This is a genomic window from Halomonas sp. DP3Y7-2 (assembly GCF_019800795.1).
Lineage (GTDB): Bacteria > Pseudomonadota > Gammaproteobacteria > Pseudomonadales > Halomonadaceae > Halomonas > Halomonas litopenaei_A.
The window spans coordinates 115,343-172,787 of record NZ_JAHVKJ010000013.1; the positions used below are offsets into that span (position 1 = coordinate 115,343).

The window sequence follows — 57,445 nt, forward strand, 5'->3', positions numbered from 1 at the left end:
CGGCATGGTGCCGTTCAAGGATGTGTTCCTGGGGCGTGATCCCCGCGACTATGTCAGGGCCACTTCCTCCCAGCGCTGTGTGCGCGCTGGAGGCAAGCACAATGACCTGGACAATGTCGGCTACACCGCTCGCCATCACACCTTTTTCGAGATGCTGGGCAACTTCAGTTTTGGCGATTACTTCAAGCGTGACGCCATCGGCTTTGCCTGGACCTTTCTGACCGACGTGCTGGGGCTGCCTAAGGAAAAGCTGTGGGTCACGGTGCACATCAGTGATGATGAGGCCGAGCGCATCTGGAAGGACGAGATCGGGATTGATCCCGAGCGCTTCTCCAAGCTGGATGAGGACAACTTCTGGCAGATGGGCGACACCGGTCCCTGCGGGCCCAGCTCTGAGATCTTCTACGACCATGGCCCTGAGGTGTGGGGTGGTCCTCCCGGCAGTCCGGAAGAGGATGGCGACCGTTACATCGAGATCTGGAACCTGGTGTTCATGCAGTTCGATCGTGACGCCAGCGGTGAAATGACCCCGCTGCCCAAGCCGTCCATCGACACCGGCATGGGCCTCGAGCGGATCGCCGCGGTCATGCAGGGCGTGCACTCCAACTACGAGATCGACCTGTTCCAGAATCTGCTCAAGGCCGCTGCAGAGGCTACCGGTACCGACGATCTGGCGTCTCCGTCGCTGCGGGTGATCGCCGATCACATCCGCTCCTGCGCATTCCTGATCACTGATGGCGTGCTGCCTTCCAACGAGGGGCGCGGCTACGTCCTGCGCCGGATCATTCGTCGTGCCATCCGCCACGGGCATAAGCTCGGCGCTCAGGATGCATTCTTCCACAAGCTGGTGGCGGCCCTCGACAGCGAGATGGGCGAGGCCTATCCCGAGCTGCGCAAGGCCCGCGATCAGATCGAGCGCGTGCTGCTCAAGGAAGAAGAGCAGTTTGCACGCACCCTGGACCACGGGATGGGGCTGCTCGAGCAGGCACTGTCGCAACTGGATGGGGATACCCTGGCCGGTGAGACCGTGTTCAAGCTTTACGATACCTACGGTTTCCCCTACGACCTGACGGCAGACGTGTGTCGCGAGCGTGGCGTGACCCTCGATGAAGAGGGCTTCAACCGTGAGCTGGAGGCCCAGCGCGAGCGTGCGCGTGCCGCCAGCCAGTTTGGAGCCGACTACAGCGCCACTATCGAGCTGGATGGCGCGACCGAATTCACCGGTTATGACCGCCTCGACGACCAGGCGCGCGTGGTCGGGCTTTATGACAGCGAAGGCAATGCTCTGGAGCGGCTGACTCAGGAGCAGTCCGGCGTGGTGGTGCTGGATCGTACCCCGTTCTACGGAGAATCCGGCGGGCAGGTAGGGGATACCGGCTATCTGTCCTTTGGTTCGGGACGTTTCCTGGTCAAGGATACCCAGAAGCAGTCCGGCCACCACTTGCATCAGGGGATGCTGCTGGAGGGTGAGCTGGTCGTGGGCGCAGACGTCACGCCGCAGGTGGATTCCAGCCTGCGTGCCGCTACCGTGCGTAACCACTCGGCCACACACCTGCTGCACAAGGCGCTGCGCCTGGTGTTGGGCGAGCACGTTCAGCAGAAGGGCTCGCTGGTGACGCCCGAGCGCCTGCGCTTCGACTTCAGCCACTTTGAAGCGATGACCGCCGAGCAGCTCAAGGAAGTGGAGCGCCTGGTCAACGAGCAGGTGCTGGCCAATGCTCCGACCCGCGTCGAGACCATGACCCTCGATGAGGCGAAGGAGAAGGGGGCCGCGGCGCTGTTCGAAGCCAAGTACGCCGACAGCGTCCGCGTCCTGACCATCGGTGCCGACGATTTCTCGATAGAGCTGTGCGGCGGCACCCACGTGGCACGTAGTGGCGATATCGGCTGCTGCCATATCGTCGCGGAAAGCGGCATTGCCTCTGGCGTGCGTCGTATTGAAGCGATCACGGGTGAGGGGGCGCTGGCCCACTTCGCCGAGCAGGAGGCGCGCCTGTCGCGGGTGGCCGAGCGCCTCAAGGCCAAGCCTGAACAGCTGGAGGAGCGGGTCGAGAGCTTGGTGGAGCGTAATCGCGGCCTCGAGAAGGAGCTGGAGCGGCTCAAGGCCAAGCTGGCCAGCGCGGCAGGCAGCGACATGCTGGCCAAGGTGGTCGAGGTCAAGGGCGTCAAGGTCCTGTCCACCCGCCTGGAGGGCGTGTCAGGCAAGGAACTCCGCGGCATGCTGGATCAGCTCAAGAACAAGCTGTCCTCAGGCATCGTGGTGCTCGGTGTGGCGGATGAGGCCACTGGCAAGGTCAGCTTGATTGCCGGTGTCACCGATGATCTGACCGCCAAGGTCAAGGCTGGCGAGCTCGTCAATCATGTCGCCAGTCAGGTCGGTGGCAAGGGCGGTGGCCGCGCGGATATGGCACAAGCAGGGGGGAGTGACGTTCAGGCGCTTCCTGGCGCACTGGAGAGTGTGCCCGCCTGGCTCGATGCCAGGTTGTAGCCCCTGCGGGGTCGTGGACTCGAGAGAGTCCACGGCCCTTTTTTCTGTCTGACACAGCGCTGTGCAGATACAGCTTCGCAGAGACAACAGTTTCATTCATTGGAATCCAACGAGCGAGGATGACGGCATATGGCACTATACGTACAGAAGTTTGGTGGGACGTCGGTCGGCTCGGTGGAGCGGATCAAGGCGGTCGCCGAGAAGGTCAAGGGCTTTAGAGACCAGGGCCATCAGGTCGTGGTGGTGGTATCTGCCATGAGTGGCGAGACCAATCGCCTGATCGGTCTGGCCAACGAGATCAACGACGAGCCTACCCCCCGCGAGATGGACATGCTGGTGTCCACCGGTGAGCAGGTGACCATTTCCCTGCTGGCCATGGCGCTACACAAGCTGGAAGTGCCCGCGACGTCCTACACCGGCTCGCAGGTTGGCATCATGACCGACAGCGCTCACACCAAGGCGCGTATCCAGCGTATCGAGACAGATGAGATGCGCGAGGATCTGGATGCCGGGCAGGTGGTAGTCGTTGCCGGCTTCCAGGGCGTCGATGCGGAAGGCAATATCACGACCCTCGGTCGTGGTGGTTCAGATACCACCGGTGTGGCGCTGGCGGCCGCGCTCAAGGCTGATGAGTGCCAGATCTATACCGATGTAGACGGTGTCTATACCACCGATCCCCGCGTCTGCAGCAAGGCCCAGCGCCTGGATGAGATCACCGTGGAAGAGATGCTGGAGCTCGCCAGTCTCGGTTCCAAGGTGCTGCAGATTCGCGCTGTCGAATTCGCCGGTAAGTACAATGTCCCGCTGCGTGTGCTGTCTAGCTTTGAAGACGGCCCCGGCACCCTGATCGTTGCAGACTCTGACCAAGACGAGGATTCCATGGAAGAACCGCTGATTTCCGGTATCGCCTTCACCGCCAATGAAGCCAAGCTGACCCTGCTGCACACTCCTGACGTGCCGGGCGTGGCCTCGCGCATCCTGGGTCCGATTGCCGATGCCAACATTGAAATCGACATGATCGTGCAGAACGTTGCGCCGGCGGGTGACTACACTGACTTCACCTTTACGGTCGCCAAGGGTGATTACAAGCAGACCATGCGCATCCTCGAGCAGCAGGTTATCCCTGATCTGGGCGGCGGTGAGTTGCGTGGAGACGATAACATCGCCAAGGTGTCACTGGTGGGTGTCGGTATGCGCTCTCACGCGGGGGTCGCTTCGAAGATGTTCCGCGTGCTGGCCGAGGAAAATATCAACATCCGCATGGTGTCCACCTCGGAAATCAAGATTTCCGTGGTGATTGACGAGAAGCAGATGGAGCTAGCGGTGCGCGCCCTGCACAAGGCTTTTGGTCTCGATAAGGCAGACATCGAGAGCGAATAAATTCCTCGACGCGGCGCACACCATCTACGCTTTAAGGAGTCCCCGGTACCGCTACGGCGGTAGGGGGCTTCCCTTAAACGGCACAATCAGGTGTCATGAGTCGCTAGTGCTCGCCACCAAGAAAGAGGGCACGTCGTTCGGAGACGGGACGGCGTAGCGGCTCACGTAACAAGTCTGAGAAGGAGATCAGTCATGCTTATCCTGACACGCCGCGTCGGCGAAACTCTGATGATCGGTGACGATATCACCGTTACGGTTCTAGGAGTGAAGGGAAACCAGGTGCGTATCGGCGTCAATGCGCCGAAGGACGTTGCTGTACACCGCGAAGAGATCTATCAGCGCATTCAGCGTGAGAAAGCGGATGACGGTAGCGTTGATGACGAGTGACAGCGCAGAGACCTTGCGCAACTTTTTTTGTCACGGGCTGGACAAAGGCCTTAAGTCTCGGTAGGATACGCACCGTGCCGATGAGGGAGAGGTGGCCGAGTGGCTGAAGGCGCTCCCCTGCTAAGGGAGTATGGGGTTTATAGCCTCATCGAGGGTTCGAATCCCTCCCTCTCCGCCATTTGCCTGTCGTGAAGCGAGTAGCGGCAGTCAAAGGTCTTCATGGGTACTGACAAGAAGGCGTATCTGTAGTCTTGTTATCGTAAGTGTGAAACGCGCCCGTAGCTCAGCTGGATAGAGTACCTGACTACGAATCAGGTGGTCGGAGGTTCGAATCCTCCCGGGCGCGCCATACACTTGCACATCGTGGTTTGTGCTGTCCTGATGTCGCCAAGCGCTGCAGGAAAGAATGAGCACATGTCACCTGCAATACGATGTATTGCTCACGCGCCCGTAGCTCAGCTGGATAGAGTACCTGACTACGAATCAGGTGGTCGGAGGTTCGAATCCTCCCGGGCGCGCCAGAATTTCACCCGCTCTCTCCGGAGGGCGGGTTTTCTGTTTGTTACCGTGCTGCGACGGTTCTGCTTGAGTGTCCTGTTGAGCGCTTGTCGGTCGACGGTGACGTGCACTCGCCTCAGGAGCTAGTGGCAGCGGTCTACTCTCGCGTTTTTTCATGCTGACCGGCTTGCGGGCTCGCCGCCCGGTCGCGATCGTTTGGGCGTCCATCTCTCGATGGACGCCTTTTTTTATGCTCGGCACAAATGGGTGTCAGTCTGCGGCTATCGCCTGGGGTCTGGCGTTTAGTGCCCTGTGGCGGGCGGGTGAGCCGGATTCGGGGGTGTCAGCGGAGAGTCCGGCGATAAAGTCATCGAGATCGGTGATGCGTCTCAAGGCCTTGAAGCGGGCTGCGGACTCCTCGTCACGTGCTCTCATGTGGTTCATCCACTGCTTTAGTAGTGATACCACCACTTTCGCCGGGAGTATGCTACGCTGCATTGCAGCATATTCCATGAGCACTTGTGCGCGCTGTGCCCAGGTCGTGGCTGGAAGGCGTTCGCCGGTGAGCTGCCAATGTTTCAGGCGCGGGGCGAGGAGGGGGTCGGCGAGGGCGCCGCGGCCCAGCATGACGTCGGTGCAGTCCGACAGGGTGCGTGCCTTCCAGTAGTCTTCGAGGGTGAAGATGTCGCCGTTGGCCACGACCGGGATGCGCAGGCGTTGGCGGATCTTGCCGATCCACTCCCAGTGGGCCGGCGGGCGATAGCCTTCGTCGCGGGTTCTCGCATGGACGACCAGCTGTCTGGCGCCGGCGGCCTCCGCTGCCAGGGCGCAGTCCAGGGCTAGGCGGCGGTGGGAGAATCCGAGCCGGATCTTGGCGGTCACCGGGATGTCCTCGCCGACGGCTTGATGCACTGCGGCGACAGCAGCGGCCAGTCGGTGAGGGTCGCGCATCAGCGACGCGCCGCCGTCGTGACGGTTGACCAGCTTGGCCGGGCAGCCAAAGTTGAGGTCCAGGCTGATGGCGCCCAGGCGCAGCGCTTGTCGCGCGTTGGCTGCCAGGGCGTCCGGGTCTGAGCCGAGCAATTGCAGGTGTACCGGGATGCGTGACGGCGTCGTGACGCCTTGCGTCGCCAGTTCAGGGCAGTGCTTGTAGAACACTCGGGGCGGCAGGCGTGCGTCAACGACGCGGACAAACTCGGTGACCGTCCAGTCGAAGCCCTGCTGTCGGGTCAGCAGGTCGCGGGTGTTGGCATCAATGACGCCCTCCATGGGCGCCAGCCCTATGCGACCTTCGTCCAACCTATGTCTATGTAGTAAATTAACAACCAAAACTGCTACCTTTAGACCATGGCTATACGCCGGGGGTGTGGCAGGGTATAGCAACAAAAAATATGCGCAAGCCGAATGATCTAGAAAGATCAAGGCAACTTAGTCGTCGTAAAGCGGAGGATCCCGCATGAACGAATCACAGCTTGTTAGCGAGGGTTTGTCCCTCATGGCCCTTGGGATGGGCTTCGTTTTTGTTTTTCTTACGGTTCTGGTGGTCACGACGACACTGATGTCGCGTGTCATCGGGCGCTTCTTCCCGGAGCCGGTAGCCGAGGCTTCCGCTCCCCGCTCAAGAGCGGCGCCGACGCAGGACGACACCCTGATGGCGGTAATCGCTGCTGCTGTTCACCGTCACCGCCAAAAGCGATGAGTCTGCCAGGCGCTGTCAGTGGGCTCGTCAAACCACGTTGTTGATGAGCTCCCTCGCACAGTGCCGGCGGCCGTGATTTTCGACGAAAGCGCTTGGTATCGACAAGCCATAATGATAAGGACTCGACCATGAGCGACACTGCACGCCCACTTGGCATCACCGATGTCGTGTTGAGAGACGCACACCAGTCTCTGTTTGCGACCCGTATGCGCATCGATGACATGCTGCCCATCGCCGAGAAGCTCGACAACATCGGCTTCTGGTCACTGGAATCGTGGGGTGGGGCCACCTTTGACGCTTGTATCCGCTATCTCGGTGAGGATCCGTGGGAGCGGATACGGGCGTTGAAGGAGGCCATGCCACGTACTCCACAGCAGATGTTGCTGCGCGGGCAGAATCTGCTCGGCTATCGTCATTACGCCGACGATGTGGTGGATCGCTTTGTCGAGCGCGCCAAGACCAATGGAGTGGACATTTTCCGTGTCTTCGACGCCATGAATGATCCGCGCAACCTCGAGCGTGCGATCAAGGCGGTGAAGGCCAACGACGGCCATGCCCAGGGCACGATCTCCTATACCAAGAGTCCGGTGCACACCCTGGACAGCTGGGTAGAGCTGGCGCAGTCGATCGCTGACATGGGGGCCGACTCCCTGGCGATCAAGGACATGGCGGGCTTGCTGACGCCTTACGATGCCTATGAGCTGGTCACCAAGCTCAAGTCGGCGCTGGATATTCGCATTCACCTGCACTGTCACGCCACGACCGGTCTATCGTCGGCGACGGCCCTGAAGGCGGCTGAGGCGGGTGTCGATAACGTCGATACGGCCATTTCTTCCATGTCCATGACCTACGGTCACAGCCCCACTGAATCCTTGGTGGCCATGCTCAAGGGAACCGACCGCGATACCGGCCTTGATCTTGAAGCGCTCGAGGACATTGCGGCCTACTTCCGCGAAGTGCGCAAGAAGTACGCCGCATTTGAAGGTTCTCTCAAGGGCATTGACTCACGCATTCTGGTGGCTCAGGTGCCTGGTGGCATGCTGACCAACATGGAGAGCCAGCTGAAAGAGCAGGGTGCGGGTGACCGGCTCGACGATGTACTGAACGAGATTCCGCGGGTGCGCGAAGACCTGGGCTTCATTCCTCTGGTGACGCCTACCTCACAGATTGTGGGCACCCAGGCGGTCATGAACGTAATGATGGGGGAGCGGTACGCCTCTATCTCCAAGGAGGTGCAGGCACTGCTGAAAGGGGAGTACGGTGCCGCGCCTGCGCCCTTCGAGCGAGACCTGCAGCAGCGTGTGCTGGAGGGTGCCTCGCCGATGACCGAGCGTCCGGCGGATCGCCTTGAGGCGGAGATGCCGCGCCTGACCGAGGAGCTGCTTGCCAAGGCCAAGCAGGATGGCATTCGCCTGGCCGACGGGGAGCAGCAGGTCGATGATGTGCTGACCTATGCACTGTTCCCGCAGATCGGTCTCAAGTTCTTGAAAAACCGGGACAACCCAGACGCCTTTGAGCCTGCTCCCGAAGCCGAGACGGCGCCGGCCGCAACAGCGCCCGCGGCCAGTGCTCCGGCCAAGTCGGCGGCTCAGTCCGGTGGTTCAGACACCTACACCGTCACCGTCAATGGCACCGCCTATGTGGTCGAGGTTGCCGAAGGGGGAGATATTTCCCAGGTTCAGCCTGCAGCAGCGTCCGCTACGCCAGCTCCGGCGCCCGCCGCTGGCGGCGAGGCCTCATCCGGAGCCACGGTGCAGGCGCCGCTGGCGGGCAACATCTTCAAGGTCAACGTCAAACCCGGTGATAGCGTGGCGGAGGGCGACGTGGTGATCATCCTTGAAGCGATGAAGATGGAAACTGAGGTACGCGCTGCGTCGTCGGGAACCGTGTCCGATGTGAAGGTGGCTGAGGGTGACAGCGTAGCTGTCGGTGATGTACTGGTAGTGCTCTAAGGACGGGTCATGGAGAAGATACTGACGCTCTGGTACGGCTCCGGCCTGTATAACCTGACGCTCGGCCAGGCGGTGATGCTGGTGGTGGGTCTACTGCTGCTGTGGTTGGCCGTCGCCAAGAAGTTTGAGCCGCTGCTGCTGGTCCCGATTGGTTTTGGTGGGATTCTCGCCAATATTCCCGAGGCGGGTCTGGCGCTGTCCGCGGCAGAGCAGGCCGCTCATCTGGGTCGCCCTGAACTGCTGGCGCAGATGGCTCAAGCCTTGGGGATCAGCTTGCCCACCGGTGCTGAGCTGGATATCTGGCGCCACACCCTGTCTGACGCGCTGCACGGGGACATGTCCCCGGCGCTGATTCGCGCGGCCAACGATGTGGCCATGGACGGTGGCTATGCCCACGGCATGTTGTTCCAGTTCTACAACGTGGCGATTGCCTCAGGTATTGCGCCTCTGGTGATCTTCATGGGGGTGGGGGCGATGACCGATTTCGGCCCGCTCCTGGCCAACCCTCGCACCCTGTTTCTCGGTGCTGCGGCCCAGTTCGGAATCTTTGCCACCCTGTTGGGGGCAGTAGCGATGACGGCGATGGGGTGGATGGATTTCAGCCTCAATCAGGCCGCTGCGATCGGCATCATCGGCGGCGCCGATGGGCCGACGTCGATCTACGTGTCGAGCATTCTGGCGCCGGAACTGCTGGGTGCCATCGCCGTGGCCTCCTATTCCTACATGGCGCTGGTGCCGTTGATTCAGCCTCCGATCATGAAGGCGTTGACGACGCAAAAGGAGCGTAGCATCGCCATGACCCAGCTGCGCCCGGTGTCGAAGCTCGAGAAGATCGTGTTTCCTCTGGCGCTGTTGATTCTGGTGGTGCTGTTCTTGCCCGACGCTGCACCCCTGTTGGGCATGTTCTGCTTCGGCAACCTGATGCGCGAATGTGGCGTCGTCGAGCGTCTGTCGGATACCGCACAGAATGCGCTGATCAACACGGTGACCATCTTTCTGGGGCTGTCGGTGGGCTCCAAGCTGATGGCCGACCGTTTCCTGGCAGTGGAAACCTTGGGCATCCTCGGTCTTGGTATGGTGGCCTTTGCCATTGGCACGGCGTGCGGGGTGCTGATGGCGAAGTTCATGAACCTGGTGAGCAAGCACCCGATCAATCCGTTGATCGGCTCTGCCGGCGTGTCGGCGGTACCCATGGCGGCGCGGGTGTCCAACAAGGTCGGGCTCGAGTCCAATCCTCACAACTTCCTGCTGATGCATGCCATGGGGCCAAACGTGGCGGGTGTCATTGGTTCCGCGGTGGCGGCTGGGGTGATGATCAAGTACCTCGGATAGGTTCCAGCACTACGCCATATGCCCAGGGTCGGCGTGACGTCTGATCCTGGCAGCCACATGCGGCGCCCCTGCTGAAAGGTGGGGGCGCCGCATGCTTTTGCCGTTCAGCTGCGTCGGGCACGTCATCCGCTCAACATCGAATCGCCACGCTTCTGTCATGCTCGCTTCCTAGTCTGACGTTCGACACGTCAGGGGGAATGCGCATGATCGATGTAGAGAAGGCTCTGCTGGCCAAGGCGCCGAAGGTCGGGGGCTGGCCTCGTTGGGGACGACAGCTGTTGATGTCCGGCCTCAAGCGTCTGGTACACGAGCGTGAGATCAATGCCTTCCTTAAGCAGCATCGGCGTGCCGGTGGGCTCGAGTTTATCGATGCGGTGCTTGATCACCTGAATTTCGGCTATTCACTGTCGTCGCGAGATCGAGACAACATTCCGGTGGCCGGTCGGGTCGTCATCGTGGCCAATCATCCACTGGGCGCCCTTGATGGCCTTGCCCTGGTGCGCATGGTGGCGGACGTGAGGCCGGATGTAAAAATCATCGCCAACGACCTGCTGATGCAGCTGTCTCCCCTGGCGCCGCTGCTGTTGCCGGTGGACAACCTGTCTCGCCGCGGTTTCCGCAAGAGCCTGCAGGGTATCGTCGACGCCCTGGACGATGAGCAGGCAGTGATCGTGTTTCCCGCGGGGGAGGTCTCGCGGGCAGGTCCTGGAGGCATCCGGGATGGCAACTGGCTGTCCGGTTTCCTGCATGCGGCGCGGCGCACCAACGCGCCCATCCTGCCGGTGCATGTGGGCGGCAGAAACTCTCCGCTGTTCTACTCCCTGACGTCGCTGTACTCCCCGCTGGGGACCTTGCTGCTACCCAACGAGATGTTTCGCCAGCAGGGGCGCCATATCACGATCAAGATCGGCGGCGAAATTCCGCTGGCTCGGTTTGATCGAGACGACCTGGCGACTCAGGCGAAGCTGAAGCTGCTGCGCAAGCATATCTATCGGTTGGGGCGCGGCAAGAAGGGGGTGTTTGTCAGCGAGGCGGGGATCGCGCATCCCGAGAACCGCCAGCACCTGCGCGAAGAGCTAGCGCAGGCTGAGGTGCTGGGTAAGACCCCGGATGGCAAGCAGATTTTGTTGTTTGAGCACCAGCCAGATTCCGCCGTCATGCGGGAAATCGGACGGCTGCGGGAGATTGCCTTTCGCCGTGTCGGTGAAGGGACGGGCAAGAAGCGCGACCTGGACGAATACGACGAGCACTATCGTCATCTGGTGCTGTGGGATGACCGCGATCTGGAAATCGCCGGGGCTTACCGCTTGGGGGATGTGGGCCACATCCTCGACAGCATCGGCATCGAGGGACTTTACAGTGCGACCATCTTTCACCTCGACCAGGCGCCCTGGGAGCAGTGGCGTCATGGGCTGGAACTGGGCCGCAGTTTCGTCCAGCCACGCTACTGGGGACGGCGCAGTCTAGATTACCTGTGGCATGGGTTAGGCGCCTATCTTCGCCACCATCCCGAGGTGCGCTGGATGTTTGGCCCCGTCACCATACCCAACCATTTGCCACCGCTGGCCAAGGACCTTCTGGTCAGCTACTACCGGCACTATCATGCCGATGGCGACAGCCTGATTCGGGCCAAGGCGGTCTGCCCACTGTCCCGCGCCGGGCGCGAAGAGGCGGATCGCCTGTTTGATGGCAATGATGTGGCAGAGGATTTCTTGCGCCTCAAGGCCGCGCTTCAGACCATGGGGGCGGGTGTGCCCGCGCTCTACAAGCAGTATGTCGATGTCGCTGAGCCTGGCGGGGTGTCGTTCAAGGCCTTTGGCGTCGACACGGCGTTTGGCTACTGCATCGACGGCCTGGTGGTGGTGGATGTGGCGCGGCTCAAGGCGGACAAGCGCAAGCGCTACATCGGGGCTGCATCAGCCCCTGCCCATGCATAGGCGTGTCACCACCTTGGTGTGCAAACACGAGGTGTGCATAGGTTGGGTGTGCATGCTTGGGCGCGTCAACAGGGCGCGAGTCAAACCGTCGGGCTGCAAGGGCCTTCTGGTTTAGACGACCATGTCGTTTTGCTCGTCGTCCAGGGCAATGGCGATGCGTCCCTTGAGGCGGGTGCTCAACTCACTCAGGTCCACGGGCGCGTCAGTGGGCCAGCCCAGGGTCAGACTGACGCCTTCGGCCGCGTAGTCGACCGCGTCGACAGGAATGTGCCGGGACTCACACCACTGGCGCGCGTCGGCTTCGCCCGCAAAGTCGACCTGGATACGCACCTGGCGGCGCTCTACGCATTCGCGCCTGGGCAGTGTCTCCAGGGCCTTGACCAGGGCCTGGGTGTACGCCCGCGCCAGTCCGCCAGTGCCCAACTTGGTGCCGCCAAAGTAGCGAATCACCACCGCTGCGGTCTGGCCGATTCCGTCACCCTCCAGCGCCTGGAACATGGGACGTCCCGCGGTGCCGCCTGGCTCGCCGTCGTCGGAAAAGCCGATGTGGACCTGCTCGCCGGGAGGGCCAGCCAGATAGGCGCTGCAGTGGTGGCTGGCATTGGGGTGCTGTCGCCGGGCCTCGGCCAGCAGCACATTGAAAGCGTCCACATCAGGGGCGTGAGCCACCCAGGTGATGAAGCGGCTTTTTTCCACCTCAATTTCCGCCACGTGCCATTCGCCTGCCGCGAGATCCGGTATCAGGTAGCGCATCAGGCAACCAGTTCTGCCTGGCGAGCCACGCCCATCACCAGTCCAAGCACCCGAATGTCACTGTTTTTCAGGTAGATGGGCGGCATTGTCTCGTTGGCGGGCTGAAGCCGCACGCCATTCTTCTCGATGTACAGCTTTTTCAGGGTGACCTCCTGGTCATTGATCATCACCACCGCGGTTTCGCCGTTCTCGGCGCTTTCCTGGCGTTCGATAATGATCACATCGCCGTCGAAGATATTGCAATCGATCATCGAGTTGCCGCACACCTTCAGCGCGTAGGTGTTGCGACGCACCATGCGCGAAGGCACCTGCAGAGTCGCGTTGTCGAGGCAGGCTTCGATGGGCATCCCGGCGGAGACATGTCCCAGCAGGGGGATGTCCACCAGCGCATCGGGGGTGTCAATGGGCTCCCAGCTGTCGGCGATGGGCAGGTTGGGCAGGCGTTGAAGGAACTGGCAGGTCGCGATATCCATGGCACGGTGTCTCCCTGGTGGTAAGGGTCGGGCTGTCACGGGTACGGAAGTGCGGCGCGGGCTGGGCTCCGGCGGCGGGTCACACTGGATACTGTCGATTCATACAGTACACGAGAAAGATAGCAGGGCCTAGCGTTCGCGCAAGTGCCATGGATCAACGAAAGGTGCATTGGCTGTGCGATTGCGCTGGTACGGGGGGCCGGCTGTCTGGTTCGGATGTGGCAATCGGTGTAAAGTCTGTGCGTGTTTTCCCCCTCTCGGTCCTGGCAGTGGAGTGCCCTTTGCGTCTGTGTCTTGAAGCCCGACAACTGGCCTGTGAGCGCGACGGTCGCTGGCTGTTTCATGGGCTCGACCTCATTCTCGGGGCAGGCGACGTTCTGCGGATCGAGGGCCCCAACGGCAGCGGCAAGACGACGCTGCTGAAGGTGCTGTGCGGCCAGATCAGTGACGTGGAAGGGCAGGTGTTGTGGGACGGCAGAGCGCTGCCCAAGGCACGCGCCGACTTGCTGGCCAATCTGCTCTACCTTGGCCACGCGCCGGGTATCAAGGCCCACCTGACGGCGATGGAAAATCTGCGCTGGTATCAGGCCTTGGCAGGTCACCGATGTAGCGATCGCGAGCTTGGCGCGGCACTGGCCGAGGTCGGCCTGGCGGGCTTCGAGGATGTGGGGGCCTCCCAGCTGTCCGCTGGACAGCAACGCCGAGTGACCTTGGCCCGCCTTGTGCTCAGTCGTCATCCACTGTGGATTCTGGATGAGCCTTTCACGGCCATTGACGTCGATGGCGTGTCGGCGCTGGAGCAGCGTCTGGTCGAGCACGCCGGCCGGGGCGGTGCCGTACTGGTCACCACCCATCATGCCCTGGCCAATGTGCCTGGTCTGCGCAGGCTGTCCCTGTCAGGCCCAGCCCGGGAGGTGGCATGAGCGCTTGTTCCACTGACGTCGAGCCCGCGGTGGTGGCGGTCAAGGAGGCCGGCGCGGGGCTGGGAATGGCGCTATGGGCGACCTTTCAGCGAGATCTCGTCGGCGTGGCCAGGCGTCCCGCTGACGCGCTAACCCCGCTGGTGTTCTTCGCCATGGTCATCACCTTGTTTCCCCTGGGAATTTCACCGGAACCGGAGCGTCTGGCCTGGATAGCCCCCGGCGTGCTGTGGGTGGCGGCTTTGCTGTCCGCGCTGCTGTCGCTGGATGGATTGTTCCGCGCGGATTATGAAGACGGCACGCTGGAGCAGCTGTTGCTGGCTCCCCACCCGCTGTCACTGTTGGTGGTGGCGAAGGTGCTGGTGCACTGGCTGACCACAGGTCTGCCGCTGGCACTGATGGCCCCGTTGCTGGGAGTACTGCTGGCCTTGCCCCAGGGCAGCTACCTGGCCTTGAGTGTCACCCTGGCCGTGGGCGGCGGCTGCATCAGCCTGATCGGGGCCATTGGCGCCGGATTGACGGTAGGGTTGGCCCGCGGAGGCATGCTGTTGTCGCTGTTGGTGCTGCCATTGTTCATGCCGGTCCTGATCTTCGGTACAGGAGCCATGGGGGCGGCGCTGTCGGGGGGCGAGTGGCTGCCTCACCTGGCGGTGATCGGCGCCATGCTGGCGCTGGCACTGGCCAGTGCACCGTTGGCGATTGCCGCGTCACTGCGCATCAGCGTGCATGGCTGATGCGCTGATGTCGGCGTCACGATTTCACGCTTGATCGAGGTACAACGCTCATGTGGGCCTTCTTTCACAAACTGGGGTCGCCGCGCTGGTTCTACGGCATCGCGGCCAGGCTGGCACCATGGTGCTGGGGCCTGGCGCTGGCGTTGATTGTGGTGGGGAGCGTCTGGGGGCTGGCGTTTGCGCCATCCGACTACCAGCAGGGCAACAGCTTTCGCATCATCTACGTCCACGTGCCGGCGGCGTTTCTGGCCCAGTCGATCTTTATCGCCTTGGCCGCGTCAGGCTTCGTGTTCATGGTCTGGAAGGTCAAGATCGCCGACATGGCCGCGGCGATGATGGCGCCCCTGGGCGCCGCCATGACCGCGATTGCGCTGCTGTCAGGCTCCGTCTGGGGCAAGCCGACCTGGGGCACCTGGTGGCAGTGGGACGCGCGGCTGACCTCGATGCTGATTCTGCTGTTCCTGTACGTGGGCGTGATGTTGATCCGGCGCGCCTTTCCGCGTCCACTTAGCGGCTCGAAGGCGGCCTCGGTGCTGGCCATGGTCGGGGTAATCAACATTCCGATCATCAAGTACTCGGTGGAGTGGTGGAACACGCTGCATCAGCCGGCCAGCTTCACCCTCACCGAACGGCCGGCCATGCCTACCGAGATGTGGCTACCGCTGTTGATCATGGTGCTGGGGTTCTATGCCTTTTTTGCCGCTTTCACCCTGACCCGCACGCGCTCTGAAATTCTACGCCGCGAAGGCAGCAAGCGCTGGGTCAAGGAGCTGTTCAAGGAGGATGCGTGATGGCATTCGAATCATTGGCTGAGTTGTGGCAGATGGGCTCCCATGGCCCCTACGTCTGGACGGCCTGGGGTGCCACTCTGGGGGTGCTGCTGCTTAGCGTGTTGCTGGTATGTGGTGAAAGTCGTGACGTTCGGCGCACCCTGCGTCGTCGACTCAGGCGAGAAGGCGCCGCGGCGCTGAAGTCCACGGAGGGTCGTCATGAGGGCTAAGCGTCGAAATCGGATGTTGCTGGTGCTCGGTCTGGTGGCGCTGTGTGCGGTGGCGGTGGGGCTGACGCTGTATGCGTTGCGCTCCAATATCAATCTCTTCTTCAGTCCAGTGCAGATTGCCGCGGGAGAAGCTCCCGTCGACCGCCAGCTGCGGGCCGGAGGCATGGTCAAGGAAGGCAGCGTGCGGCGTGATAGCGACAGTCTGGACGTCAGCTTCGTGGTCACTGACTATGTCGACGACGTTGAAGTCCGCTACAGCGGCATCCTGCCTGACCTGTTTCGCGAAGGGCAGGGGGTCGTGGTGGTCGGTAAATTGACCGGTGATGGCATCATCGCTGCCGACAAGGTACTGGCGAAGCACGACGAGAACTACATGCCGCCCGAGGTTGCCGAGGCGCTTGAAAAGGCCGGCTATTCGCCCGCCGACTACAAGCAAGCCGCGCCGGGTTCCCCCCAGTGACGCACAGACCGGGCAGACCAAGGTGATGTCATGCTGATCAAGATGATCCCCGAGATCGGACACTATGCGCTGTTTATCGCGCTGTTGATGGCAGTGGTGCAAGCGGTGCTGCCTCTGGCGGGGGCTGCCACGCGACGTCCCTTGTGGATGGCGTATGCCAGACCCATGGCGGCCGGCCAGCTGGCCTTTCTGCTGATCGCCTACGGCTGCCTGACAGCCAGCTACCTGCTGGATGACTTCAGCGTGGTCAACGTGGCCAACAACGCCAATTCGTTGCTGCCCTGGTATTACAAGTTCAGCGCGGTGTGGGGCAACCACGAGGGCTCGGTCCTGCTGTGGAGCCTTATCCTGGGAATCTGGACCTTCGCGGTCGGTTGCTTCTCGGGTCGCCTGCCGCCTGACATGGTGGCGCGGGTGCTGGGAGTGATGGGACTGGTCAGCGTCGGCTTTCTGGCCTTCGTGCTGATCACGTCCAACCCATTCGAGCGCTCGCTGCCCAATATTCCGGCGGACGGTGCAGACCTCAATCCGTTGCTGCAGGACGTCGGCCTGATCATTCATCCGCCGATGCTGTACATGGGCTATGTCGGTTTCAGCGTGGTCTTTGCCTTTGCCATTGCGGCCCTGCTGGGGGGGCGTCTCGACAGCGCCTGGACCCGTTGGGTGAGACCCTGGACCAACATCGCCTGGGCTTTCCTCACGGTCGGCATCGCCCTCGGCAGCTGGTGGGCGTACTACGAATTGGGCTGGGGCGGCTGGTGGTTCTGGGACCCGGTGGAAAATGCTTCCCTGCTGCCGTGGCTGGCCGGCACTGCGTTGATCCATTCGCTGGCGGTGACCGAAAAGCGCGGGACCTTCAAGAGCTGGACGGTATTGCTGGCGATCACCACCTTCTCGCTATCGTTGATGGGGACCTTCCTGGTCCGCTCCGGCGTTCTGACCTCGGTCCATGCCTTTGCCAATGATCCGTCGCGGGGACTGTTCATCCTGGTCCTGCTGGGTATCACCGTCGGCCTGTCGTTGCTGATCTTTGCCCTGCGTGCGCCGCGGGTCAGCCAGCCAGGCGGCTTCAATTGGCTGTCTCGGGATGCGCTGTTGCTGGTCAACAATATCCTGCTGGTGGTGATGACGGTGACGGTGCTGCTCGGCACGGTCTATCCGCTGCTGCTGGATGCGCTGAACCTCGGCAAGATCAGCGTGGGGCCGCCTTACTTCAATGCCTTGTTCGTGCCGTTGACGGTATTGCTATGCGTGTTCATGGGGCTGGGGCCCAGCGCCCGCTGGAAGCGCATGAGTGGTCGCGAGCTGCTGTCGCGGCTGTGGCTGGCGGGAGCCGCGGCGCTGGTCATTGGCGTGCTGGCACCGCTCGCCTATACCGGGGCATGGAATCTCAAGGCGTCCATTGGCCTGGTGGCAGCCCTGTGGCTGGTGCTGTCGCTGGCACGGGACCTGTGGGACAAGACCTCCCGCGGCGCTTCCCGACGCCAGGCAGTGTTGCGCCTGACGCCAGCTTACTGGGGCATGGTGCTGGGCCACCTAGGCCTCGCGGTCACGATTGTCGGTGTCGCTCTGGTCTCCAACTATTCGGTGGAGCGCAATGTGCGGATGAATGTCGGCGATAGCGTCGATGTAGCTGGCATCCGTTTCCACATGACCGCTCTGGATGAGCGCAGGGGGCCCAACTTCGTCTCCGATGCTGCGACCATCGAAGTGACCCGCCAAGGCGCCACGCGGAGCTTCGAGATGCATCCAGAAAAGCGCCTCTATATTGCCAGGGGGATGCCGATGACCCAGGTCGCGCTGCGTCCGGGACTGTTCCATGACCTGTATGTGGCCATGGGCGAAGAGCTCGACGATGGCAGCTGGGCGCTGCGGGTGCAGATTAAACCCTTTGTTCGCTGGCTGTGGCTGGGGGCGTTGCTGATGGCGGCAGGCGGCATGATGGCCGTGGCGGACCGTCGCTATCGACGCCAGCTCAGCACCCGTGCACCTGAGCGCGAGTCGAGCAGTGCGGCCAGCTCCGGCGTGGTCAGCGCCAGTCAGGTCACCTCCAAGGAAGTGCGGGCATGAAACGACGGCTACTACTATTGGTGCCACTGGTGCTGTTTCTGGTGTTGGGAGCCTTCCTGTATCAGGGGCTGTCGATCAACCCCTTCGACAGAGAGTCGGCGCTGATGGCGCGCGAGTTTCCCGCCTTCGAGCTGACCACGCTGGATAATCCCCAGCAGCGCGTGGATGAAGGGGATATCAAGGGAGAGGTGACCTTGGTCAACGTCTGGGGCAGCTGGTGTCCCACCTGTCGCCAGGAAATGCCGCAGCTTCTAGACCTGGCGGACCGCGGCGTGCGCTTGATCGGTGTCGACTACAAGGAGACCGCTGCCAGTGATGCGGAAAAGCGTGCGCAGGGGCAGGCGTTCCTGACCCAGTTCGGTAACCCTTTTGCCTTCAACGTGTTTGATCCACTGGGCAGCCTGGGCTTTGATCTCGGCGTTTACGGGGCTCCTGAGACGTTTCTGGTGGACGCAGACGGTATCATTCGTTACCACCACACCGGTTACATCACCGCTGATGACGTGGAGAGCATCATTATGCCGGAGGTGGAGAAATGGCGCTGAAGGCACCTTCGCAAGGGCACCCTTGGCTGGCCAGCGTGCTGCTGTTGACGGGCTGGCTACTGGCCCTGCAGGTCATGGCAGAAGCGATTGAAGTGCGTCGCTTTGAGAGTCCGGTGACGGAGCAGCGCTATCAGTCGCTGACGGCGACCTTGCGCTGCCCCAAGTGCGAGAACCAGGCCATTGGTGACTCCAACTCGCCGATTGCCGCGGACATGCGTGACAAGGTCTATGAACAGCTTAATGATGGCAGGTCTGACAAGGAAATTATCGACTTCATGGTCCAGCGGTTTGGCGACTACGTGCTCTACAACCCCCGGCTGGAAGGTCGCACCCTGCTGCTGTGGGGACTGCCTGGGGCGTTGGTGGTGGTCGGCGGGCTGGCGCTGTGGGCCATCATTCGCTCTCGCCGTCGGGTGAGTGTCCGGCAGCTGTCTGCCGAAGAGCAGGCCCGTCTGGACGAACTGATTGATCGAGAGAGACGCTCATGACGCTGCTGTGGCTCGCCTTTGCCCTGTTACTGTTACCGGCTGCCTGGCTGCTGATCCTGCCTCTACGGCGAGCGGCGTCTCTGGAGCAACGTCAGCGCGAGCTGGAAGCCAACGACGATGCGGCTGCCCAGAATGTGGCGGTGTATCGCCGTCGCCTGGCCTCGCTTGAGGCCGCCAGGTCTCGCGGCGACATTGACGCTACCCGTTTCGATGAGGATGTCAGCGAACTGAAGCGTGCGCTGCTCGACGATACCGAACGGCTAAAGCGGGCTCCGCTCAAGTCAGCGGGATCGGGCAAGCTGGCGATTCCTGTGGTGCTGCTGCTGGTCATCGTGACCAGTGTGGTGTGGTATCAGCGCGAAGGTGCCGAAGGCGATCTGGTGCTTTATCACACCATCGAAGAGGTGCGTAACGACCCCGCGGCCAGCCTGGCGCTGATGCTGGAGCGCCTTGAGGCCCAGGCCGACCGCCAGCCCGACAATCCCCGCGTGTGGAAAACCCTCTATCCGCTCTACCGAGATAGCGGTGCCTACCGCGAGGCCGGTCAGGCCATCGAGCGGGTGCTGGCGCTGGAAGGGCGCTCCCCCTGGTGGCTTGGTGAGCTGGCCAAGATGGAGTACTTCACCAACGAAGGGCGGTTGAACGGGCGTATCCTGGCGCTTTCACGGGAGGCCAGTCGTGAGGCGCCGAACCTGCCCTCCGCCATGTGGTTCCTGGGAGTCGAGGCCTTTCAGCAGGATGATTATCAGGCGGCCCTGGGGTACTGGCGCAGAGGTCTGTCCGCCGCAGACGGCTCCCCCCTGCAGGAAGCCATGCGGCAGGGCGTGGCCCAGGCGGAGCAACGTCTCGCTCCGGCGGGTCAGCACGCCATTCGCATTCGCCTGTCGCTGGCACAGGCGCTGAAGAGCGACCGGCTGCCCCCATCCACCACCGTGTTCGTGGTGGCCCGTGACAGCGACGGCAAGCTTCCTCCTCTGGCGATCCAGCGCCTGACCCTGGCCGAGCTGCCAGCGAGCATTACCCTGGATGCCGGTGATGCCATGTCGCCGATGGCCAGCCTGGAGGATGTCGACCAGGTACGCCTGTTGGCACGGGTCTCACCCAGCGGTCAGGCGCAGCCGCAGCCCGGTGACCTGATGGGACAGCGTGAAGGGGTTGCAGTGGGGGCCTCGGATCAGGATCCTGTCACGCTTGTCATCGATCAAGTGATTGAATAACCCATGCGTCTGACGTCGATCCGGCTGGCCGGCTTCAAGTCCTTTGTCGACCCGGTCACGGTGCCCTTCGACAGCAACATGACCGCGATCGTCGGTCCCAATGGCTGCGGCAAGTCGAACATCATCGATGCCGTGCGCTGGGTCATGGGGGAATCCTCGGCCAAGACCCTGCGCGGCGAGTCGATGACCGACGTCATCTTCAATGGCTCCACCGGGCGCAAACCCGTGGGCATGGCATCTATCGAACTGACGTTCGATAACCGTGACGGGACCATGGGGGGCGTCTACGCCCAGTACGCCGAGATATCGGTCAAGCGCCAGGTCACCCGTGACGCCCAGTCCAGTTACTTCTTCAACGGCCAGAAGTGCCGTCGCCGCGATATCGCCGATCTGTTCCTGGGGACCGGTCTTGGTCCCAGATCCTACGCCATCATCGGCCAGGGAATGATCTCGCGGCTGATCGAAGCTCGCCCCGAGGAGCTGCGTTCTACCCTCGAAGAGGCGGCCGGCATCTCCAAGTACAAGGAACGACGACGCGAGACGGAAAATCGCATGCGTCGGACCCAGGAAAACCTGGATCGTCTGGACGATATTCGGGAAGAGCTCGACAAGCAGCTCGAGCGACTCAAGCGACAGGCAGAAGCCGCCAAACGGTATCAGTCGCTCAAGCAGGAAGAGCATCGGGTCAAGGGGGAGCTGGCGCTGTTGCGGGGGCGTGCCCTGCGAGCCGCCCAGACCGAGCAGGACAGTCGAGTACGCGAGCTTGAAACCGCCGTCGAGCGCGAGGTGCTGGGCATGCGCCAGTGCGAGACGCGCCTGGAAGAGGCGCGTGCCGAGCACGACGGCCTGGCCTCTGAGCTGGACCAGCGTCAGGCGAGGTTCTACGAGACCACCACCGCCATCGCTAGATTGGAACAGGAGCTCGAGCATACCCGTACCCGTGATCAACAGCTCGCCCGAGATCTTGAGAGTGCCAGGCGTGAGCTAGGTGAGCTGGATCGCCTGGGGGAGACCGACAGCGAACGTCTGGCGGCCCTGGATGACCGGCTAGAGACACTGGGACCCGAGCAGGAAGAATTGGCCGAACAACTGGCCGAGCTCGAGGCAGCGCTGGAGGAAGCCGAGCCCGCGGTAGAAGACGCCGACGCCGAGTGGGAAGCGTTCAACGAACGCTGGCGTGGGGACAGTCATGAGGCCGAGCGTACCCAGGATCGGCTGCGCGAACTGGAGGCGCGGCTGGAGCGAATCGCTGGCGATCAGACCAAGCGGCGTCAGCAGCTGGGTGAGTTGCCAGACCTGTCCGAACTGAGTGCTCAGCGCGACGAAGTGCGTGCGCAGCTGTCCGAGCATGACGCCCGCGCCCAGGAGCTCGAGCAACGTCGAGAGAGTGTCAGTGAGCAGCGTGACGTCAGTCGCCGCCAGATCGCCGAGCATGATGCCTCCCGGGAGCAGGCTCGCTCACGCCACAGCGCCCTGACCGGTGAAATCGCCTCGCTGGAGGCATTGATCGAGGCCGCCCTGGCCGACCACGACGAAGGACTCGACCGCCATCTCGCCGCCTATCAGCTTGACCAGGCCCCGCGCCTGGGCGAGCAGTTGGTGGTCGAGCCCGGCTGGGAAGAGGTGGTGTCATGGGTGCTGGCGCCCTGGCTCAAGGCTCGGCTAGCGCCTGACAGCAGCCTGCGCAATGCCCTGGGCGAGCCCCTGGACGCGGAACTCGCCTTGCTGTCGTCTGCCTCCCCAGGGTCGCCCCCGGGCGATAGCCTGGCAGCCAAGGTGTCCGGAGCCGGTGCCGCGGCCAGCTGGCTGTCGCGAATTCGCTGCGTCGAGTCCCGCGACGCCGCTTGGCAGGCTCGGTCCCAGCTTGATCCCGGCGACAGCCTGATGTCGGCTGACGGTCTGTGGCTAGGACCTGACTGGGCGCGCCAGCGCGGTCACGGGGAAGGCCCTGACGCGTTGCTGGTCAGTCGCGCACGGCTGAGTGAGGCCAGCGAGTCGTTGGCGCAGGAAGCGCAGCGGTTGGAGGCGCTGGACGAGGCACGGGAAGGCGCCCAGCAGGCCATGGACCAGGCCGAGCACGAGCTTGAGCAGCTGCGTCTTGCCGAGCGCGAGCTCGACCAGCAGCGGCAGCAGCTGGCGGTTCAGGACAGCGGCCTGGCCAGCCGGCTGGAGCACCTTTCACGTCGGGGTGCGGAGATCCACGAAGAGCTGGAAGGACTGAGTGAGGCAGATGAAGAGGCGCGGCTCGCCATCGAGGAAATGCGCGAGCAGTGGCAAACGGCGATGGCCCGCCTCGAAGACGGCGCCAGCGTACGCGAGCGCCTCGAGCGCTCCCGCAGCGAGGCCCGCGAGCGTCTCGCCACGTTGCGTGCTCGCCAACGCCCGCTAGCCGAACGAGCTCAGCAACTGACGCTGGAGCACCAGCGGCTGACCACCGAAAGAGCCGGCCTGGCCGAGCAGCAGGGCCGTGCGGGGGATACCCGTGCACGCCTGGAAGAGCGTGTGGCAGAGCTTGAAGAGGCCCGCGAAGGCCTGCATGAGCCTGATGAAGAGCGTCGTGAGCAACTGGATGAGTTGCTGCATCGGCGTGAGCAGGAGGAGCGTCAGCTCAACGAGTCCCGGGCCAGAGCGGCCGCGCTGGTCGAGCGCCTGAGGGATGACGAGCAGGCGCGACAGACCCATGAACGTAACCTGGACGGGGTTCGTGAGCGGTTGCAGGAAGCGCGCATGCAGGTGCAGGCGCTGGCGCTGAAGGCCGAGACCCAGGACGAACAGCTCAAGGAGCTGGGGCACGATGCGGCAGCATTGACCGAGCAGCTCGACCCGAATGCCACCGAATCGGCCTGGCAGACCCGGTTGGAAGAGCTGGGTGAGAAGATCCGGCGGCTGGGTGCCATCAACCTGGCGGCCATCGAGGAGTACGAGCAGCAGGCCGAGCGGCGCGACTATCTGGAGGCGCAGCAGGCCGAGCTCAATGAAGCGTTGGAGACACTGGACAAGGCGATTCGGCGCATTGACCAGGAGACCCGTGCCCGTTTCCGCGATACCTTCGAGCGGGTCAACGCCGGGCTGCAGTCTCTTTTTCCGCGAGTCTTTGGGGGCGGAGCCGCATGGTTGACCCTGACAGGCGAGGATTTGCTGGAGACCGGCGTGGCGATCATGGCACGACCACCGGGCAAGAAGAACAGCACCATTCATTTGCTGTCAGGGGGAGAAAAAGCCCTCACCGCGCTGTCGATGGTATTTGCGATCTTCCAATTGAATCCGGCACCGTTCTGCATGCTGGATGAAGTGGATGCACCTCTGGACGATGCCAATGTTGGCCGCTATGCCAAGTTGGTGAAGGAGATGTCCGACAGCGTGCAGTTTATCTATATCACCCATAACAAGATCGCCATGGAAGCCGGGGAACGATTGATGGGTGTCACCATGCAGGAGCCCGGTGTCTCTCGTCTGGTGTCTGTTGGCGTTGACGAAGCTGCGGCTTTGGCAGAAGCATGATGCACTTTAAAGGCGGTTATAATAGGGTGTCCCAATAAGACCATGATGCTGCATGGCAAGGTAAGCAAAGGGAGTTGGAAGGGCGAATGCGAAGGGCATTGTCGAGAAGAGCGGAAAAAATCCGACGCTTGACAAACAAAAAAGTGGCCCTTTTTTTCGCAATCACGCTATGCTGTTGACGGACAACCATCAGGCATGGCGCCTTAGCAAAGGCATGACGACCCATGGAACTAAGAGAGTGGCTGATCATTCTGGGGCTGGCACTGGTGACCCTCATCGTTATCGATGGGGCGCGTCGCCTGCAGCGCCAACGTCGCACTCCCCGCCTGGATGAGGTGCAGGGAGACGTTCTCGATGACGCTGGCTTGGATCGAAGCCAGGCACAGGAGGCCGCCGTTGCGGGCCATCCTGGCGTCAATGTGTCCGCCAGACGTGACACAGTAGACGGGGGCTCTGATCTGGATGACCCCGAAGAGAGAGCGCGCGAGGAAGAAATCAATTGGGAGCTGCCCAACGGAGGGGCTCGGGTGATCAAGCCCGCCGATTTCTCCAGTGTGCAGCCCAAACCCAAGCTTGAGCGCCAGGAGCATCCTGGACCTTCTCGGGTATTGTCCGAATTCCGCTCCAGTCAGGCCCACCGTGGTAGGGCTGGGGTGACGACTGCTGAAGCGCCTGCGGCTGGGGTTGAAGAAAAAGCGCCTGCGGCTGGGGTGGATAGAACAGCACCTGCGGCCGGGATTGACGCTGAGGTTGAAAGGACAGCGCCCGCGGCTGGGGTTGAAACAACAGCGCCTGCGGCTGAGGTTGAGAAGAAAGCGCCTGCGGCTGAGGTTGAAAGGTCAGCGCCCGCGGCTGAGGTTGAAGAAAATGCGCATGCGGCTGGGGTGGATAGAACAGCCCCGGCGCCCGCTATTCCGAGCGAGGCCCCAGAAGCGTCAGAGGCTCCACCCGCCGACACCCCGAGCGTTGCCGAGACACCGGCGGCGCACGTGGACGCAGAAGCGGCTGGTCCGGCCGATGCTGGGGATCGTCGCGAGCCGGTGCTGTCTGCCACCGCTGACGATAGCGACACCACTGGTGAAGCTGGCGTCAAGGGTGCGGAAGAGCGCACCGCAAGACGCGACCCGAACGCCATGCACCTGGCTGCCGATCCTGAAGATCATGAAGACTTCGACGAAGATCAGTATCGCCTGGTCGACTTCGAGGGCATGGGTGACTCGCTCAAGGATCGCTCACGCCGTATGGGAAGCTCCATGCAGCGCTTTGGCGCCTCGTTGCAGAAGAGCGTCAGCGAGCGCCGCGAACGGCGTGAACAGCAGAAAGCGGAAAAGGCCCGCCTCAAGGCTGAGCAGAAAGCAGAAGCTGCCAAGCGCAAGGCCGAGCAGGATGCCGAAAACGCCGCCAAGCGGGAACGCGAGCAGGCAGAGCGACAGCACCTGGCCGCAGAGCGGGAAGCTGCGCTGAAGCGGTCCGAGCGCGAGCGGATAACAGCCGAGCGCCAGCGGGCAACAGCCGAGCACGAGCAGACGCTTCAGGCCTCCCACCAGGCACCAGCGGCCGAGCCGCGCTGGGAAGCAGACGTTCCCGAGCCCGAGTTTGACGTTGAGGATGGTAGTGGGTATGCCGCTTACGACGAAGGTTTCGATAGCGGGCACGGCGGCAAGGTACGCCCGCATCCTGTGCTGGAAAAGGCGCTTCGTCATGATGTCAATGCCGAGCACGCCCGCGACAGTCTCAGCAACGCCGAGGAAATCATCGTCATCAGCGTCATGTCCCGTGATGAGAACGGCTTCCCCGGCACAACGCTGCTAGAGCTGATGATGGCCTGCGGCCTGCGCTACAGTCGTGAGATGGGGATCTTCCACCGGTTCGAGACCGAGGACGAGGGCAGCGCCCTGCAGTTCTCCATGGTGAACGTGCTCAAGCCGGGCACCTTCCCGATCGAGGCGATGGACGACTTCACGACCCCGGGCATCACCCTGTTGATGCCGCTACCCAGCGCCAAGGACAGCTCGGCTGCCTTTGAGGCCATGGTCGAGACCGCCATGGTGATCGTGCGCCACATGGGGGGCGAGCTGAAGGATGAAAACCGCAGCGTAATGACCGCTCAAACCGTGGAGTTCGCTCGTCAGCGCGTGCAGGAGTTCGAGCGCAGGCATCGTCTGCATCGCTACCAGGTCAACTGAGAGGAGCGGCGACGCTCGTTCTCCATCGACCGACGGCTACGGCGTGATGCATGGCGAAGACTGCCACCGTGACAGCGATACCAGACAGCCGGTCAAGTCAGCAGTAAAGAGAAAGCGGCCCCGTGAAAACACGGGGCCGCTTGCATTTGCGTCGTCTGGCGAGAGCGGTCCCGCAGCGGTTTTTTCCCGAGGGGCATGGGGTAAAATGGTGCCAGACCAAGACGTTTGCTATTCGCCAAAGGGCTGACATGACCACCGACGCTTCGATTCGCGACGAGGTGGCGCAACTGCGCACCGAACTCGATGACGCCAACTATCGCTACTACGTGCTGGATGATCCGCGTCTGCCGGACATCGAGTATGACCGCAAATTGCGTCGATTGAGCGAGCTCGAGCAGGCGCACCCCGACCTCGCCAGCCCGCAGTCCCCGACCCAGCGGGTGGGGGCCAAGCCTGCCGATGGTTTTCCTGAAGTCACCCATGCGCTGCCGATGCTGTCCCTCGACAACGCCTTTGACGATGAGGAGCTTCGCGCCTTCGTGAACCGCGTGGCCGAACGGCTGGAGCTCTCGCCTGAGGCGCTGTCGTTTGTCTGCGAGCCGAAGCTGGATGGCGCCGCCGTGTCGCTGGTGTACGAGCAGGGTGTGCTGGTCAGCGGGGCCACCCGCGGAGATGGCCGTACCGGCGAGGGAATTCTGTCCAACCTCAAGACCCTCAAGTCGATTCCGCTGCGCTTGCGCGGCGACCAGGCGCCTAGCCTGATGGAGGTGCGTGGCGAGGTGGTCATGCGCCACCGGGAGTTCGAAGCCATGAACGAAAGGGCGCGGGAGCAGGATGACAAGGTCTTCGCCAATCCCCGCAACGCCGCCGCCGGTAGTCTGCGTCAGCTCGATCCCAGAGTGACGGCCAAGCGTCCCCTGGAATTCAGCGCTTATCAGGTCGCCAGGCTGGAGCCGGATCAGGGCGCCAGGACCCACAGTGAGCTGATGCACTCACTGGCAGCGGTGGGGCTTCCGGTCAGCCGTGACCTCGAGGTGGTCACCGGCGCCGAGGGGGTGATCGACTACTGCCGGCGCCTTGGCGAGCGCCGCGATTCCCTGGATGTGGACATCGATGGCGTGGTGATCAAGGTGGATGAATTGCGCCTGCAGCGGGAGCTGGGGTTCGTCTCGCGCGCGCCACGCTGGGCGATAGCCTTCAAGTTTCCCGCCCAGGAGCAGACCACCACCCTGAAGGATGTCGAGTTCCAGGTCGGCCGAACCGGCGCCATCACTCCAGTGGCGCGACTGGAGCCTGTCAGCGTAGCAGGCGTCACGGTGTCCAATGCGACTCTGCACAACGCGGACGAGATCGCGCGCCTGGGTGTGCGCATTGGCGATCGTGTCGCTATTCGGCGCGCAGGGGACGTTATTCCTCAGGTAGTTCGGGTGGTCGAGGCTGCCGCCGACGGCGAGGGCCAAGACATCGCCTTTCCCCAGCATTGCCCGGTCTGTGAGTCCGAGATCGAGCGTATCGAGGGCGAGGCGGTGGCTCGCTGCTCCGGCGGGCTTTACTGCGCTGCCCAGCGCAAGGAAGCGCTCAAGCACTTCGCCTCACGTCGCGCGCTGGATATCGATGGGCTTGGAGTGAAGCTGATCGAGGCGCTGGTGGATCGTGACATGGTCAAGACGCCGGCGGACCTGTTCTCGCTGACGACACCGGAGCTTGCCGGGCTGCCTCGCATGGCGGAGAAGTCCGCGACCAATCTGGTCAAGGCGCTCGAGCGCTCGAAAGACACAACGCTGGGTCGGTTCATCTATGCGCTAGGGATACGCGAAGTGGGTGAAGCCACCGCGGCCAACCTGGCTAGCCACTTTGGCAGCCTGGAGGCCCTGATGCAGGCCGATGGGGAGGCCCTGGAAGCCGTCGAGGACGTAGGGCCGGTGGTGGCGAAGCATGTGGCCACCTTTTTCGACCAGGAGCACAACGTCGATACCATCAAGGCGTTGCTGGAGGCTGGAGTCCGCTGGGACGAGATCAGCGTCAGCGAGCAGGCAACACCGCTGGAAGGCCAGACCTGGGTATTGACCGGCACCCTGGAAACCATGACGCGGGATGAGGGCAAGGCGCGCCTGCAGGCGCTCGGTGCCAAGGTCTCGGGTAGCGTCTCGAAGAAGACCCATTGCCTGGTGGCTGGTCCCGGTGCGGGAAGCAAGCTGGCCAAGGCCGAACAAGCCGGTGTCCCGGTCATCGATGAAGCCACGTTTCTCGAGCGTCTAGCGCAATGGGAAGCGAGCGATAAGGAGGACGCATGAGTCGATTCGTGGAAGTGCCGTATCGGATGCTGCCTAGAGAGACCCTCGATGCACTGCTCGAGAGCTTTGTGACTCGTCAGGGCTACGACACCACAGACACAGGGGAAGGCATGCACGGCTGGGTCAAGCAACTCAAGGCCCAGCTGGAGCGCTCAGAGTTGATCATCGCCCACGACCTGGAGACCGAGAGTACCGAAGTGCTGACATTGGCCCAGTGGCGTGCCTTTGGCAGGGATCTGGCTGACGACGAGGAAGAAGGCGATATCTAAACAGCGAAGGGACGCTCGACTCACGTCTAGCGCCCCTTCGCTGCCGATCCCCAGTGAAGCAAGGGCGGGTATCAGTGGCGACGCTTGCCTTGAATGATGTCTCTGATCACCCTGCGCCCGGGGTGCAGATGGTCGGCCAGTGGCGCTTCTAGTGGCAGCGGTTCGTCGCAGATCCGTGATGCCAGCACCTCGGCGCACAGTGGCGCGCTGGCCAGGCCACGGGACCCGTGGGCGGCGCTGATCCAGAGCCCCCGATGGTGACGACCTGGTGTATCAGGCACTCGGGTGGCGTCCTTTTCCAGTACCGCATAGTCCTCGACCCAGGCCTGCTGGTCGGGCAGCGGGCCTGCGTAGGGGCTCTTGTCAGGGCTGGCGCAACGTACGCCACCTCTACCGTCGAGAGACTCGGTACTTAGCGTGATTCCCTGTGCACGCAGCCGGTCGGTGTAGCCAGGCAAGGTCTGGTCGAGTTCTCTTAGATTGGCCGCATGATCCTCTGGCAGCGTGTCGGCATCGCTGCGGCCGGGGACGAAGGTGGCGCCAAAGGTCAGTACGCCCTCCAGGGGCGGAGCCACATAGCCGCCTGCGCAGACGACCCGCTGCGGCGCCGGCGCGTCAGGGGGCAGTCGCCAGCGACTGACCTGGCCTCTGACCGGCTGCAGCGGCAGCCCCTGGGTATACGCGAACTGGTTCGCCTGGTGGGCAGTGGCGATGACGACCTGGTCTGCGTCAACCGCCACCTGACGGCCATCCGCTGCGGTGCCCAGCAGACGCCAGCCCTGGTCTGACGCCCTCAGATCGTGGATCTGGGCCTTCACGAAGTTCACGCCAGGACGTGCGACCAGAAACTCGCACAGGGCGCGTGGCTTGACCCAGCCCGCTCCGGGATAACAGAGCCCACCCGCTGTCACAGGCACTCCTGCCAGTTGTGATGCCTGCGCGGCATCGATCGAATGCACCACCGAGTGCGGCAGCGGGTGATGCTCGAGGAAGCGCCGCTGACGGCGAGCCTCGCGGTCCCCATGAGCCAGCTGCAGCACGCCACAGGGTGACCACAGCTGACCCTCGCCGTCGAGCCGAGCCAGCCAACGCTGGCTATAGAGCAGACCAGCCAGGTAGACCCTGCTCTGGTGGTTGGTATCGGCTGCCAGCTTGACGTAGAGGGCGCCCTGTTCGTTGCCCGACGCCCCGGCCCCGGGCGCAGTGCTGTCGATCAAGGTGACCTCGATACCACGGCGAGCCAGCGCCTCGGCGGTGGCACAGCCGGCGATCCCGGCGCCGATGATGGCCACCCGGCGATGGGGCAGAGCTGGCGGTGGGCTATACCAGGGGGTTGCCTGACGCCGCTTGTCGGCTGGGGGCGTGTCGATCTCGCCGGCCAGCATCTCGCGTTTACGTCCATGGCCTGGGACCTTGCGCCACTGAAAGCCCGCTGCCTTGAGGCCACGTTTGACGATACCCGCGCAGGTGAAGGTGGCAAACGTCGCGCCTGGGCGCGAGCGCGCCGCCATCTGCTCAAACAGCGCGGGTTGCCACATGTCAGGGTTCTTGGCCGGGGCGAAGCCATCCAGGAACCAGGCATCCACTCGGCCATCCAGCAATGCCAGGCGCTCGCTACTGTCCCCGATGTGGAGGTCCAGAGTCACCCGCGGGGACAGCGTCAATCGGTGAACGCCGATGACCGGTTCAGGCCAGGCCTCGATGAGCGCGGCGGCGCGATCCGCCAGGTCTGGCCACCCCGCCAGCGCTTGGGCAAGGTCAGCGGCGGACATGGGGTAGCGCTCAGTGGACACCAGGTGAAGGCGGGCACCGGCGGGGGCGTGCTGGTCAAAGGCTTGCCAGGCACACAGCATATTCAAACCCGTACCGAAGCCTGTCTCGCCGATCACGAGGGGCCGCTCCGGGGTCCATTCCTGGAATCGCTGGGGCAGGTGATTGGCGTGAATGAACACGTGCTCGGTCTCAGCGCGACCGTCATGGCGGGAGAAGTAGACGTCGTCGAAGACGCGTGAGTGCGGGCTCAGGCCGCTGCTTTCCTCACGCCATTCAAGCTCGGCCGGCGTTGCGGAGGTCAGGGCGGGAAGGCCGTCGGGAGCGTGGGTCACGGCTATCGGTTCCTGCGGATGAGAGCTGGTCAAGAAATGATCATCTTGCTGTCATAAGCGTGACAGCAGGGCTGCAGCAATGCGTCCGCGGCGTTTCAACAGACTTTTCCACAGTCTCTGTGAACAAGCTGCTGTGGATAATGGCGTCTGCGCCGTCGCAGCGAGGGGCTCCAGGTTCTGGGGAGCGGAACGCCTGACGCATTGGCTCGCTGGCTGACAGGGTGCTGCGTTGGATTCAGGGGTGATGGCGCCCCGACCGACGTGTCGGGGTCGCGCGTGCCTGGTTCAGGGCAGGACCTTCTTGAAAGGCTTGACGCTGACGTTGGCGTAGACGCCCGCGATCACGTAGGGATCGGCGTCCGCCCAGGCCTGGGCGGTGGCCAGGTCGGCAAATTCGGCCACGACCAGACTGCCGCTGAATCCGGCATCTCCAGGGTTGTCGCTGTCGACGGCGGGGTGCGGGCCAGCCAACACCAGTCGTCCTTCGTCACGCAGCGCTTCAAGGCGGGCCAGATGGTCCGGTCGCGCGGCCAGGCGCCGTTCCAGGCTGTTATCCACATCTTGACTGATGATAGCGTAGAGCATCGCATCTTCCTCGATTGGGGCCCGAGCGTGACAGCTGGGGCAGGCTAACTGGCATCACCGGATGGCGTCGGCGCGGACAGGTAAATGCCCGTTGAACCGGTCACGGGAGCGGCAGCACAGGCTGGCGTTCAGGGCGTCAGCATTGACCGTGGCGGGCGCCACGCGCACCATGGACGGCATATTCTGTCAAAGTCGCCGCCCGGCGTCATGTCGAGGAGCCAGTTTCCTGTCCCATGCCTTCCCTTTTTGATACCCCTGCGCTTGCTGATACGCCGGCGCTGGACAGCCGCGCTGCGCTGGTTGATACCTTCGAAGGCGCGCCCCTCGCCGTTGACCTCCACATGCATTCCACGGCCTCGGATGGCGCTCTCGCACCCACTGCGCTGATGGACCTTTGCCATCAGAAAGGGCTGAGCCACGTCGCTCTCACCGATCATGACACCCTGGCTGGGGTGGATGAGGCGGGCCAGCGTGCCCGCGACTTGGGCATGTCACTGCTGCCGGCCACGGAGCTTTCCTGCCAGTGGCGGGGGATCAATATCCATGTGGTGGGCTTGCTGCCTGGTGGCGCCGGTCCCCTGCTCGAAAGCGGTCTGGCCGGGCAGGCGCTGGCGCGGGAAAAACGCGCCGACACTATCGCCAAGCGGCTGGAGCGCATCGGGCTGAGCGACGGGCTGGCCAAGGCGCGTGCCTGGGCCGGCAGTGATCGTCCGCTCAATCGCCCGGACTTTGCCCATGTCATGGTCGCCGAGGGACTGGTGGCCGATCTGCCGACCGCGTTTGGCAAGTATCTGGGCAACGGCAAGATAGGTGACGTGAAATCGCATTGGCCGTATCTGTCGGAAATCGTCGAATGGATCCTCGATAGTGGCGGCGTTGCGGTGCTGGCTCATCCCTTGCGCTACAAGCTGACCCGGCGCAAGCGTGGTCTGCTGCTGGATGAGTTCTGTGCGGCTGGCGGACAGGCAGCCGAACTGGTCAGCGGTTCCCAGAATCCAGACGTCACGCGGGATCTGGCGCGACAGCTGATGGAACGCGACATGTATGGATCCCTCGGCAGCGATTTTCATTTTCCTGGGGGGCATCTGGCGCCAGGTACCATGACGGCGGTCCCGCGCACTGCCGTGCGGCCGGTATGGACCCATCCGCAGCTGTCTCGGTGGACCGCCTGAGCGGCGCGAGCGAGGACGCCGTCCGGAGCAATTCGGTCTAGGCTCACAGCAAGGCCTGAAAGACAGCGGATGCCCGTGATGCCTGATGCGCTGCTGTCATTACATACGCTCTATTGCATCGCCAGGGAGGCGACATGACTCAGTATTTTCAGATACACCCGGACAACCCCCAGAAGCGCTTGATCGATCGCGCGGTGGAGATCATCCACAAGGGGGGCGTGGTGGCCTATCCGACGGATTCGGGCTATGCCCTGGGCTGTCATCTGGGTGACAAGAAGGCCATCGAGAAGATCAAGTGGCTGCGCTCGTTGGATGACAAGCACAATTTCACCCTGGTGTGTTCGGACCTGTCCGAGATCGGTACGTATGCCAAGGTGGACAATGCCGTCTTCCGCTTGCTCAAGGCTCATACGCCTGGTGCTTACACCTTTATCCTCAACGCCACCACGGAAGTGCCCCGGTTGTTGCTGCATCCCAAGCGCCGCTCGATCGGCGTGCGGGTGCCGGACCACGAGATATCGAGAGCGCTGTTGGAGCGGCTGGGCGAACCCTTGATGAGCGTGACCCTGATTCCCGTGGACGAGACGCTGCCTATGACCGATCCGGAAGAGATTCGTGACCGCTTCGGTGCGCATCTCGACCTGATCATCGATGCCGGGGCCTGCACGCTCGAGCCCACCAGCGTCATCGACCTGCGCGAGATGCCGCCCGTCATCGTGCGTGAAGGTCGTGGGGATGTGGCGCCGTTCACCGAGTAGGCGAGCCGGGGTTGTCCCGGGGAAGCCTGCCCCGAGGAATGGTGAGTGCGAGCTGGCTATTTGTCGTCAGCAGGGCTGGGCGTTTGTTCATCGCCCGCGTCGCCCTCTGATTCAGGTTCTGGCTCTGGGGCGTTGGGGTCCGGCGTTTCCTCGTCCAGCCAGGTGCCACAGATCAGGCAGTACTTGGCCCGCTGCTCATGACGGTCATGGCCGCAGCCAGGGCAGGCCTCGTCCGAGTAGCGGTCTGATCGGATCGAACGGATGACCTCGGCGGAGAACACGCCGGTGGGCACCGCGATGATCGAGTAGCCGATCAGCATGACCACCACACTGATCGCCTGGCCCAGTGGTGTGACCGGTGAGATATCGCCATAGCCGACGGTGGTCAGCGTGACCACCGCCCAGTAGATGGCGACGGGGATACTGGTGAAGCCCGCTTCCCTGGGCTCTATCAAGTACATCAGGGAGGCGAAGATCGTGACCAGCATGAACACGGTGAACAGAAACAGAAAGATTTGATGGCCGCTGCGTTTCAGGGCATCGATCAGCAACCTGCCTTCGCCGACGAACTCCATCAGTCGCAGTACTCGGAAGATACGCAGGCTTCTGAGCAGACGAATCACGATCAGCGACTGTGCGCCGGGAATCAGGAGCGCCAGCCAACTTGGCAGGATCGCGATCAGATCAACGGCGCCGTAGAAGCTCTTCAAGTAGTTGAGCGGGCGCTCCAGGCAGTAGAGCCGCAGGCCAAGCTCGATAGTGAAGAGAATCGTGAAGGTCCATTCCAGCGAGCGAAACAGCTCTCCATGCTCGGCGCGCAGTCCATCCACACTCTCAAGCACCACTACCAGCACGCTGAGGAGAATGGCCGTGATCAGGGCAATATCGAAGCCTTTGGCAAGGCGCGTGTCGGACTCGAAGATGATCTGAAACACGCGAGTCTTGAGGCCTTCGGCAGCCGGCTTATGGCCATTGATCACGGGCGCTTTCCTTTCGCTGTAGTGAGAGATAGGGCTGATAGATAGGGCTGATAGACAGTGGTAAGAGACATAAGCCTGATCATGATCTGTGTCGGCCAGGGGCTGCTCGATACAAGGGCTGCTCGATACAAGGGCTGCTCGATACCAGGCTGCTCGATACAGGGTCTGATCGACACAGAGTTGGATCGACACAAGGCCTGATCGATCGGGATACAGGCCTGGGGTGGGCGCGCCGTAGACAGCGCGCTACCTCGCCACTGACGTTACTCCATCTCGACGCTCTGGGGTAGCCGGCGACCCAACCGCAACAATAGCGCTCCCATCTCCGAGGTGAGCCAGTCCTGCTCCTGCGGTGCCTGCTGCAACGCGTCGCGCAAGCTGTGAGCGTCGCGGCTGATGTCGGCACTGTCGCTGTCCTCGGCTAGGTGTCCAAGCGCCTCGCAGGCGGCCTCGCGCCAGCGCTGCTGCTGGGTATCTGCGTAGGCATCCAGAGCAACGACCACCTGGTGCAGGCGATCCTGTGGTCCTCTGCCAGGGGGCAGTTGCCAGCCTTGGGTGAGGGCGGTGCCGCGTGCGGCCTTGCTCGAGTCCGAAGGCCGCAGCGGCACGCTTTCAGCGAAGCCCTCGGCCAGTTCGAGCAGGCGCGACGCCTCACCCTGCTTGAGTTCGAGCTCCAGCTCACGAATGACGCAGCAGGCCTCGCCCACCTCGATGGAGCCCTCGTCGAGGGCGACTTCGATCTGGCTGCCATCGCTGTCTACCCACCACAGCTGGCGCTGGAAGTTGGTGGTGAAGCGAGGCCTCAGGCGCGACAGCAGCACATCGATATCGACGTCATCGGCCAGCGCCTGAAAGGGCGGCAAGTCACGCAGACCGTCGAGGTCCAGCTGGTCGCCGTCTACCTGCCACTCCCACTCGCCACGGGTGGACAAGCCGGAGCTGCCCTGGCCACTGGTTTTCAAAGTCTGCAGCCACTGGTCGCCGATCTTTCTGAGCCGGAGGGCGACGCGTGCCTTTTTCAGGTCATCTTCAGGGGTGTCGAAGTAGGTATTGATCAGCGTCTTGCGCTGGCTGTCGGCGCCGGCCAGGCGAGGGTGGCGGCGCAGCGCGTCGGGGCCATGCTGTCCGAGGGCGAGCTTTAGTTCGATTTCATGGCTCATAGTGGTGTCCTGGCGTGCCAAAGGGAATATGGACCGGGTCAAGATTGCGTGGTGATGACGGTAACTTTTCCATGACGTGACAGTTTGGGGTCACTATACTGTCGCCGCCATTTCTCCAGTGTCCGTGACTCCCTATGGTGACATCAAATCCGTTTTCGGCGATGTTTGGCCGCTCCCCGTTTCAACCGCTGCTGGCCCACATCGAAAAGGCCCACGACTGCTCTGCTGAGCTGTTGCCGTTCTTCGAGGCAACGCTGCAGGGTGACTGGGATGCTGCCGCCGCGCACCGCGAAGTGATCACTCGACTCGAGCATGAGGCCGACTCGCTCAAGACCGAGCTGCGTCTCAACTTGCCCAATACCCTGTTCTTGCCGGTATCTCGCTCTGACCTGCTCGATCTGGTCAGCGTGCAGGACAAGATCGCCAACAAGACCCGCGATATCACCGGCATCATGCTCGGGCGTCAGATGCAGGTGCCCGACTCCCTGGCGACGCCGATGCGCGAGTACATCGCCACATCGGTCGACTGTGTCGCCCAGGCACGCCAGGCCCTGGAAGAACTCAAGGACCTGCTCGAGTCCGGCTTCGGCAAGAACGTGACCGAGCTGATGCAGAAGCTGATTCGTGATCTGCACGCGCTGGAACAACGTGCCGACGAGCAGCAGATCGCCATTCGCCGACAGCTGTTTGTCCTCGAGAAGGACCTGCCGCCGGTTGACGTGATGTTCCTCTATCAGATCATCGAATGGATCGGTGAAGTGTCGGACCGCGCCGAGCGGGTCGGCAGTCGCCTCCAGATCATGACGGCGAATTGAAGACCGTCGCCCCGACAGGCCGCGCCAACGCGGCCTGACGTCATTCAGAGTTTCCTCAGTCAGCAATCAAGGGATCTTCTCCCATGTCGATCATTGCCCAGCACGGTGACATCTTCATCCTACTGGCCTGCGTGTTTGGTTTCTTCATGGCCTGGGGTGTCGGCGCCAATGACGTCGCCAACGCCATGGGGACCTCGGTAGGGTCTCGGGCGGTCACCATCAAACAGGCGATCATTATCGCCGTCATCTTCGAATTCCTCGGCGCCTGGCTGGCCGGTGGCCAGGTCACGGAAACGATCCGCAAAGGCATCATCAATCCGGCGCTGCTCGAAAACGATCCACAACTTTTGGTCTACGGCATGCTGGCCTCGCTGCTGGCGGCAGGGACCTGGCTGTTGATCGCCTCGATGAAGGGCTGGCCGGTGTCCACCACCCACTCCATCGTCGGCGCGATTGTCGGTTTTGCCCTGGCCGGCCTTGGTATCGAGGCCGTCGGTTGGAGCAAGGTCGGCCAGATCGCCGCCAGCTGGATCGTGTCCCCGCTGCTGGCGGGTTCCATTGGCTTCATGCTGTTCAAATCGGTCCAGCGCCTGGTCTTCGAGGCCGACGATCCGTTCGTCGCGGCCAAGCGCTACGTGCCCATGTATGTGTTCCTGGTCGGCTTCATCGTCGCCATGGTGACCTTGACCAAGGGCCTCAAGCATGTGGGTCTGCACCTGGCGCCCTTCGAGAGCCTGCTGATTGCCTTGGCCTTTGGTGTGGCGCTGGCGGGTCTGGGTGTCTGGCGTGAGCGCAGCATCGATCGCAGCCAGCGCAAGACCGATGCCTTCGGCTTTGAAGGGGTCGAGCGAGTCTTCGGCGTACTGATGATCTTTACCGCCTGCGCCATGGCGTTTGCCCATGGCTCCAACGACGTGGCCAACGCCGTGGGCCCGCTGGCGGCGGTCATCAGCGTGGTGCATGAGCACGGCAGCATTCAAGGGGCGTCGGCTGTGCCCTGGTGGGTGCTGGTGCTCGGCGGCGGGGGTATCGTCGTCGGCCTGGTGACCTATGGCCACAAGGTCATCGCCACCGTGGGGACCGGCATCACCGAACTGACGCCGAGCCGTGGCTTCGCCGCGACTCTGGCCGCCGCCACCACGGTGGTGCTGGCATCGGGCACCGGTCTGCCGATCTCGACCACCCATACGCTGGTAGGTGCGGTGCTTGGTGTGGGACTGGCACGCGGTCTGGCCGCGCTCAACCTGCGCGTCATCGGCACCATCGTGATGTCTTGGCTGATCACGCTGCCGGCGGGTGCGGGTCTTGCCATCATGTTCTTCTTCATGTTCAAGGGCATCTTCAACTGATCTCAGTGTCTGCCCTGGATATCGACGGCGCCTGCGGGCGCCGTCGTCGTTTGCGACCCTGGGCGCGCAGGTGTGGAGCGCCAGCAGGCTCTGATATAGTGATGACTCCATCATTCCCCTCGTCCGCTGCAGCAGGTTCGGTCCTTGACTACCTCTTTCTCCTTCGTTGACTGGTTTCGCCACTCATCCCCCTACATCAATGCCCACCGAGGCCGAACCTTTGTGGTGCTGGTCGAAGGGGAGGCGATGGCGGCCGGCCGAGGCGAGTCCCTGATTCAGGATCTGGCACTGCTGCATACCCTGGGGGTCAAGCTGGTGGTGGTCTTTGGCATTCGTCACCAGGTGCACGCCGTGCTCGACAGTGAGGGCATCGTTCCGGTGCGCCACCAGGCACGTTGGGTGGCCGACGACACCATCATGGCTCGGGTGGAGCGTGTCGCCGCCGAGCAGCGTCTGTGGCTGGAAGCACGGCTGTCGCTGGGGCTACCCAATACGCCGCTGCATGGCATCGAGCTGACGACCGTGTCCGGCAATCTGGTCATGGCCAAGCCGCTGGGCGTGCGTGACGGTGTCGACTTTCAGCGCTCCGGCGAGGTGCGCCGGGTGCGCTCTGGTGCGGTGCGGGCCTTGCTCGACCAGCAGTCGCTGGTGTTGTTGCCACCGCTTGGCTTCTCCAGCACCGGCGAAGTGTTTGACCTGGATGCGGCGGAAGTCGCCCAGCAGGTCGCTGTGGCGCTCAAGGCCGACAAGCTGATCCTGCTGGGGCAGTCCGACGGCCTGTGCGATGAGGGCGGGCAGCTGTTACGCCAGCTCACCCCTGCCCAGGCGCGCCCGCTGTTGGCCGAGGCTGATCCGGCGGAAGAGCGCTCGCGACATCTGGAGGCCGCCTGCGAGGCGGCCACCCATGGGGTGGCGCGCACCCACCTGCTGTCCTGGCGTGATGCGGATGCATTGCTGGCCGAGCTGTTCACCCGTGATGGTGTCGGCACCATGATCACCGAGCATCGCTATGAGCAGCTCCGAGCGGCCGAGATCGATGATATCGGAGGGTTGCTCGAGCTGCTGGAGCCCCTCGAAAAGCGCGGTATGCTGGTGCCACGTTCCCGCGAGCGACTGGAGCATGAAATTGATGACTACCTGGTCATCGAGCGGGATGGCATGGTGATCGGTTGCGCCGCACTGCACCGTTTCACTGACGCAAGCGTCGCCGAGCTGGCCTGCGTGGCGGTGCATCCTGACTATCGCAGTGGGGCCAGGGGGGAGCGCCTGCTGGCAGAGATCGAGCGTCTGGCTCGGCGGCAGGGGATTCAGCGTCTGTTCGCACTGACGACGCATACGGCCCACTGGTTTCTGGAGCATGGTTTCGTGCCATCGGCGCTGGACGAGCTCCCACCGCTCAGGCGCGATGCCTACAATCATGCGCGGCAGTCCAAGGTTCTCTGCAAGGGGTTATAGCCTAGGCAAGCTCCGGGTGAGTAGCTGACCGGTCACGATGATCGCCGTGCGTGCATTCGCGGGGAGATTGACCGTCGGCACCGACAAGCGCTGTTTGTCAGCCCGGTTTATCCGCCCTAGCGACAAGCCCTGTTGTTGGTAGGGAGTCTCAGAAAAGATGCGGCGTCTCCAATAGGAGACGCCGCATCTTTTTGTTTTTCCTGGTTTTCTGAAAAAACCCTGAAATTGCGTCGGCAAACAGAGACGTTTTTGGTCGTGGGCGACATGTCGATCGACGCTGATTGAGCTTACAGCACAGTTTGGTGGCGTTTCGTGTTTTTTATATTGTTGATATTAATGACTTTTATGTTTTTTTGGCACAGCTTTCGCTATGTATTTAACGAGCGGGGAGGACTAGCCGCATAGCCGTCTAATTCTCCGAGATTGGCACAGAATCACTGCCCTGTGCGTCTATGTCGATCTCTGCGTCTGCTCCGCGTGATGTGCGACACGCTATGTGAAACACAAGGTTGCGATGAGACGGTACCGGCCTTGTTGGCATGGACAGGTATCGTGAAGAGCAAGGATGCTCTGGCAAGGATGCCGACCCCTTCGGGGGAGTATGTCGCTCCGGCGCTGCGGCGACGGGGCCAGAACGAGGCGGGATGGGAGACCATCCGCTGAACACCGTCAGGTCCCTGGTGACGACGGCGGTGTTCTGGCTTCGGGCCTTCGGGCCAACGGAAAACCGTTCAATGGGCGGACCAGGCCATCGATTGATCTGTTTTTCGACCCTTCAGTTCCCTGCGTATTCGGGCCGGCTCAGCCGGCCCCTTTTTTTTCGCAAGCGATGCCGAATGAGAGGTTGACGCGGGGCGAGTGGCCTAACTCTGGTATCCTTCTGGATGGATTGATGGACGCTTCATTCACCTTCCTTCACAGAACTCTGGTCATGACCACTGCCGCTACGCGCCGTTGGCGCCCCCGTTCGTTGTTGCAACTGGTATTGCTGGCCTTTGTGGTGGTGATGCTGCCGCTTGGTGTACTGATGTACCAGGCAGGTCAGGCGCTGTCCGAATTGTCGCGCCTGGCCGAAGTCAGCGCTCGTCAAGCGGTGTCGGAGACACGGCGTGCCCGCACCCTGGGCTCCCTGGCGGTGGAGATGGAGCGTGGGGCGCGCCAGTACGCCGTGGTTCAGGAAGAGAGTCTGCTCGACATCTACGCCGAGAGGGTGGCGGAATTCCGCCAGTTGCTGGCGCGCCAGCGCCTGCTGCTGCCTGAGGACCCCGACATCCTGGCACTGGAACGGCTGTTGAATCAGCTGGCGACCCTGCCCGAGAAGGAGCAGGACGCCTTTATCGGTTCGCTGGACACCTTTGTCCCCTTTTCCCGACACGTCGAAGGCATGCGCCAGGCCACCAACCTGCGCATCGATCAGCGCCTGGATGCCATACGCGAAAGGGCCGAGCAGGTGCAGCAGCGGCTGTGGTGGCAGACGGGGGCGCTGGTGTCATCCAGCCTGCTGTTGATGCTGCTGTTCACGCGGCTGATCATTCGCCCGGTGCGTCAGTTGGAGCGGCGTATTCTCGGCATCGGCAGTGGTCATCAGGATCGTCTCGCTGGTCGCGTTCAGGGTCCCGCGGAGCTGGTCGCCCTGGGTGAGCGTCTGGACTGGCTGACCCACCGCCTTGAAGAGCTCGAAGCGCAGAAGCAGCAGTTCCTGCGGCATATGTCCCACGAGTTGAAGACGCCGCTGGCCAGTGTGCGAGAGGGCTCCGCCCTGCTGTCTGATGGGGTGGCAGGTGAGCTCAGCCCACGTCAGCGAGAAGTGCTGGAGTTGATCGACGCCAGTGGCGCCGAGCTTCAACGGCTGATCGAGCAGCTGCTGGACTATAATTTGCTGCAGCATCACCGCAGTGCCTCCATCGAGCGCATCGACATGGCGACCGTGGCGCGAGAGGTGCTGGCCAAGCACAGGCTCAGCCTGCAATCGAAGGACATGCAGGTCGAGGTGTTTTCCGGTCCGCTGCAGTGGAACGCCGATCACCAGGCCACCGCCAGACTGCTGGATAACCTGGTATCCAATGCGGTGGCATATGGAGAAGACGGCGGCAAGCTGCTTATTCGTGCTCGGACCCGCCAGGACCGCCTGGAACTTGAGGTGGCCAATACCGGCGATCCGATCGCAGAGCAGGATCGCGAGCATCTGTTCGAGGCCTTCTATCAGGGCCGGGCTCGCCGCAAGGGCGCCCTCAAGGGCTCCGGGATTGGCCTGTCGGTGGCGGCAGACTGCGCACGGCTGCAAAATGGCCGGCTCGAACTGGTCGACGATCCAGACTGGCCGGTGTGTTTTCGCCTGAGTCTGCCCGTGGCGCCGCCACAGGGTCGCGGCAGCGACCCCTATAACGATACAAGGCCCGCATTGACGGGCCAGCACGCAAGGAACCTGACGCTATGACCTCTAGGGGTGCGACCCTGACACCCCGGCGCTCGCGATATCGCGCCGCCGGCCCCGCTGCTGTTGTCGCCCTGTTGGCGCTGCTCAGCGGCTGTGAGTACCTGCCTATCGAGCCTGGTGGCGTGACCGCACCCAAGGTCGAAACGCTCGACCTGAGCGCATGCCATGCCGATATTCCCACCTTCGCTGAGTCAGAGTGCATGCTGACGGACTGGGTCGCCTTTGGGCTTGCCTCCCAGCGGGGAGACCGAGAGTGGCGCAATACCATGCTGGCCCTGCTGGAAGGGCACGCGCCGGAACAACGCCTTGGCCGTGCCGTGGTGCTTGCCTGGGGCAGCGAGGCGCAGTGGAACCAGGCCTCCGAATTGTACAAGGCCGACCTCAGCATGGCCCCCAGCGAACTGCAGCCGCTGATGCGCTACTGGCTTAACGAGCTGGAGGGCCGCCGTGCTCTCAGCCAGCGGGCCGGACGTCACCATGGCGAGCTATCGCGACTGCGTGAGGAGAATCAGGCGCTGGCCGATAAGCTGGACGCGCTGACCGCGATCGAACAGAACATCAACCTGCGCCAACAGACGGAATGAAACCTGTGGAGACGGCGATATGAAGCAAGTCGCAGCAACCTTGAGTGCCAAGACGAGTGCCCATGTACTGCTGGTTGACGATGATGTCAGCCTGCTGAAACTTCTTGGCATGCGCCTGGAAAGCCGCGGCTATCGCGTTACCACTGCCGAGAGCGGTCGCGAGGCGCTCAAGCGACTGGAGGAAGGGCGCCCGGATCTGGTGTTGTCGGATTTGCGCATGGATGAAATGGACGGCATGGCGCTGTTTCAGGAAATTCAGCGGCGCATGCCGGGTCTTCCGGTGATCATCCTCACCGCCCATGGGTCGATTCCGGATGCGGTCAGCGCCACTCGCCAGGGTGTGTTCAGTTTCCTGACCAAGCCGGTGGACCGTGAAGAGCTGTTCGGTGCCATTGACGATGCATTGTCGAACACCGCCAGCGGTGTCGAAGGTGATGACAGTTGGCGCGAGGCCATCATTACCCGCAGTCCCGAGATGGAGCGGATCCTCGAGCAGGCCAGGATGGTGGCAGGCTCCGACGTCAGCGTATTGGTCACCGGACCTTCTGGCTCCGGCAAGGAGCTGTTGGCCAACGCGATTCACAAGGCCAGCGCGCGGGCCGACAAGCCTTTCATTGCGATCAACTGCGGTGCCTTGCCGGAACAACTGCTGGAAAGCGAGCTGTTCGGCCACGCCAAGGGCGCCTTTACGGGCGCCATCAGCGAACATGGTGGCCTGTTCCAGGCGGCAGATGGCGGCACCCTGTTCCTGGACGAAATCGGGGACATGCCCCTGGCGATACAGGTCAAGCTGCTGCGCGTGCTGCAGGAGCGTCAGGTACGGCCAGTGGGCTCCACCACGTCGGTACCGGTGGATGTGCGGGTGCTGTCAGCGACCCACCGCGATCTCGACCAGGCCATGCACGAAGGCGAGTTTCGTGAAGACCTCTACTATCGACTGAACGTGGTCAATCTGAAGCTGCCGGCGCTCAAGGATCGCGCCGAGGATGTGCCGCTGCTGGTGAAGCACCTGGTTGCCCAGGCGGCGTCGCGCCACAAGCCGTTCGTCAAGGGCTTCTCGCCGGAAGCGCTCAATCTGCTGGCAACCTGCGCCTGGCCTGGCAACGTGCGTCAGCTGGTCAACGTGGTGGAACAGTGCGTGGCGCTGTCCAGTGCGCCAATGATTCCCGAAGCCTTGGTGGCCCAGGCGTTGGCGGCGGAAGACAATGCCATGCCGACCTTCAACGACGCGAGGGCAGGCTTTGAGCGTAGCTATCTGGTCAAGGTGCTGAAGATCACCGAAGGCAATGTGACACAGGCGGCACGCATCGCAGGCCGCAACCGCACCGACTTCTACAAGCTGCTGTCCCGTCACGAGCTGGAACCCGCATCGTTCAAGCCGGGTATGGCCGATCAGGCGCGCTAGCCAGGCGTAGGAGCGCCAGCCGGCGACGGCTTCCGCAGTGAGGCGGGCTCCGTCGCCAGAAGCCGTTGTCAGTCCCCGTTGTCAGGAGCCGCCAGGATCGATGACGGTGGAAGAGCGCTCGCTGGCCGGGGCGGTATCGATCACCTCGAGATGCAGGACCCCCTCCTGCAGGCGAGCCTGCAGGTGCTCCCCTGGGTGCGTCTGGCTCGCCTGGGTCAGCGCCTCACCCCGTGGATTGGTCAGGATGCTGTAACCACGAGCCAGCACGGCCAGTGGGCTGACAGCCTGCAGCTCGCGCACAGTGGCGCTCAGTCGCTGGCGTTGTCGCGTCAGCTGCTGGTGCTGGGCAGCCACAAGCCGTCGCTTCAGATCGGTCAGCTGCTTGTGATGCTCCGCCACAGCCCGTTGTGGAGAGCGTAGCGCCAGTCGCCGGGTCAGATCGAGGTATCGTTGCTGCTCGCCGTTCATCCTCCCGGCCATGGCCCGCGCCATGCGCGAGCGCAGCTGGTCGAGAGTCTGGCGCTGGCGCACGATGGCCTCCCCGGGATGGCGTAGCCGCGCCCGCAGGTGATCCAGTCGCTGTCCTTCCCGCTGCAAGTGGCGTAACTGGGCGCCCTTGAGTCTCCCTTCGAGTTGCCTGAGCTGGCTGACCAGCTCCTGTTTCGATGGCACCAGCCGTTCGGCCGCGGCTGAGGGCGTCGGCGCGCTGGCATCCGCCGCCAGATCGGACAGGCTCTGGTCGGTTTCATGACCTACCGCTGACATCACCGGCAGACGGGAATGATGAATGGCTCTGGCCAGATGTTCGTCATTGAAGGCCCACAGGTCCTCCAGGCTGCCGCCACCACGGGTGATCAGTACCACGTCTTGTGCGGGATCGAGCGCTGGCTGGCGATTGAGCAGACTAAGGGCGGCAATGATCGCCGGTGCCGCCTCGGCGCCTTGCACCGGCACGGCAATCAACGTCACCGTGGTCAGTGGCCAGCGTTTGCTCAGCACCGCCAGCACGTCGCGCAGGGCGGCTCCCGTAGCCGACGACAGCACCAGCAGATGGCGGGGAGGGTAGGCGAGGGGGCGTGCGTTGGTGAAGACGCCCTCGTTGGCCAGGCGGGTCTTGAGCGCTTCGAGTGCCGCCAGAAGCGCCCCAGCGCCCGCGGCCTGGACCGCCTCCACGATCAGCTGATAGTCCCCTCTTGGCTCGAACAACGACACCCTGGCGCGTACTCGAACCAGGTCACCGTCGCGCATGGGCGTAGAGACGAATCGCGCTCGAGTGCGGAACAGCACGGCTTTGACCTGGGCGCGCTCGTCCTTGAGGGTGAAGTAAAGATGGCCCGAGGCCGGCCTGGAGACCCCAGACAGCTCGCCTTCGATCCACTGTTCGCCAAGATCCGCTTCCAGTGCCTGCCGCGCGCGCAGGTTGAGATCGCTGACCGATAGCACGTGCTGGGGGTCGTCCGAAGGATCCAACATGACGGCAATTCCTGAAGGGTGGGGCGTGAACCAGGCCAGTCACAACGACTCCACCAAAAGACAGGCAGTCGGAACAGGCATGGCAGCAGTGAAGCCACAGGGTAGCAGAGGCCAGGTCGCCGCTTCACCAAAGGCGAACTATCTTTACTCTCAGTGTGTGATGTCAGCGTTTGCACAACGTTGAGCGATGGCGGAGGTGGGAGCCGTAGCGAACCGCACCGCGCAGGCGACGTCGTGATGCAGACACACTGACCTGGACACATCGTGACGCGGACACAGGGACTAGACACACAGGGACTGGACACACAGGGACGAGACATCGTGACGCAGGAGGCCCCATGTCGGGACTGCGCTCGCCCGATATCGGGCCTATCGTCGGACATACCACCGCCCATAGTTGCCGGCTGTGGGTGCGTGGCATCGCCCCCAGCGACGACGGAGTCGATCTTAGCGCCTCGCTGAGAACTGTGGGGCTGGTAGCCGTGGTGGAAGACAACGGGATGCCGTGTCGGCTGTCAGGCAGCCCACCCCGGGCGCATGCTTTCTACTTCCGCCTGCATCGTGAATTCGACCGCACCGGCACCTTCGAGCTGGGTGCCGAGCAGGGCCTTGGCGCAAAGGACGGTGTCGCTCCGCTGGGGCAGCCAGATGGCGTGGTGCCCCTGGCGCCGGACACCCGCTACCGGGTGCGTGTCGCCACCCTGACCCTGGATGACACCACCCCAGACGTCGAGAGTCTCAGCGATAGCGAGATCGTGGCGCGGCTGCCGGATATCGGCGGCATGTCCAACCTGCTGGCCAGCCTGGAGGGCGCTCACTGCGAGGCGGAATTCACGACCTTTCCGGAGCAGCCGTCAGCCCGTCTAGCCTTTCTGTTGGGGTCCTGTCGCTATCCAGGCACGCTATGGAAGACCAAGGAGTCGGACCGCATCTTCGGTCCCATGCAGCAGCACCTGCGCCCCCGAGGCAGCCGAGCGGCAGCGCGCTTCAGCCTGCTGGTCGGTGACCAGATCTACGCCGACCAGTACAGTCGCTACCTGCCGATCGGTCGGGCCGATACCTTCGCGGAGTTCCAGGAGCGCTATCGCACGGCCTTTGGCTCGCCGCTGGCGCGGCGTTTCCTGCGCCAGGCCCCGGTGTACATGATCCTTGACGACCACGAGATCGAGGACAACTGGCATCGCGACCGGCTGAGCGCCAAGCGCGAGCTGTTCAACGTCGCCATCGGTGCTTACATGAGCTACCAGTGGTCCCACGGGCCACGCAGCTTCGGTCGCCACCTGCACTATCACTTCGACTGCGGCGGTTATCCCTTCTTCGTCTGCGATACCCGCACCCATCGCACCTACGGGCGCGAGGGGCGGGTGATGGACAATCACCTGCTGGGGCGGCCCAGTATCGACCCCCTGCACCCCTCTCAGCTGGATCTGTTGCTGCAATGGCTGAGCGACCAGCAGGCGCGGTGGGGAGCGGTCCCCAAGTTCATCGTGACCTCCACGGTGTTTGCCCCCAGCCCGTTGGACGAGCGACTGGACCCCAGCCTAGATGGCCACGACGACCAGGCGGCGGTGGACCTGGCGCGCACCAACCTGTCACGCCGAGCCGACAGCGACAGCTGGTCCGGCTTTCCAACGACCCGCAAGGCCTTGATCGAGCACATCGTCACCGCCGGTATCGACAACGTGATCTTTCTCAGCGGCGACGTTCACTGCGCCAATATTGCTGAGATGCATGTTGAAGAAGAGGGAGGCGGCGGCGGTCAGCGGCTCTACGACATTACCTCCTCGGCCCTGTACTGGCCGTTCTTCTGGGCCGATGGAGACCCCAACGGCTTCGTGCACGACTCCCGGGTGGCGGGTCAGCGCGATGGCTTCCCGCTGTTCGACGGTGCCATGACCCTGCACTACCGGGCATACGGCTTCTATCAGCAGGAGAACTTCTGCCGCCTCGAGGTGGATCGCCAGCGCCATCGGCTGAGGGTGAGGGTGCTGGACAGGGACGGTCACGAGGTAAAGGTAGCGGGACCGAATGGCCAGACCGTGGCCTATAACGACCTCGAGCTGAGTCCCTGGTAGCCGATGACTGTTGGCAATTGAGGCGAGCCAGGGGAGCAACCATCGTGGCAGGGAGGAGCGTGTGAACAGAATCACCATGGCGCCAGGCTTGACCTTCGAGGAGACCATGTCCGGCCACTTCTCGCTGGATAGCCAGATGCCCGAGCGCGGTGAGCGGTTGGGACATCGCGAAGGCACCGAGCTTGCGCTGCACGCCAAGATCCAGATCGACGACATGAATGCCTTTCTGGCCGACGAGCATCACCACGGCAAGCTGGGTGGCGTGGTTGACTTTGCCCCCCTGGGGCTGGGCCTGGTCATTCTGGAAGGCGATTTTCAGCTGTTTTCCCAGGGGCCCGGAGCCGGGCGTCAGATGGTCTACGATGCGTTGCTGGAATACGGCCACAGGCGACTCTTTCTGCATGGCGTCAAGCGCGTACACGATGATCCTGGGCCCGATCTGTGGAGAGACACCACGACGCTGTATACCACCTTGCATGAAGGTGTCAGCGACACCGCCGACATCATAGGGGCGGGGGTACTCCACCTGGGGGTAGCGGAGCTGATGGCCATGCTCGGGACATTGACGCCCAGCGGTCGGGGGGACCTGGCGACGGTCGCGGACTTTGGTCGCTTCTTCTTCGGTGAACTGTGGCACCTGTATGCCCCCTGGGTGATCCGCCGGGAGTCCGACGCATGAGCTACGACGCGATTGTGGTGGGCTCCGGATTTGGTGGCGCAGTGGCGGCCTGTCGTCTGGCCGAGGCTGGCCAGCGGGTGCTGGTGCTGGAACGAGGACGGCGTTGGGAGCGCGAGGACTTCCCGCGGGGGCCTGACGATGACTGGTGCTTCGACGTTGAAGAACCGCGGGGCCGCCATGGCTGGCTCGACCTGCGCTTTTTTCCGCGCATGGCGGTGGCTCAGGGAGCGGGGGTAGGCGGTGGCTCTCTGGTCTACGCCAATGTCTCGGTGCCTGCCCAGCCGTTTGCCTTCGACAGCGGCTGGCCGGAGGCCATCAGCTACAGCGAACTTGCGCCCTACCAGCAGCGCGTCGGGCAAATGCTGGAGGTCTGTGAAGTGCCCTCGGCTCAGGTCAGCGAGCGCCACAAGCTGCTGAAGCAGGCGGCGGAGGCCAGCGGGCACCCTGAACGCTTCCGCTCGCTGCCCTTGGCGGTGCGCTTTGACCCGGACTGGCATTACCGGCTGGAAGAGCCGCATCATCGTCGGCACAGTCGGCAGAGCCTCAATGCCTACGGCAAGTCCCAGGGGACCTGCATCCACTGCGGTTACTGCGATATCGGCTGTCCTGTGGGAGCGCGCAATACCCTGGACCTCAACTATCTGGCCAGGGCAGAGCAACTTGGCTGCGATATTCGCCCGCTGAGCCTGGTCCGCTCGCTGGTGCCAGAGGGCGATGGCTACCGGGTCACCTTTCAGCATCTCGAGGGCGCACCAACCATCCGCCACGAGCGGGCCGAACGGGTGATCCTGGCGGCGGGCTCGCTGGGTTCCACCGAGCTTTTGCTGCGGTCTCGCGACCAGTACCGCACCTTGCCGGAACTGTCGCCCCTGTTGGGCCATCGCTGGTGCGCCAATGGCGACTTCCTGACGCCCGCGATGTATCCGAATCGGCGTATCGATCCCTGTCGCGGCCCGACCATCAGTGCGGCCATCGACTTTCTGGACGGTATCGACCAGGGCCGGCGCTACCTTGTCGAGGACGGCGGCTACCCGGACCTTATAGGCCATGCGCTGTCGCGGCTGCTGGCCCACTCCTCTGTCGCCGGCATGCTGCGAAGCGGCTGGCGTGCGGTGTTGGCGGAAGCGCTCAAGCACAACGACCCGGATCGTTGCCTGATGCCGTGGTTCGGCCAGGGCGTGGATGTTGCCGATGGCGTGCTGCGGCTCTCGCGCCGTTGGCTGGAGCGAGAGCCCGCGCTGTCGCTGGATTACCGCGTGGATGCGTCACGCTCGGTGGTTCAGGCCCTGTGCGATCGACACAAGCAGTTGAGTGAGCTCACCGGAGGCGTCGCCATCGAGCCACCCAGCTGGCGCCTGTTGGATTACCTGGTGACGCCTCATCCCCTGGGAGGCTGCCCCATGGGCGAGAACCGTTGGGACGGGGTGGTCGACCACGCCGGCGAGGTATTCGGATATCCGCGGCTGTACGTGCTCGACGGTGCCATCGTGCCGCGCGCGCTGGGGCTGAACCCATCACGCACCATCGCTGCCCTGGCCGAACGTGCCATGGCGCGGATGTTGGCCTGAGAAGACATTGCTGCCTGGGCAGGATGAGGCTCTTCGGTGGCGGCAGGGTCGATGATAGAGAGGTGACCCCATGGTCCGGGAAATCGCACTGCACACCCTGGAAGGCGTGACCGATGCCGAGATCAGCCAGCATGGCTTCTGTACCGGTGACGGCCTGGGTCTGTCGCTGCTGCGTTTTGTCCGTAGTCGCGGTTCCAGTTCCTGCGCCAAAGGGCGCCGGGCGGTCATGATCGTGCATGGGCTGACGACATCAAGCGACATGTTCATCCAGCCCGAACACCGCAACCTGGTGAGCTTTCTGCTGGACGAAGGGATCGACGAGGTGTGGACGCTGGATTTCCGCATGAGCAACCGCCACCCCTACAACCTGCAGCCCACCCGCTATTCCATGGATGACTGCGCGGTGTATGACATACCGGCAGCGGTAGCGGCGATTCGTCGCCTGACCGGCGATCCCGCCGGGGATGCGCTGCAGCTGCATGTCATCGCTCATTGCCTTGGGTCGATGAGTGTTGCCATGGCCCTGTTCGGCGGCACCATCCGGGGGATTCGCTCCTGCGTGCTCAACAGTGTGGCGTTGACGCCCCACGTGCCACGCTGGTCGATGGTCAAGGGCCACGTGTTTCCCTTTATCGTTGAGCGCATCCTGCAGCAGCCTTATGTCAGCCCGCGCTGGAGCGACGACCCTCGCCTGACCCTGGGCAAGCTGCTGTCGAAGGGCGTCTCGCTGTTTCACCGGGAGTGCGACGTGCCTGCCTGCCATATGCTGTCGCTGATGTGGGGCACCGGCTGGCCGGCGCTATATCACCATCACAACCTGGACGAGCGCACCCACCGGCGAGGCGGAGACCTGTATGGCCCGGTAGGGCTCAACTATCACCGTCACGTCATGAAGATGCTGCGCCGAGGGCATCGCACCGTGAGAATGCGCAAGGCGCCCGAGTATGACGTCTTGCCCGATGACTACCTGGTCGCCGCAGAGCGCATCGAGACGCCATGCCTGCTGCTTACCGGCCGCGATAACCGAGTCTTCAGCGACAGCAATCTGCACTGCCACCGCGCACTGGAGAAGGCGGCGCCTGGTCGCCATCGCCTGGACATTGTCGAGGGCTATGGCCACCAGGACGTGTTCATGGGGGCGCGGGTTGACCGAGACGTGTTCCCGCGCTTGATGGACTTCATCAGCGCCAACGCATGAGCCGCAGGCGGTGAGAGACCAGGCGGCCTAGCTCTTGAGTCGCCGGTGGGCCCATGTCACCAGCGGCGGCAGGGCGATCAGCAGCACGGTGATGCGCAACAGATGGTGGGAGGTGACGAACGCCGGCTCGATGTTGAGCGATAGTGCCACCAGGCTCAGCTCTGGCGCGCCACCCGGCATGTAGGCCAGCAGGGCCGCGGCGACGGACATGCCGGTCAGGGCCTGGCCGACCCAGGCGGCGATGACCGCCAGAATCACCAGAATCAGCGCCTGCACCACGGCCAGCCCTAGATGTCTGGCCATCTCCGACAGCGCGACCCCGACGAAGCGCACGCCGACCGAGGTGCCGATGACGACCTGGGCCAGAGCGATCAACGCAGGCGGAAGCACCGCGTGGGTCATCCCCGAGAAGTGCAGTATCGACGATACCAGGGCGGGGCCGAACAGCAGGGCGTTGGGCAGGCGCAAGACCTTGCCTACCAGTGCGCCCAGCGCTGCCGCTGCCACCAGCCACGCGGTTCCGCTCAGGGTGGGTAGTTCACTCCAGCGGGTGGGCCCGTTGCTGGCGCCGGCCAGATCTACATGGCCCATGATGGTGAGGATAGGAGGAATCGCCAGCAGCAGCACCAGGATACGCACGGCGTGGGTGATGCCCACCGCCTTGAGATCCGCGCCGGACTCATGGGCCATCATCAGCAGCGCCGACAGTCCACCAGGGGCTCCAGCATATAAGGCCGTGTCCAGCGAGTGCCCCGCCACCTTGTAGCTGAAGGCGACCGCGACCACCATCATCACCGCCGTGGCGGCGAGCATGATGGCGGCACTGGCCAGCCAGGCAGAGAGATTGCCTGAAAGCTCCGGGGTGAAGGCCGAACCCAGCATGACGCCGATCACCACCAGAACCCCCTTGCGCAGGCGCCCGGGGGAACCCAGTTTGATGCCGGTCAGGCTGATCAGGGTGGTGGTGATCAGCGCCCCCAGCAGCCACGGGAGCGGCAGATCGATGAGGTAGGCCAGGTAGCCGCCCACCGAGCCCAGGGCCAGGGTGGGAAGGAATCGCCAGGCGCCGGAGGGAAGAGAAGAGGGAATGGCGGGCATGGCGTCTCCTGGCAGGGCGACCGGCAGTGGGTCGTGGGTAAGTAACGATATCGGGGATAGTGGTCGACCGGTTCAGATGGCCGTCGATGTGGGTCGTGGTTAAACGGCGCGCGGCGCCATCAGGCGCCGCGCAGGGATAGCGTCAAGACTGTGCCGACGGACGCCGTTTCAGCAACATCGGCACCAGCCACGGCAGCACCAGCAGCGCGATGGCGGCGATCCACAGTCCCAGCGAGATGCCGGACTGCCACAGGATGGAGGTATCGCCTCCGCTGATCGCCAGAGCACGGCGCAGGTTCTCTTCCATCAAGCCGCCCAGCACATAGCCGAGAATGACCGGGGCCAGCGAGAAGCCCAGCTTGCGCAGCAGGTAGCCGAACACGCCGATGATCAGCATCAGGTAGATGGCGGTCAGGTCGGAATGCAGCTGATAGACCCCGACGAAGGATAGCACGGCGATGGCGGGCACCAGTACCCAACGGGGGATCGTCAGCACCTTGGCGAACACCCCGGCCAGGGGCAGGTTGAGAGCCAGCAGCACCAGGTTGCCAATATACAGTGACGCAATCAGACCACCGGCCACTTCCGGGTTCTGCGAGAACATCATCGGGCCCGGCGTGATGTTGTAGAGCATCAGGGCGCCGAGCAACACGGCGGTGGTGCCGGAGCCGGGAATGCCAAGGGTCAGCATGGGCACGAACGAACCGGCGGCAGAGGCGTTGTTGGCGGCCTCGGGGGCGGCCAGGCCGCGCATGTCACCGGTGCCAAAGGTGTTGTCCTTGTCGACCAGGCGCTTTTCGGTGGTGTAGGAGACGGCACCAGCGACCGAGGCACCGGTACCTGGCAACACCCCGATGATGAAACCCAGCACCCCTGAGCGCAGCATGGTGCCCTTGCAGGCCAGCACTTCCTTGAGGCTGACGAACACGCGTCCCAGCGGTGGCAGCTCGTTGTCCACGTCCTTGCGATGGGCGTGTTCCAGCATCAGCAGAATTTCGCTGATGGCGAACAGGCCGATGATCATCACCACAAAGTCGATGCCATCGTAGAGCTCCGGCATGCCGAAGGTGTAGCGCATGACGCCGGTACCGGAGTCGACGCCAACGGTGCCGATCAACACGCCCAGCACGGCGCCGATGGCAGTCTTGATTGGATCCTTGCCCATCATTACGGACATGGAAGAGAAGGCGAACACCATCAGGGCGAAGAATTCAGCGGGACCGAACATCACCGCTACCCGGGCCAGTAGCGGGGCAAACAGGGTCAGGCCGATGATGGCGATGGTGGCGCCGATGAAGGAAGCCACGGCAGACAGGCCGAGAGCCGGGCCGGCTAGGCCTTTCTTGGCCAGCGGGTGGCCGTCCAGGGTGGTCATGACGGCGCCGGCATCGCCCGGCACGTTGAGCAGAATGCTGGACATCCGGCCGCCATATTCGGCGCCGGTGTAGATACCCGCCAGCAGAATCAGTGCGGACTCGGCCGGCAGGCCCAGGGTGTAGGCCAGCGGCATCAGGATGGCGATACCGTTGATCGGTCCGATCCCCGGCAAAGCCCCGAACAGGGTGCCCAGCAGGGCGCCAAGAAAGGCCAGGCCAAGGTTGAGTGGCGTCAGGGCAACGCCGAAGCCTTCGATAAGGAAGTCGAACATGGGGATACCTTGAGCAGAAAGCGGTCGCGTCGGTGGCCTGGCTTACCAGGGCAGGCCGGGCAGGGTGATGCCAAGGCCATGGGTGAACAGCCACTGGCCGCCGAAGGCCATCAGCACACCGGTGGCAATGGCCTTCGGCCAGCTTGCCTCGAACAGCCGGGCGAGGGCGGCGATCACCAGCATCGAGCTGATGGCAAAACCAAGGCGCGGGAACAGCAAGGCGTAGACCAGCAGCAGGGCCAGGACGCCGACCAGGCGCAGCGCCAGGCGCTTGTCCGGCCAGTGGCCGTTCTCGCCGGGACGAATCACCAGCACCACAGACAGCAGGCCCAGCAGGATCGAGAGCCCCAGAGGAAAGGCCTTGGGGCCGACGGGGTCGTAGCTGAACGGCACCTCGAGGGACAGGGCGTTGACGGCGGTAAACGCCGCCAACCCCATCAGGGCAATCCCCAGACAGCGGTCGGCGGCAAGACTCATTGTGTCAGACCCACATCAGCGGCCAGCTGCTTGAACTCGGCAACCTGATCCTTCACGTAGCCGTCGAAGTCATCTCCGAACAGCGCCATGGGGAACAGGCCACGAGCTTCCCGCAGCTCGGCGAAGGTGTCGTTCTCGGCCAGCTGTTCGAACTTCTCGACCCAGGACTGGTAAGCCTCATCGCTGACCTCGGGGCCCATGTAGTAGCCGCGCCAGATCGGCCACTCGACGTCATAGCCCTGTTCCGCGGCGGTGGGGATGTCGGCGTAGGGGCCCTCGACGCGCTCTTCGGCCAATGCGGCCAGGACTCGGATATCACCGCTTTCCAGCTGCGACTTGAGCTCGGAGAGGTCACCGGTGAAGACCTGGATGTGATTGCCCAGCAGAGCCGCCAGGGCTTCGCCGCCGCCTTCGAAGGCCACGTAGCGAAGGCTTCTGGGGTCGACGTCTGCGGACTTGGCGGTGAGGGCTGCCTTCATCCAGTCCTGGCTGCCGACGCTGCCGCCGGCACCGAAGGCGACCTGGGTTGGATCTTCCTGCAGCGCGGTCATCAGCTCTTCCAGGTTCTGCCAGGGAGCATCGGCCTTGACCACGATGGCACCGTAGTCGACGCCGAGCGCGCCGACCCAGCGCACTTCGCTGGCGTCATACTGGCCAAACTTGCCCAGCGCCAGGTTGACGGCGGCGCCTGTGCTGGCAGCGACGATCAGGTTGGGGTCATCGGTACGCACGCCGTTGACGTGGTTGTAGGCTACCGCGCCGATGCCGCCGGGCATGTAGGTCACCAGCATCGGGTCTTCGATCAGCCCCGTCTCGAGCAGGCCATTGGCCGCCAGACGGCAGGTCAGATCGTAGCCGCCGCCGGGCTTGGCCGGAGCGATGCACTCGGCGTCGTCGGAAGCCTGGGCCGTGCCGGTCGTCAGGCTGGCACCCAGCAGCAGTGCAGCAAGGCCTGCGGGAAGGGCTATGGTAGTCTTCATGCGTACTCCTGATCAGATATTATTATGAGTCGACGAAAGTGATGGGTGTTGCCGACGGCGCCTGGCACGGCGCTGGCGCAAGCTAGCGCAAGATAGTGGCGTGCAGCACTGGCCAACCGGAGCGAAGCGTACGGCGCGTATCGTCAGCCCAGCGGATGCTAGGCCTTCTAGCTTTCATCAACCTGTCATCCACCTGATTTACGGATAAGACATTAGTCTCATGCGCCTTCTCGTCGTTGAAGATGATGCCCTCATCAGCCGCTCCTTGGTGGAGGCCCTGACACCGCTTGGCAACACTGTCGAGGTGCTGTCGACCCGTGCCGCTGCGCGTTCAGCGTTACGCCAGGGTGGCGTCGACCTGGTGCTGCTCGATATCGGGCTGCCCGACGGTGATGGCCTGTCGCTGCTGGCCGAGATGCGTGATGGCGGCGATCGCACGCCGGTCATCCTGCTGACGGCCAGGGATGCTCTCGATGACCGAGTCAGGGGACTCGACCTGGGGGCCGACGACTACCTGGCCAAGCCCTTTCAATTGGCCGAGCTGGAAGCGCGCGTGCGCGCCTTGCTGCGGCGCAGCCAGCAACGTGCCGATAACCGCCTGAGCCTTGGCCCACTGACCTTCGACCCGGCCAGCGGTGCCGCCAGCCTGTTCGGTGAGCCCATGGCCCTGCCTCATCGCGAATTGCTGTTGGTCGAGAGCCTGCTGCTGCATGCCGGGGCCATTGCCCCGCGGGAAACCCTGGAAGGGCGTCTGTTTGGTTTTGGTGAGGTCGGCTCCAATGCCCTTGAGGTCTATGTCAGCCGTCTGCGCAAGCGGCTCAAGGACTCTGGACTGCGGATTCGCACGTTTCGTGGGCTGGGATATCGTCTGGAAGATGACGCGTGATGTCGTCTCGCCAGTCTAGCCATGGAGCGATGCTGTGATCACCCTCGGGAGCTCGCTGAAACGGCAGTTGCTCGGGTGGTTGTCGGTCACCGTGTTGCTGTTGGGCCTGGCGTTGATGGCGGAGGCCTGGATCAGCAGTCAGCGCGCGGCGAATCGCGCCTTCGATGCCCAATTGCAGGCGGCTGCACTGACGATCGCGGAAGCGGTTCGCTGGCGTGAGGGGGTGCCCCATGTGGTGGTGCCCGAAGCGGCGCTGCAGATACTCTCCACCGACAGTCAGGATCGCGTGTTCTACGCGGTGCTCGACGAGGACGGCGGCGTATTGTCGCGCAACTGGCCGGTGGTGATTCCCTCCGCCTGGCAGGACAGGCTGGATGCCGGTGGCCTGTCCCGCGACTTGATGACCTCCCGGGGTGACCTGCGGGTCCATGGGCAGCGGGTGGCCTCGGCGGGTTGGGTCAGTCAGCTGCCGGTACAGGTCTGGGTCGGTCACACCCTGGAAGGCCGCAAGGCGCTCGCCTGGGCGCTGTTCCGCGGCTCCCTGTCGCGGTTTGTGGCCATGGTGCTGATGACCAGCGCCCTGATGGGGCTAACCGTGCGCGCAGTGCTGCTGCCGCTGCGACGATTGCGACGACAGCTCAGGTCACGAAGTGCCGATGACTTTCGGCCATTGTCGGCCAAGGTACCCCAGGAGCTGCACGAATTGGTCCAGGCCCTGGATCACCTGTTTGCCCGTCAGCGCCAGGGGCGAGAAGATCTGTTGCGTTTTACCGCCGATGCCAGCCACCAGTTGAAGACCCCATTGGCCGGGTTGAAGACCACCTGTGAACTCGGGCTTCGCAGTCATTCCCCAGAGCACTGGCGCGATGCGCTGGTACGGGTGCACCAGCGGGTCGACGATACCAGTCGCCTGGCGGGACAGTTGCTGTCATTGGCGCGCCTTAGGCACCTTGACCAGGATCAGGGATGCCCGGCGCTGGAGCTGACCGCGCTGGTGCGCGATGTTGCGCTGGACTGGGCGGGTCGAGACCAGGCCCGGGATCACGACCTGGGGCTGGGCGAGGTGCCCGCCGGGCCTGTGCTGGTGCGCGTCGAGGGTTGGGCGCTGCGAGAAGCGCTGGGCAATCTGATCGACAATGCGCTGCGCTATACCCCGGCAGGGAGCGCGATAACGGTGATGATGGAACGAGAGACCCCGTCCAGGGACTTGGCATCTCGGCGTGTTCAGGTGTCAGTGGTGGACAATGGCCCGGGCGTCAGCGACATGGCGCTGGCTACCCTCGGCCAGCCGTTCCAGCGGGCGGGGCGCCAGGACACCGCTGGTTCAGGTCTGGGACTCGCCATTGTCGAGACCACGGCCCGCCGAATGGGGGCAACGCTGACCTTCGCGCACTGCCAGCCCCAGGGGTTGAGGGTAACGCTGTCGCTGCCGCTGGCCGACGACGAGATGCAACAGGCCCCGCTGACAGCGGCGTTAGAAGAGGCGAGCGACGTGCCAGTAGGGGGGCAGGCATGAAGTCTTGGCGAAGCATGCTGCTGTGGGTGATGGCGCTGTCGCTGGTGGCGGTGTCGCTGGCGGGCTGTGGTGATTCACAGGACAGCGTGCCGACGGTGGAGGATCCACTGGTGATCTCGGCCGCACTTGATCTGGATGTAGTCGAGCCTCTGCTTGAGGCCTTCCGCGACGCGTATCCGGAGATTCCGTTGAGCTTTATCGACCGATCGACGCTTGAGGTGGATCGCAGTGTGGTGGCAGGCACCGCGTCGGTCGACCCTGTCGCGGAGTCTCAGCCAGGGGGAGCGGAGTGGAGAGCGGAGACCCCGGACGTGGTGATCAGCTCTGCGATGCCCTGGCAGATGGACCGCGCCAACCAGGGGCTGGCTCAGCGTCTGCAGGGGCCCGAAATCGACAGCTGGCCAGCCTGGGCACGCTGGCGCGATGAGGTCTTCGCCTTTACCTTCGAGCCGGTGGTGA

47 protein-coding genes and 3 tRNA genes (2 of these 50 cut by a window edge) are annotated in these 57,445 nt (G+C 63.4%); 38 read left to right on the plus strand and 12 right to left on the minus strand.

Going from position 1 to position 57,445, the window contains the following annotated elements:
- The 6 genes from alaS to KUV45_RS18575 form a co-directional block, all read left to right on the plus strand.
- On the plus strand, window positions 1-2,488 hold the 3' portion of the coding sequence (alaS, locus tag KUV45_RS18550) for an alanine--tRNA ligase (protein ID WP_222161598.1). It extends 119 nt beyond the left edge of the window; 2,488 of the gene's 2,607 nt are visible here — the last part of the coding sequence; the start codon falls outside the window, past its left edge; its stop codon occupies window positions 2,486-2,488.
- Window positions 2,489-2,617: 129 nt separating this feature from the next.
- On the plus strand, window positions 2,618-3,868 hold the full coding sequence (locus tag KUV45_RS18555) for an aspartate kinase (RefSeq protein WP_206940185.1): 1,251 nt from the start codon (window positions 2,618-2,620) through the stop codon (window positions 3,866-3,868).
- Window positions 3,869-4,060: 192 nt separating this feature from the next.
- Entirely contained in the window at window positions 4,061-4,255 is a 195-nt protein-coding gene (gene csrA, locus KUV45_RS18560; protein WP_206940183.1) for a carbon storage regulator CsrA, read from the plus strand.
- Window positions 4,256-4,340: 85 nt separating this feature from the next.
- A tRNA-Ser gene (locus tag KUV45_RS18565) sits at window positions 4,341-4,433 on the plus strand.
- 94 nt (window positions 4,434-4,527) lie between these two features.
- A tRNA-Arg gene (locus KUV45_RS18570) sits at window positions 4,528-4,604 on the plus strand.
- A gap of 95 nt (window positions 4,605-4,699) precedes the next feature.
- A tRNA-Arg gene (locus KUV45_RS18575) sits at window positions 4,700-4,776 on the plus strand.
- Between the two features lie 247 nt (window positions 4,777-5,023).
- Here KUV45_RS18575 and KUV45_RS18580 read toward each other — a convergent pair.
- Window positions 5,024-6,022 carry a tRNA-dihydrouridine synthase gene (locus KUV45_RS18580; RefSeq protein ID WP_206940180.1) on the minus strand — a complete coding sequence of 333 codons (999 nt, stop codon included), beginning with the start codon at window positions 6,020-6,022 and terminating at the stop codon, window positions 5,024-5,026.
- 187 nt (window positions 6,023-6,209) lie between these two features.
- Between KUV45_RS18580 and KUV45_RS18585 the strand changes: the two genes are divergently transcribed.
- The 4 genes from KUV45_RS18585 to KUV45_RS18600 all read left to right on the plus strand — a co-directional run bounded on the left by KUV45_RS18585 (window position 6,210) and on the right by KUV45_RS18600 (window position 11,673).
- Entirely contained in the window at window positions 6,210-6,452 is a 243-nt protein-coding gene (locus KUV45_RS18585; protein WP_206940179.1) for an OadG family transporter subunit, read from the plus strand.
- 128 nt (window positions 6,453-6,580) lie between these two features.
- Window positions 6,581-8,404 (plus strand): sodium-extruding oxaloacetate decarboxylase subunit alpha, encoded by a 1,824-nt coding sequence (oadA, locus tag KUV45_RS18590; protein ID WP_206940177.1) that lies wholly within the window; start codon window positions 6,581-6,583, stop codon window positions 8,402-8,404.
- Window positions 8,405-8,413: 9 nt separating this feature from the next.
- The gene (locus KUV45_RS18595; protein WP_206940175.1) at window positions 8,414-9,736 is read left to right on the plus strand and encodes a sodium ion-translocating decarboxylase subunit beta; all 1,323 of its coding nucleotides are present in this window, start codon (window positions 8,414-8,416) and stop codon (window positions 9,734-9,736) included.
- Window positions 9,737-9,939: 203 nt separating this feature from the next.
- Window positions 9,940-11,673, plus strand: a complete 1,734-nt coding sequence (locus KUV45_RS18600) for a lysophospholipid acyltransferase family protein (protein WP_206940173.1) — start codon at window positions 9,940-9,942, stop codon at window positions 11,671-11,673.
- A 111-nt stretch (window positions 11,674-11,784) separates the two neighbouring features.
- Here the strand turns inward: KUV45_RS18600 and KUV45_RS18605 are convergent, their stop codons facing one another.
- Window positions 11,785-12,426: a YigZ family protein gene (locus tag KUV45_RS18605; protein WP_222161599.1), complete on the minus strand. Its 642-nt coding sequence runs from the start codon at window positions 12,424-12,426 to the stop codon at window positions 11,785-11,787.
- The gene (gene lexA, locus KUV45_RS18610; RefSeq protein WP_206940169.1) at window positions 12,426-12,899 is read right to left on the minus strand and encodes a transcriptional repressor LexA; all 474 of its coding nucleotides are present in this window, start codon (window positions 12,897-12,899) and stop codon (window positions 12,426-12,428) included. Before lexA ends, KUV45_RS18605 begins: the two co-directional genes overlap by 1 nt.
- Before the next feature lie 281 nt (window positions 12,900-13,180).
- On the opposite strand from lexA, the gene ccmA reads away from it, so the two are divergent.
- From ccmA to KUV45_RS18675, 13 genes are all read left to right on the plus strand, one after another.
- Window positions 13,181-13,822, plus strand: coding sequence for a cytochrome c biogenesis heme-transporting ATPase CcmA (ccmA, locus tag KUV45_RS18615; protein WP_222161600.1), 642 nt, complete (start codon window positions 13,181-13,183; stop codon window positions 13,820-13,822).
- Window positions 13,819-14,553 (plus strand): heme exporter protein CcmB, encoded by a 735-nt coding sequence (gene ccmB, locus KUV45_RS18620; protein ID WP_224851863.1) that lies wholly within the window; start codon window positions 13,819-13,821, stop codon window positions 14,551-14,553. The genes ccmA and ccmB overlap by 4 nt, the downstream gene beginning before the upstream one ends.
- A gap of 50 nt (window positions 14,554-14,603) precedes the next feature.
- Window positions 14,604-15,344, plus strand: a complete 741-nt coding sequence (locus KUV45_RS18625) for a heme ABC transporter permease (RefSeq protein WP_222161601.1) — start codon at window positions 14,604-14,606, stop codon at window positions 15,342-15,344.
- Window positions 15,344-15,553: a heme exporter protein CcmD gene (gene ccmD / locus KUV45_RS18630; RefSeq protein ID WP_206940163.1), complete on the plus strand. Its 210-nt coding sequence runs from the start codon at window positions 15,344-15,346 to the stop codon at window positions 15,551-15,553. Before KUV45_RS18625 ends, ccmD begins: the two co-directional genes overlap by 1 nt.
- Complete coding sequence (ccmE, locus tag KUV45_RS18635) at window positions 15,543-16,013, plus strand: cytochrome c maturation protein CcmE (protein WP_206940161.1); 471 nt, start codon at window positions 15,543-15,545, stop codon at window positions 16,011-16,013. The genes ccmD and ccmE overlap by 11 nt, the downstream gene beginning before the upstream one ends.
- Before the next feature lie 30 nt (window positions 16,014-16,043).
- Window positions 16,044-18,083: a heme lyase CcmF/NrfE family subunit gene (locus KUV45_RS18640; RefSeq protein ID WP_308126729.1), complete on the plus strand. Its 2,040-nt coding sequence runs from the start codon at window positions 16,044-16,046 to the stop codon at window positions 18,081-18,083.
- Complete coding sequence (locus KUV45_RS18645; protein ID WP_206940160.1) at window positions 18,080-18,628, plus strand: DsbE family thiol:disulfide interchange protein; 549 nt, start codon at window positions 18,080-18,082, stop codon at window positions 18,626-18,628. Before KUV45_RS18640 ends, KUV45_RS18645 begins: the two co-directional genes overlap by 4 nt.
- Window positions 18,619-19,116: a cytochrome c-type biogenesis protein gene (locus KUV45_RS18650; RefSeq protein ID WP_206940158.1), complete on the plus strand. Its 498-nt coding sequence runs from the start codon at window positions 18,619-18,621 to the stop codon at window positions 19,114-19,116. The genes KUV45_RS18645 and KUV45_RS18650 overlap by 10 nt, the downstream gene beginning before the upstream one ends.
- Window positions 19,113-20,333 (plus strand): c-type cytochrome biogenesis protein CcmI, encoded by a 1,221-nt coding sequence (gene ccmI / locus KUV45_RS18655; protein ID WP_222161602.1) that lies wholly within the window; start codon window positions 19,113-19,115, stop codon window positions 20,331-20,333. Before KUV45_RS18650 ends, ccmI begins: the two co-directional genes overlap by 4 nt.
- Window positions 20,334-20,336: 3 nt before the next feature.
- Complete coding sequence (gene smc, locus KUV45_RS18660) at window positions 20,337-23,834, plus strand: chromosome segregation protein SMC (protein ID WP_222161603.1); 3,498 nt, start codon at window positions 20,337-20,339, stop codon at window positions 23,832-23,834.
- A gap of 224 nt (window positions 23,835-24,058) precedes the next feature.
- Complete coding sequence (gene zipA / locus KUV45_RS18665; RefSeq protein ID WP_222161604.1) at window positions 24,059-26,020, plus strand: cell division protein ZipA; 1,962 nt, start codon at window positions 24,059-24,061, stop codon at window positions 26,018-26,020.
- 248 nt (window positions 26,021-26,268) lie between these two features.
- Complete coding sequence (gene ligA, locus KUV45_RS18670; protein ID WP_222161605.1) at window positions 26,269-28,314, plus strand: NAD-dependent DNA ligase LigA; 2,046 nt, start codon at window positions 26,269-26,271, stop codon at window positions 28,312-28,314.
- Window positions 28,311-28,583 carry a YheU family protein gene (locus KUV45_RS18675; RefSeq protein ID WP_222161606.1) on the plus strand — a complete coding sequence of 91 codons (273 nt, stop codon included), beginning with the start codon at window positions 28,311-28,313 and terminating at the stop codon, window positions 28,581-28,583. Before ligA ends, KUV45_RS18675 begins: the two co-directional genes overlap by 4 nt.
- Before the next feature lie 71 nt (window positions 28,584-28,654).
- Here KUV45_RS18675 and mnmC read toward each other — a convergent pair whose 3' ends face one another.
- Both mnmC and KUV45_RS18685 read right to left on the minus strand, forming a co-directional pair.
- On the minus strand, window positions 28,655-30,688 hold the full coding sequence (gene mnmC, locus KUV45_RS18680) for a bifunctional tRNA (5-methylaminomethyl-2-thiouridine)(34)-methyltransferase MnmD/FAD-dependent 5-carboxymethylaminomethyl-2-thiouridine(34) oxidoreductase MnmC (protein ID WP_222161607.1): 2,034 nt from the start codon (window positions 30,686-30,688) through the stop codon (window positions 28,655-28,657).
- A 285-nt stretch (window positions 30,689-30,973) separates the two neighbouring features.
- The gene (locus tag KUV45_RS18685) at window positions 30,974-31,273 is read right to left on the minus strand and encodes a YciI family protein (RefSeq protein ID WP_222161608.1); all 300 of its coding nucleotides are present in this window, start codon (window positions 31,271-31,273) and stop codon (window positions 30,974-30,976) included.
- Window positions 31,274-31,506: 233 nt separating this feature from the next.
- On the opposite strand from KUV45_RS18685, the gene KUV45_RS18690 reads away from it, so the two are divergent.
- Together KUV45_RS18690 and KUV45_RS18695 are read left to right on the plus strand one after the other, a co-directional pair.
- Window positions 31,507-32,445, plus strand: a complete 939-nt coding sequence (locus KUV45_RS18690; protein WP_222161609.1) for a PHP domain-containing protein — start codon at window positions 31,507-31,509, stop codon at window positions 32,443-32,445.
- A 134-nt stretch (window positions 32,446-32,579) separates the two neighbouring features.
- Window positions 32,580-33,203, plus strand: a complete 624-nt coding sequence (locus KUV45_RS18695; protein ID WP_206940141.1) for an L-threonylcarbamoyladenylate synthase — start codon at window positions 32,580-32,582, stop codon at window positions 33,201-33,203.
- 56 nt (window positions 33,204-33,259) lie between these two features.
- On the opposite strand, the gene KUV45_RS18700 is transcribed toward KUV45_RS18695, so the two are convergent.
- Together KUV45_RS18700 and KUV45_RS18705 are read right to left on the minus strand one after the other, a co-directional pair.
- Window positions 33,260-34,180, minus strand: a complete 921-nt coding sequence (locus KUV45_RS18700; RefSeq protein ID WP_222161659.1) for an ion transporter — start codon at window positions 34,178-34,180, stop codon at window positions 33,260-33,262.
- A 266-nt stretch (window positions 34,181-34,446) separates the two neighbouring features.
- Window positions 34,447-35,343 carry an inorganic triphosphatase gene (locus tag KUV45_RS18705; protein ID WP_222161610.1) on the minus strand — a complete coding sequence of 299 codons (897 nt, stop codon included), beginning with the start codon at window positions 35,341-35,343 and terminating at the stop codon, window positions 34,447-34,449.
- Between the two features lie 134 nt (window positions 35,344-35,477).
- On the opposite strand from KUV45_RS18705, the gene KUV45_RS18710 reads away from it, so the two are divergent.
- From KUV45_RS18710 to glrR, 6 genes are all read left to right on the plus strand, one after another.
- Window positions 35,478-36,158 carry a TIGR00153 family protein gene (locus KUV45_RS18710; RefSeq protein WP_206940136.1) on the plus strand — a complete coding sequence of 227 codons (681 nt, stop codon included), beginning with the start codon at window positions 35,478-35,480 and terminating at the stop codon, window positions 36,156-36,158.
- 83 nt (window positions 36,159-36,241) lie between these two features.
- On the plus strand, window positions 36,242-37,507 hold the full coding sequence (locus KUV45_RS18715) for an inorganic phosphate transporter (protein WP_206940134.1): 1,266 nt from the start codon (window positions 36,242-36,244) through the stop codon (window positions 37,505-37,507).
- A 144-nt stretch (window positions 37,508-37,651) separates the two neighbouring features.
- Window positions 37,652-38,962: an amino-acid N-acetyltransferase gene (gene argA, locus KUV45_RS18720; RefSeq protein WP_206940132.1), complete on the plus strand. Its 1,311-nt coding sequence runs from the start codon at window positions 37,652-37,654 to the stop codon at window positions 38,960-38,962.
- Between the two features lie 892 nt (window positions 38,963-39,854).
- Window positions 39,855-41,399, plus strand: a complete 1,545-nt coding sequence (locus tag KUV45_RS18725) for a HAMP domain-containing sensor histidine kinase (protein WP_224851862.1) — start codon at window positions 39,855-39,857, stop codon at window positions 41,397-41,399.
- The gene (locus KUV45_RS18730) at window positions 41,396-41,983 is read left to right on the plus strand and encodes a hypothetical protein (protein WP_224851861.1); all 588 of its coding nucleotides are present in this window, start codon (window positions 41,396-41,398) and stop codon (window positions 41,981-41,983) included. The genes KUV45_RS18725 and KUV45_RS18730 overlap by 4 nt, the downstream gene beginning before the upstream one ends.
- 19 nt (window positions 41,984-42,002) lie before the next feature.
- A complete protein-coding gene (glrR, locus tag KUV45_RS18735; protein WP_222161611.1) occupies window positions 42,003-43,388 on the plus strand; it encodes a two-component system response regulator GlrR in 1,386 nt (461 codons plus the stop codon).
- A gap of 81 nt (window positions 43,389-43,469) precedes the next feature.
- Here glrR and xseA read toward each other — a convergent pair whose 3' ends face one another.
- A complete protein-coding gene (gene xseA, locus KUV45_RS18740) occupies window positions 43,470-44,861 on the minus strand; it encodes an exodeoxyribonuclease VII large subunit (protein ID WP_222161612.1) in 1,392 nt (463 codons plus the stop codon).
- Between the two features lie 338 nt (window positions 44,862-45,199).
- Between xseA and KUV45_RS18745 the strand changes: the two genes are divergently transcribed.
- The 4 genes from KUV45_RS18745 (at window position 45,200) to KUV45_RS18760 (ending at window position 50,381) form a co-directional block, all read left to right on the plus strand.
- A complete protein-coding gene (locus tag KUV45_RS18745; protein ID WP_222161613.1) occupies window positions 45,200-46,936 on the plus strand; it encodes an alkaline phosphatase D family protein in 1,737 nt (578 codons plus the stop codon).
- Between the two features lie 61 nt (window positions 46,937-46,997).
- On the plus strand, window positions 46,998-47,615 hold the full coding sequence (locus KUV45_RS18750) for a hypothetical protein (protein ID WP_222161614.1): 618 nt from the start codon (window positions 46,998-47,000) through the stop codon (window positions 47,613-47,615).
- Window positions 47,612-49,183 (plus strand): GMC oxidoreductase, encoded by a 1,572-nt coding sequence (locus KUV45_RS18755; RefSeq protein ID WP_222161615.1) that lies wholly within the window; start codon window positions 47,612-47,614, stop codon window positions 49,181-49,183. The genes KUV45_RS18750 and KUV45_RS18755 overlap by 4 nt, the downstream gene beginning before the upstream one ends.
- A gap of 70 nt (window positions 49,184-49,253) precedes the next feature.
- The gene (locus KUV45_RS18760; protein WP_222161616.1) at window positions 49,254-50,381 is read left to right on the plus strand and encodes an alpha/beta fold hydrolase; all 1,128 of its coding nucleotides are present in this window, start codon (window positions 49,254-49,256) and stop codon (window positions 50,379-50,381) included.
- Between the two features lie 27 nt (window positions 50,382-50,408).
- On the opposite strand, the gene KUV45_RS18765 is transcribed toward KUV45_RS18760, so the two are convergent.
- From KUV45_RS18765 to KUV45_RS18780, 4 genes are all read right to left on the minus strand, one after another.
- On the minus strand, window positions 50,409-51,479 hold the full coding sequence (locus KUV45_RS18765) for an AbrB family transcriptional regulator (RefSeq protein WP_222161617.1): 1,071 nt from the start codon (window positions 51,477-51,479) through the stop codon (window positions 50,409-50,411).
- Window positions 51,480-51,621: 142 nt separating this feature from the next.
- Window positions 51,622-53,127, minus strand: coding sequence for a tripartite tricarboxylate transporter permease (locus KUV45_RS18770; protein WP_206940114.1), 1,506 nt, complete (start codon window positions 53,125-53,127; stop codon window positions 51,622-51,624).
- 42 nt (window positions 53,128-53,169) lie between these two features.
- Window positions 53,170-53,604, minus strand: a complete 435-nt coding sequence (locus KUV45_RS18775) for a tripartite tricarboxylate transporter TctB family protein (protein WP_222161618.1) — start codon at window positions 53,602-53,604, stop codon at window positions 53,170-53,172.
- Window positions 53,601-54,584, minus strand: a complete 984-nt coding sequence (locus KUV45_RS18780) for a tripartite tricarboxylate transporter substrate binding protein (RefSeq protein WP_222161619.1) — start codon at window positions 54,582-54,584, stop codon at window positions 53,601-53,603. Before KUV45_RS18780 ends, KUV45_RS18775 begins: the two co-directional genes overlap by 4 nt.
- A gap of 220 nt (window positions 54,585-54,804) precedes the next feature.
- Between KUV45_RS18780 and KUV45_RS18785 the strand changes: the two genes are divergently transcribed.
- The 3 genes in view from KUV45_RS18785 to KUV45_RS18795 are tightly spaced (at most 34 nt apart) and all read left to right on the plus strand, a layout consistent with a single transcriptional unit that may run on beyond the window.
- Window positions 54,805-55,470 (plus strand): response regulator, encoded by a 666-nt coding sequence (locus tag KUV45_RS18785; protein WP_206940108.1) that lies wholly within the window; start codon window positions 54,805-54,807, stop codon window positions 55,468-55,470.
- Between the two features lie 34 nt (window positions 55,471-55,504).
- Window positions 55,505-56,986, plus strand: coding sequence for a sensor histidine kinase (locus KUV45_RS18790; protein ID WP_222161620.1), 1,482 nt, complete (start codon window positions 55,505-55,507; stop codon window positions 56,984-56,986).
- Window positions 56,983-57,445 carry the 5' portion of an ABC transporter substrate-binding protein gene (locus tag KUV45_RS18795; protein WP_224851858.1) on the plus strand. It continues 782 nt past the right edge of the window, so only the first 463 of its 1,245 coding nucleotides appear in the window; its start codon is at window positions 56,983-56,985; the stop codon falls past the right edge of the window. Before KUV45_RS18790 ends, KUV45_RS18795 begins: the two co-directional genes overlap by 4 nt.

Excerpts from the sequence above, each read along its gene's own strand:
- KUV45_RS18705 (WP_222161610.1), bottom strand. The coding sequence starts at position 35,343 with ATGAGCCATGAAATCGAACTAAAGCTCGCCCTCGGACAGCATGGCCCC.
- KUV45_RS18585 (WP_206940179.1), top strand. The coding sequence starts at position 6,210 with ATGAACGAATCACAGCTTGTTAGCGAGGGTTTGTCCCTCATGGCCCTT.
- KUV45_RS18730 (WP_224851861.1), top strand. The coding sequence starts at position 41,396 with ATGACCTCTAGGGGTGCGACCCTGACACCCCGGCGCTCGCGATATCGC.
- KUV45_RS18605 (WP_222161599.1), bottom strand. The coding sequence starts at position 12,426 with ATGCGCTACCTGATACCGGATCTCGCGGCAGGCGAATGGCACGTGGCG.
- KUV45_RS18685 (WP_222161608.1), bottom strand. The coding sequence starts at position 31,273 with ATGCTCTACGCTATCATCAGTCAAGATGTGGATAACAGCCTGGAACGG.
- ccmE (WP_206940161.1), top strand. The coding sequence starts at position 15,543 with ATGAGGGCTAAGCGTCGAAATCGGATGTTGCTGGTGCTCGGTCTGGTG.
- KUV45_RS18675 (WP_222161606.1), top strand. The coding sequence starts at position 28,311 with ATGAGTCGATTCGTGGAAGTGCCGTATCGGATGCTGCCTAGAGAGACC.
- KUV45_RS18625 (WP_222161601.1), top strand. The coding sequence starts at position 14,604 with ATGTGGGCCTTCTTTCACAAACTGGGGTCGCCGCGCTGGTTCTACGGC.
- KUV45_RS18755 (WP_222161615.1), top strand. The coding sequence starts at position 47,612 with ATGAGCTACGACGCGATTGTGGTGGGCTCCGGATTTGGTGGCGCAGTG.
- KUV45_RS18595 (WP_206940175.1), top strand. The coding sequence starts at position 8,414 with ATGGAGAAGATACTGACGCTCTGGTACGGCTCCGGCCTGTATAACCTG.
- KUV45_RS18645 (WP_206940160.1), top strand. The coding sequence starts at position 18,080 with ATGAAACGACGGCTACTACTATTGGTGCCACTGGTGCTGTTTCTGGTG.
- smc (WP_222161603.1), top strand. The coding sequence starts at position 20,337 with ATGCGTCTGACGTCGATCCGGCTGGCCGGCTTCAAGTCCTTTGTCGAC.
- KUV45_RS18710 (WP_206940136.1), top strand. The coding sequence starts at position 35,478 with ATGGTGACATCAAATCCGTTTTCGGCGATGTTTGGCCGCTCCCCGTTT.
- KUV45_RS18765 (WP_222161617.1), bottom strand. The coding sequence starts at position 51,479 with ATGCCCGCCATTCCCTCTTCTCTTCCCTCCGGCGCCTGGCGATTCCTT.
- KUV45_RS18715 (WP_206940134.1), top strand. The coding sequence starts at position 36,242 with ATGTCGATCATTGCCCAGCACGGTGACATCTTCATCCTACTGGCCTGC.
- ligA (WP_222161605.1), top strand. The coding sequence starts at position 26,269 with ATGACCACCGACGCTTCGATTCGCGACGAGGTGGCGCAACTGCGCACC.
- KUV45_RS18580 (WP_206940180.1), bottom strand. The coding sequence starts at position 6,022 with ATGGAGGGCGTCATTGATGCCAACACCCGCGACCTGCTGACCCGACAG.
- KUV45_RS18690 (WP_222161609.1), top strand. The coding sequence starts at position 31,507 with ATGCCTTCCCTTTTTGATACCCCTGCGCTTGCTGATACGCCGGCGCTG.
- KUV45_RS18640 (WP_308126729.1), top strand. The coding sequence starts at position 16,044 with ATGCTGATCAAGATGATCCCCGAGATCGGACACTATGCGCTGTTTATC.
- ccmI (WP_222161602.1), top strand. The coding sequence starts at position 19,113 with ATGACGCTGCTGTGGCTCGCCTTTGCCCTGTTACTGTTACCGGCTGCC.
- KUV45_RS18745 (WP_222161613.1), top strand. The coding sequence starts at position 45,200 with ATGTCGGGACTGCGCTCGCCCGATATCGGGCCTATCGTCGGACATACC.
- oadA (WP_206940177.1), top strand. The coding sequence starts at position 6,581 with ATGAGCGACACTGCACGCCCACTTGGCATCACCGATGTCGTGTTGAGA.
- KUV45_RS18780 (WP_222161619.1), bottom strand. The coding sequence starts at position 54,584 with ATGAAGACTACCATAGCCCTTCCCGCAGGCCTTGCTGCACTGCTGCTG.
- lexA (WP_206940169.1), bottom strand. The coding sequence starts at position 12,899 with ATGGATATCGCGACCTGCCAGTTCCTTCAACGCCTGCCCAACCTGCCC.
- zipA (WP_222161604.1), top strand. The coding sequence starts at position 24,059 with ATGGAACTAAGAGAGTGGCTGATCATTCTGGGGCTGGCACTGGTGACC.
- KUV45_RS18650 (WP_206940158.1), top strand. The coding sequence starts at position 18,619 with ATGGCGCTGAAGGCACCTTCGCAAGGGCACCCTTGGCTGGCCAGCGTG.
- KUV45_RS18760 (WP_222161616.1), top strand. The coding sequence starts at position 49,254 with ATGGTCCGGGAAATCGCACTGCACACCCTGGAAGGCGTGACCGATGCC.
- KUV45_RS18785 (WP_206940108.1), top strand. The coding sequence starts at position 54,805 with ATGCGCCTTCTCGTCGTTGAAGATGATGCCCTCATCAGCCGCTCCTTG.
- KUV45_RS18775 (WP_222161618.1), bottom strand. The coding sequence starts at position 53,604 with ATGAGTCTTGCCGCCGACCGCTGTCTGGGGATTGCCCTGATGGGGTTG.
- KUV45_RS18770 (WP_206940114.1), bottom strand. The coding sequence starts at position 53,127 with ATGTTCGACTTCCTTATCGAAGGCTTCGGCGTTGCCCTGACGCCACTC.
- ccmD (WP_206940163.1), top strand. The coding sequence starts at position 15,344 with ATGGCATTCGAATCATTGGCTGAGTTGTGGCAGATGGGCTCCCATGGC.
- KUV45_RS18725 (WP_224851862.1), top strand. The coding sequence starts at position 39,855 with ATGGACGCTTCATTCACCTTCCTTCACAGAACTCTGGTCATGACCACT.
- glrR (WP_222161611.1), top strand. The coding sequence starts at position 42,003 with ATGAAGCAAGTCGCAGCAACCTTGAGTGCCAAGACGAGTGCCCATGTA.
- KUV45_RS18555 (WP_206940185.1), top strand. The coding sequence starts at position 2,618 with ATGGCACTATACGTACAGAAGTTTGGTGGGACGTCGGTCGGCTCGGTG.
- ccmB (WP_224851863.1), top strand. The coding sequence starts at position 13,819 with ATGAGCGCTTGTTCCACTGACGTCGAGCCCGCGGTGGTGGCGGTCAAG.
- KUV45_RS18695 (WP_206940141.1), top strand. The coding sequence starts at position 32,580 with ATGACTCAGTATTTTCAGATACACCCGGACAACCCCCAGAAGCGCTTG.
- KUV45_RS18600 (WP_206940173.1), top strand. The coding sequence starts at position 9,940 with ATGATCGATGTAGAGAAGGCTCTGCTGGCCAAGGCGCCGAAGGTCGGG.
- csrA (WP_206940183.1), top strand. The coding sequence starts at position 4,061 with ATGCTTATCCTGACACGCCGCGTCGGCGAAACTCTGATGATCGGTGAC.
- xseA (WP_222161612.1), bottom strand. The coding sequence starts at position 44,861 with ATGTTGGATCCTTCGGACGACCCCCAGCACGTGCTATCGGTCAGCGAT.